This window comes from Sphingomonas sp. MJ1 (PH-R8), from assembly GCF_048058635.1.
Taxonomy (GTDB): Bacteria; Pseudomonadota; Alphaproteobacteria; order Sphingomonadales; family Sphingomonadaceae; genus Sphingomonas.
The window spans coordinates 1-56,150 of the sequence record NZ_JBBEFX010000020.1; the positions used below are offsets into that span (position 1 = coordinate 1).

Below are 56,150 nucleotides of genomic sequence, written 5' to 3' on the forward strand. Positions count from 1 at the left end.
GAGACAGCTTCCCGCCCCGCCGCGATCGCCCGATGGCTGCTCGCCGTTGCCGGGCTGATCGTCGTGATGGTCGTGGTGGGCGGCATCACCCGCCTGACCGAGTCGGGATTGTCGATCACCGAGTGGAAGCCGCTGACCGGCATCGTCCCGCCGCTCAACGCCGAGCAGTGGCAGGCCGAGTTCGACAACTACAAGCGCATTCCCGAATATCAGCAGCTCAACCAGGGCATGACGCTGGCCGGGTTCCAGGCGATCTTCTTCTGGGAATATCTCCACCGATTGCTCGGGCGGTTGATCGGCGTCGCCTTTGCCCTGCCGCTGCTGTGGTTCGCCGTGCGGCGCGCGATTCCGCGCGGCTATCGCTGGCGGCTGGTGGCGCTGCTGGCGTTGGGCGGACTGCAGGGTGCGATCGGCTGGTGGATGGTCGCCTCAGGCCTCGTCGAGCGGACCGATGTCAGCCACTTCCGGCTGGCGACTCACCTGCTGACGGCGCTCTTCATCCTGGCAGGGCTGGTGTGGACCGCGCTCGACCTGCGCGACCTGGCGCGCGATCCCGTGGCGCGGCCGGCACGGCTGACCGGCGCCGGGCTGCTGGTCGGGCTGGTGCTGTTCGTGCAGCTGGTGTTCGGCGCCTTTACCGCCGGGCTGAACGCCGGGCTGGTCACGAACGAGTGGCCGCTGATGAACGGCCGCTTCTTTCCCGAAGGCGTGCTGCAGCATCGCAGCCTGGGCGATGCGCTGCTCAACGACCCGTTCCTGATCCACTTCGTGCATCGCTGGTGGGCCTGGGTGACGGTGGCGGCGCTGGTGGTGCTGGCGCGGCTCGCCCGGCGCGCAGGCGACCGCCGCGCCTCGATCGCGATCCACAGCGCGTTCGGCGTCCAGATCCTGCTCGGCATCGCGACCGTCATGACGAGCGTGAACATCCCCCTCGCCGCGCTCCACCAGCTCGTCGGTGCGCTGCTGGTGGCAAGCGTCGCCTGGGGCGCGCACGCGATCGGTCGGCGCCCTCGACGCGCATGAGCCGGATCGCGCTGCTCCAGGCGACCTTCGCCGATGCTGCGGAGGCGGAGCGGATCGGCCGGGCGGTGGTGGAGGAACGGCTCGCGGCCTGCGTGAACCTGCTCGCGCCCTGCACGTCGATCTATCGCTGGCAGGGCGCGGTCGAGACGGCGTCCGAGGTGCCCGCGCTGTTCAAGACGCGGCCGGACCTGGTGGAAACGCTCGCCACGCGGATCGCCGCTCTCCACGGCTACGACCTGCCGGCGATCGAGTGGTGGAGCGCGGAGGCGTCCGCCGCGGTGGTTGAGTGGGTAGAACGGGAAACCGGCTGAGCAACGCCGGCTGGTATCATAATACCTGTCAGCAAAGCCGCGGTTTGCTTGACTTTGCGCAGCCCCTCGCGCATTCGGCCCCTCGTTCGCGCCGCTCCTGGAATCGGTGGCGGCGTGTTGCATGGTGCAACGACCCAGCAAAGAGGTCTCAAGCCTATGAAGGCGCTGATGAAGACCACCAAGTCGGCCAAGCCGCACGAGGTGGAGAAGAAGTGGCATATCGTCGATGCCGAAGGCCTGGTGGTCGGTCGCGCGGCGACGATCATCGCCAATGTTCTGCGTGGCAAGCACAAGACGAGCTTCACCCCGCACGTCGATTGCGGCGACAACGTCGTCGTCATCAACGCGGACAAGGTGCGGTTCACCGGCCGCAAGCTGACGCAGAAGCTCTACTACAAGCACACCGGCTATGCTGGTGGTCTTAAGGAAGTGCGCGCGGACAAGATCCTCGAGGGTCGTTTCCCGGAGCGCATCCTGGAGAAGGCGGTTGAGCGCATGATCCCGCGCGGCCCGCTCGGCCGCCAGCAGATGCGCAACCTGCGCATCTACAAGGGCACCGAGCACCCGCACGAGGCCCAGAACCCCGAAGTCCTCGATATCGCGGGCATGAACCGCAAGAACAAGGTGGGCGCCTGATGTCTGACAATCGCCAGTCCCTTTCCGACCTGGCCAGCCTGACGCAGCAGGCCCCGGCCGCTCCGCAGCAGCAGGACGCCGCACCGGCGGCCGCAGCTCCGGCCCCGGACGCCGCCGCTCCCGAGGTTCCGGCCCAGCCGACCACGCCGCTGCGCGCGCAGGAGATCGACAAGTACGGTCGCGCCTATGCCACCGGCCGCCGCAAGGACGCGGTTGCTCGCGTCTGGCTGAAGCCGGGTTCGGGCAAGATCACGATCAACGGTCGTGACCAGGAAGTCTATTTCGCCCGTCCGACGCTGCGTCTCGTCATCAACCAGCCGTTCGGCGTTGCCGAGCGTGAAGGTCAGTATGACGTGATCTGCACCGTCAAGGGCGGCGGTCTGTCCGGCCAGGCCGGTGCTGTGAAGCACGGCATCAGCCAGGCGATCACCCGCTACGAGCCGGTGCTGCGCGCGCCGATCAAGGCCGCCGGGTTCCTGACCCGCGACAGCCGCGCCGTCGAGCGTAAGAAGTACGGCAAGGCGAAGGCCCGCCGCAGCTTCCAGTTCTCGAAGCGCTAAGCGACAGCTCATCGCATTTGGAAGGGCGGTCCCCGTGCGGGGCCGCCCTTTTTATTTGCCCGGTCATGATCGGGTGGTAGCAGCCCGCCGGTAGTCGCGTGAAAGGACCCGTGTGCCGACCCTGACGATCCCGCATCTCCCCCGGCCTCTGCCGGCCCGGAGCCGCGCCGCATGACATCCCGCGAGACGACATCCTTCCTGCCGCTCGCCCATGCCGATGGATGGCAGGACGATCTCAACCGCACGGTGCTGGAGACGCTGAAGACGATCGGCTTCGCGCTGATCCAATGGCCTTGGTTGCTGCGCAGCCTCTCCGGCGGATCCGATGCGGCCAAGGCCGCGCTGCTCGCGGACCTGAAGCTCGCGCCCGACGCGCTGCCCAACCTGGGCAGCTGGAAGGCGGATACCGGCTATCTCTCGCTGATCGTCGACCACATCAAGTCGATGCACCCGCAAAGTGTCGTCGAGCTCGGCTCCGGCGCGTCGAGCCTGGTGACGGCAAAGGCGCTGCAGCTTCACGGCGGGGGCCGCCTTACCAGCCTGGACCAGCATGCCGACTTCGTGCGGGCGACGCTGGGCTGGCTGCACGACCATGGCGTGGACGCGGCGCTGCACGCCGTACCGCTGCGCCCCGCCCCCAAGAACTGGCATGGCGTCTGGTACGACACCAGTCCGGTGCCGGACCGGATCGACCTGCTGCTGATCGATGGCCCGCCCTGGACCATCCACCCGTTCGTGCGCGGGGCGGCGGAGACGCTGTTCAAGCGGATGCCGGTGGGCGGCACCGTGCTGCTCGACGACGCGGCGCGCCCCGGCGAACGGGTGATCGCCGCCCGCTGGCGTCGGCGCTGGCCGAACTTCCGCTTCGAACTGGTCAATCGCGGTACCAAGGGGACGCTGATCGGCACGCGCGTTTGGTGAGCAGACCCGAGGTCGCGAGACCTGTGCGACATCCTGACAGTGCTCCTGCGAAGGCAGGAGCCCAGGGTTCCAAGCACCGCAAGTCATAGGTCTGCTTGGCCCTGGATTCCTGCCTGCGCAGGAATACGGGTTTAGCCAGGACAGCGGCCCCTGTTTCTCAGAGGCCCCGCCCGGCTGGGTTCGGGTACTCGTGGGCCGCCTCAGCCCACCGGCTCGGCGGCGACCTGCGGCTCGGTCACGGTATAGTCCGCCTCGCCCATGCGGCGGGCGATGGTCTCGAACTTGCCGTCCTGGATGCGGATCTCGTTGAACGAGGGCGGGTTGTCGCGGGTGCGCACCGATAGCGTTCCCGCGCCCACGAGCCGGATCGTGCGGCCGTTGATGACCTCCTCCACGTCGAAGGGGTCGTGGACGTGACCCGAGAGCACCGCGTCGACGCCCGCCGCCGCCAGCGCCTCCAGCGCCTCCCGCCCGTGGCGGGTCTTGCCGGTCGATCGGGTGCCGGCCTCGATCAGCGGGTGGTGGGCCGCCACGAACACCAGGTCGCCCTTCGGCACGGCATCGAGCAGCCCGAGCGACGCCTGCAGCGCCTTTTTGCCGACGAAGCCCTTCGACCAGTTGAATCGCATCTGGAAGCGGGCGGTGGTCTTGAGCGGCACCACGGTGATGCCCCGAATGTCGAGCGGCTGCTCGATGACGCGTTCGAGCTGCTTGTAGCGATGGTAGGGCATCAGGAAGCGCGCGAAGGGGTTGAAGTAGGGCAGGTCGTGGTTGCCGACCTCCACCGTGGTCGGCCGTTGCAGCCCCTCCAGCCACGCCGAGGCCTGCTCGAACTCGCGGGAGCGCGCGCGCATCGTCAGGTCGCCGGTCATGATGATCGCGTCCGGCTTTTCCGCCTTCACCGCGCGATCGAACCAGGCAACGGCGGCCCGGTCCTCCGCGCCGAAATGGACGTCGCTGACGTGAAACAGCCGGATCATGCCTTCTCCTCCGCTGGCCCGCTGGGGGGTGGGGCGCGCCGCCCCTACCCCCAACGAACGCACGAGAAGGCAGATGGGTCAGCGAGGCGCCGAGCCCGAGCCGCTCCACATTTTTTCGCCGCCGACCCAGGTCTCCAGCACGCGGGTTTCGCGCAGCGCCTCGGGCGTCGCTTCGCTCGGGTCGCGATCGACGATCAAGAAGTCGGCGCGCATGCCCGGCGCCAGCGTGCCGAAACGCTTTTCGGCAAAGCCCGCATAGGCTGCGTCGCTGGTGAAGCCGCGCCACGCCTCCAGCCGGCTGACCGCTTCCTGCGGCTGCCAGCCACCGGGCGGCTGGCCCTGCGGATCCTGGCGCGTGAAGGCGGCCGCCCAACCGACGAAGGGGTTCGGGTTCTCCACCGGATAGTCGGAACCGAAGGCGATGTGGCCGCTCTGCTTGAGCAGGCTCGCCCAGGCATAGGCGCCGGCGAGACGGTCCGGCCCCAGGCGGGCCTCGACCATCAGGCGGTCCGACGTCTGGTGCACCGGCTGCATCGAGGGGATGATGCCGTTGCGGCCGAAGCGCGGCAGGTCGACGGGGTCGACGATCTGCGCATGCTCGATGCGCCAGCGGCGATCGTCCTTGTAGGTCGAGCCGATCTCCTCGATCGCGTCGAGCGCCTGGGTGTTGGCGCGATCCCCGATCGCGTGGATCGCGATCTGGAAGCCGTCCATCGCGCCGCGGCTCATCAGGTTGAGCAGCTGGTCGTCGGCGAGGAAGCCAAGGCCAGTCTCCTTGGCGGCATCGGCATAGGGCCGCTTGAGCCAGGCACCGCGCGAGCCGAGCGCGCCATCGGCATAGAGCTTGATGCCGCCCATGCGCAGCTTGTCCGCATAGAGCCAGGGGGTCGGTGCGTTGCCGCCGACCTGGAGCGCCACGTCGACGCCGGCCGAATAGCTCATGATGCGCACGCGCAGCTGGCCGATGTCGCCCATGCGGCGGAAGGTCAGCCAGTCATCGAGCGTGGTGCCCATGTCCGCGGTCGCGGTGATCCCGTTCGACAGCAGCAGTTCCTGCGCCTTGAGGAAGGCGGCGTTGCGCTCGCGCGGCGACGGCTTCGGCACATGGCTGTCGACCAGCGACATCGCCGCATCGACCAGCACGCCGCTCGGCTGGCCGTTCGGCAGCTTCTCGATGCGGCCGCCCGCCGGGGCGACCGTCTTTGCGGTGATGCCTGCCGCCTTCAATGCGGCCGAGTTGACCCACACGGCGTGCCCGTCCGCGCGGGCGAGCACCACCGGCTTGTCGCGATAGGCCACGTCGAGGTCTGCGGCGGTCGGAAAGCCCTGGCCCCAGACTTCCTGGTTCCAGCCGCCCCCGACGATCCAAGGGCGGTTGCTGTTCGCCTGGGCATAATGCGCGATCGCTGCCTGCGCCTCTGCCAGCGAGCGAGTCTTCGACAGATCGAGCTGGAGCGCGCGGAAGCCCAATTCCATGAAGTGGCCGTGCGCGTCGATCATGCCGGGGATCAGCACCCGCCCCTTCATGTCGCTGCGCCAGTCGAGCTTTTCCGGCCGCTTGTCGCCCTTCTTGAGCAGCTTGGTGATCTTGCCGTCGGGGCCGATCAGCACGCCCACGAAGCGCACGACATTGCCGCGTGCGTCGAGGGCGACACCGTTGACGTTCTCGACCAGCGCATCGGCATGGGCCGGCGCCGTGGCGAGCAGCGAGGCGAGGAACGCGGCGGTCCAGCGCTTCACGGGGAGGCTCACTTGGCGAGCCTCCGCACCAAGGCACTCGTGTCCTGGCGGCCGCCCCCCATCTTCTGCACCTCGCCATACCATTGGTCGACCAGGGCCGAGACCGGCAGGCTCGCGCCGTTGCTGCGCGCTTCTTCGAGCGCGAGGCCGAGGTCCTTGCGCATCCAGTCGATGGCGAAGCCGAAGTCGAACTGGTCCTCCGCCATGGTTCCCCAGCGGTTGACCATCTGCCAGCTCTGCGCCGCGCCGCCGGAGATGGCGTCGAACACCTTGGCGAGATCGAGATCGGACGCCTGGGCAAAGCGCAGCGCCTCACTCAGGCCGCCGAGCACGCCGGCGATGCAGATCTGGTTGACCATCTTGGTCGTCTGCCCGGCGCCCGCAGCCCCGACATGAACGATGCGCGCGGCATAGCTCTGGAAGATCGGCTCGGCCGCCGTCATCGCCTGGGGCGCGCCGCCGCACATGATCGACAGCGCGCCCTTTTCTGCGCCCGCCTGCCCACCGGACACGGGCGCGTCGAGCACCAGCAACCCGCGCGCTTCGCCCTCGCTCGCCAGGCGACGTGCGATGGCGGCGGAGACGGTGGTGTGGTCGGCAAACAGCGCGCCGGGGCGCATCGCGGCAAAGGCGCCATCGGCGCCCAGCGTGACCTGCTCCAGGTCCGCATCGTTGCCGACGCAGGCGAGCACCGCATTCGCGCCCTCCGCCGCCTCGGCGGGGGAGCCGGCGACGTTGCCGCCGTGCTGCTCGGCCCAGGCGTCCGCCTTGGCGCGGGTGCGATTGTAGACGGTGACCTCGTGCCCGGCGCGCACCAGATGCCCCGCCATCGGGGCGCCCATGACGCCCATGCCGATGAATGCGATCTTCATGGCCGCCGCATAGGGTTTTGCGCGGCACCGCGCCAGCGGCGTCGCAGCGATTTGCCGGCTCCGGCGACGTGTTTCAGTTTGCGACGCCGTTTTGATGGTAAACGACTTTGCATCTGGCGGCCGCACGTTCCATAAACCCGCTTCAGGACAAATCCGCGGAACGGCGGTGGAAGGGTCGAGAGGTGACAGCTCCGTTTCGGTTTCCGCGTTTCTTCGTCACCAGTCCCTCGCCCTGCCCCTATCTGCCCGATCGGCAGGAGCGAAAGGTATTCACCGAACTGACCGGTCCCCATGCGGGCGAACTCAACGATGCGCTCGGCCGCATCGGGTTCCGCCGCAGCCAGTCGGTCGCCTATCGCCCCAGCTGCGGTAGCTGCACCGCGTGCGTCTCGGTGCGGGTGGTCGCGGGCGAGTTCCAGCTGAACGCGACCCAGCGCAAGCTGCGGCGGCGCTACAGCGACCTGGTGGTCACCGCCTGCCGGCCCTGGGCCACCGACGAGCAGTTCCAGTTGCTGCGCCGCTATCTCTCCGCACGGCATCCGGGCGGCGGCATGACGATGATGGACGAGAGCGACTATGCCGACATGGTCGAGCAGACGCCCGTCAACTCGCACATCATCGAATATCGCGAGCCGAGCGTCGACGGCCGGCCGGGGCCGCTGGTGGGCGCCTGCATCACCGACCAGCATGCGGACGGGCTGTCGATGATCTACAGCTTCTTCCGTACCGACGATCCGTTGCGCCCGGGACTGGGCACCTACATCATCCTGGACCACATCCTGCGCGCGCGGGCGACGGGCCTCCCCTATGTCTATCTCGGCTATTGGGTGAAGGGGTCGGCGCGCATGGCGTACAAGACCCGCTACCGCCCGCTCGAGGCGCTAGGACCGGCCGGGTGGACGCGGCTCGAGGACATGGAAACCGTGCCCGCGAGCCCCCTGGAGGCAACCGTCCTCGCCTGACCTCGCGTGGCGGGCGGTGTCCCGGCTCAGGTTTCGCGGCCGAGCAGGCCGACCGCCACGTCCACGTCGAGTTCCTCGTCGCCATGGCCGATGCGCGTGCCCGAGATCGGCGCCGCGCCAGCACTGTCGAGAGCGGCGGCGACGCGGACATAGTCGAGGCCGGGAGTCCCGCCGACGGTCGGGTCGAGCATCTGCCACCCCTGCCCCTCGAGGAACACCTCCGCCCAGCCATGCGGCGCCGGACGCTCGCGCCGCGCGCAGCCGCCGAGGCTGTATCCCGAGACATAGCGCGCCGGCAGGCCGATCGCACGCAGGCAGCCGACCAGCACCTGCGCCAGATCACGGGGACTCGCGCGATCCCCGGCAAAGGCTTCCGCGGCCGGCAGCACGCCATCGCCGCGGCGGCGTTCGATGGCGAAGCGGCCGTGCAGCGCCTCGGCAATCCGGGCCGCGCGCACGTCGTCCGACGCGTCGCCCGCAACCTCCTGCGCGAATACGGTCATGGCGGCATCCGCCGCCGACAGCGGCGTGGTGCGGAGATAAAAGGCGGGCGGCAGCGGCTCGTCCGCGCCGTCCAGGCGGCGGGGAGTCTCGCTCAGCAGCACTTCGCCCGAAATGGTGATGCCGATCGTCTCCAGCGGCCCCTCGGCATAGAGCATGCGCGTGAGGTTGCCGTAGCCGTCGCGGCTTTCGCGCAGCCGCGCGTCGCAATCCACGTCGATCCGCCAGGCGACCACCGTCTGGTTGACGGTGTCGTCCGGGAACATGCGCAGCAACTGTACCACCCGCGCCTGCGGCTCGGTGAAGCGGTAGCGGCTGTGGTGTTCGACCTCGATGCGCATCAGATGAACCGGAATTGGCGGGCGATCGCGGCATCCAGCATCGCATTCTCCCGGATGAAGGCGGTCAGATACTCGTGAAGACCGCTGACGATGACTTCGTCCGCGCGCGTCTTCTGCATGCGCGCGAGCCGCGTGCGGGCCATGCGATCGGCCTCCCCCTGCAAGCCGGCACGCTTGCCGAGCAGGTTGAGCATCTCCACGGTCTCGGCGACGCAGGCGGCAAGGCTGCGCGGGACTTCGCCGCGCGACAGCAGCAGTTCGATCACCAGGCTCGGCCGCAGCCCTTCGTTGTACAGCCAGCGATAGGCGGTGACGGCTGACACTGTCTGGAGGATGGTGGTCCACTGGTCGCGATCGACCGGGCCGCCGACCTTCTCACCTTCCGGCAGCAGCAGGTGATACTTCACGTCGATCAGCCGCGCGGTATTGTCCGCGCGCTCGATCGCGGCGCCCAGCTGGATGAACCAGGTCGCCTCATTCTTCATCATGCGGTGGACGGCGCCTTCGAAGCCGCGCGTCTCCGCCTTGATCGCTTCGACCAGGCTCAGCACCTCGGAGGGCGCGTCGCCGCCGGTCGGCGTGTTGAACTGCAACCACGCGCGGTTGATCGCCGAGAAGGCGTCGCGGGTGAGCGCGGTGCGGACGGCCTTGGCGTTGTTGCGCGCCACGTCCAGGCACCAGAGGATCGAACCCGGATGGCTGCGGTCGCAGGTGAGGAAGCGGGCGACATGCGCCTGCGTCACTGGAAGACCGGTCTCGGCGAACGCATCCTCGGTGTAGGTGACGCTGAGCGCACTCGCCCAGGCTGCATCGCCCGCCGGGCGGGCCGAGAGCGCGTCGAGGCGAACCGTCGCCTCAACCAGCCGGGCGATGAAGTCGGCGCGCTCGACATAGCGGCCGAGCCAGTAGAGCGACGCCGCGGTGCGGGAAAGCATCGCCATCGCGTCAGCCCTCGCCCTGCATCTGGATCATGCCGCCCTGGCCCTGCTGCTGCTGGCTCCCACCGGGTGCGGGGCTGTCGGGGAGCAGCACGAAGCTGTCCTTGGTGCCGCCGCCCTGGCTGGAGTTCACCACCAGCGATCCTTCCCGAAGCGCCACGCGCGTGAGCCCGCCCGGCACGACCTTCACACCCTGGCTTCCGGTTAGGACAAAGGGGCGGAAGTCGACGTGGCGGGGGCTCAGCCCCTTTTCGGTCATGGTGGGCACGGTGGAGAGCGCGAGCGTCGGCTGGGCGATGTAGCGGTGCGGCTCGGCGACCAGCGCGGCGCGGAACGCCTCGATCTCGGCGCGGCTGGCGGTGGGGCCCACCAGCATGCCGTAGCCGCCGGAGCCGTCCACCAGCTTCACCACCAGCTGATCGAGATTGTCGAGCACGTATTTCAGCGCCTGCGGCTCGCGGCAGCGCCAGGTCTCGACATTGGGGAGCAGCGGCTCGCCGCCCGAATAGAAGCGCACGATCTCCGGCATGTAGCTGTAGATCGCCTTGTCGTCGGCGATGCCGTTGCCGGGCGCGTTGATCAGGGTGACGTTGCCGGCGCGATAGGCAGCCATGATGCCGGGCACGCCCAGCATCGAATCCGGTCGGAACACCAGCGGATCGAGGAAGTCGTCGTCGATGCGGCGGTAGATCACGTCCACCTTCACCCGCCCGGCGATGGTCTGCATGTAGACCACGTCGTCGTCGACCAGCAGGTCGGCCGCCTCGACCAGTTCGATGCCCATCGAATCCGCCAGGAAGCTGTGTTCGTAATAGGCGGAGTTGAAGTGGCCGGGCGTGAGCACGACGCACACCGGATTGCGCCCGCAGCCGTTCGGGCTGACCGAGCGCATCGTCTCCAGCAGCAGGTCCGGGTAGCTGTCGACCGGCGCGATGCGCATCTGGCGGAACAGCTCCGGACACAGGCGGATCATCGCCTCGCGATTTTCCAGCATGTAGGAGACGCCGGAGGGGGTGCGGGCATTGTCCTCCAGCACCCAGAACTCGTCCGGCCCGGTGCGCACCAGATCGATGCCGCAGATGTGCGCCCACACGTCGTGCGGCGGGCGGATGCCAACCACTTCGGCGCGGAACTGGGGATTGCCCCAGATCAGTTCGGGCGGAAGGATGTTCTCCTTCAGGATGCGGCGTTCGCCATAAATGTCGTTCAGAAAGGCGTTGATCGCCTCAACCCGCTGGATCAGCCCGCGCGACAGCCGCTCCCATTCGTCGGCGAGGAACGCCCGCGGCACGATGTCGAACGGGATGATCCGTTCCGCCGCTTCGCTCTCGCCATAGACGGCGAAGGTGATGCCCAGCTGGCGGAAGGTGGCTTCGGCCGATTGCAGCCTTCGACCAAGGTCGCGCTCCGGCGTCTCCCGCATCCAGCGCGCGAGCGCCTCCAGTTCCGGCCGTGGCGCCTGTGGTCCGCCATGGCCCCAAATCTCGTCGAATGCCGCCCTCTTCATCAACTTAGCTGAAGCTCCCGCAAGCAACATAGTTCCATGCTGGGACAGGTTTGTGCGGCGCACAAGACGAAAAGCTTCGTTCTAGTCGGGCGCGGACTAATCCGTGTAAGTTTTAGTTGATCCGCTGTGGCTGGTTCAGTTCGGCAAGTTGGCGAGCATGTCCGCCGTCAGCAGTTGCGGGAGGACCTGCGGCGCCTCGGTACCCGGCGTGTACCAGAGATAGAGCGGCACGCCGGCGCGGCCATGCGCCTCCAGGAAACGGCCGAGCGCTGGATCGCCATCGGTCCAGTCGCCGACCAGAACCTGCACGCCCTTGGCTCGGAAGGCGTCGCGGACGCGCGCGGTCTCAATCGCCGTCTTCTCGTTGACCTTGCAGGTGACGCACCAGTCGGCGGTGAAATAGGCGAACACGGGCTTGCCCGCCTCGCGGAGTTCGGCAAGCCGGGCTTCACTGAACGGCTCGGTGCCGGCGACGGCGGCCTCGGCACGGGCGGGCGCGCGCTGGACGCTCACGATCGCGAGCCCTGCGACCAGCAGGGCGGGCAGCATCGGCCACCCGGCGCGGGGGCGGCCGCTCGCCTGGCGGAGCCCGGTCCACCACAGCGCAAGGCCGAGCAGCAGCGCGACGCCCAGGCCGAACGCCATGCCGTCCACCCCCGCCTGCTGGCCGAGGATCCAGGCGAGCGCGAGCGCGGTGGCGAACATCGGCACCGACAGGATGCGCTGGAGCCGCCCCGTCCAGGCGCCGGGCCGCGGCAGGCGGCGGCGCAGCGCCGGCACGAAGCCGAGCAGCAGGAACGGCAACGCAAGGCCCAGCCCTAGCCCGGCGAACACCGCGAGCGCCGCCAGCGTCGGCAGCACCAGCGCCGCGCCGAGCGCCGCCCCCAGGAACGGTCCGGTGCAGGGCGTCGCGACAAAGGCGGCGAGCGCCCCCGTGGCGAAGGCGCCGGCGGCACCGCTCTCGCCGGCAAACCGCGGCGTCGGCAGGGTGAACAGCCCCGCGAGATTGAGCGCCACGCCGGTCACCAGCAGCAGCAGCAGCAGGATGACGCGGGGGTCCTGGAGCTGGAACGCCCAGCCGGCAGCGACACCCGCGGCGCGCAGGGCAAGCATCGCCCCGCCCAGCGCCAGGCACGTCACGAGCACGCCGGCCGTATAAGCCAGCGCCTCATGGCGGGCGTCCCGCTCGGACCCGCCCGCCCGCGCCAGATGCAGCGCCTTGAGGCTCAGGATCGGGAAGACGCAGGGCATGACGTTGAGGATCAGGCCGCCGGCGAGGGCCCCGAGCAGCGCCAGCAGGATGGCGCCGCCCTGCCCCCTTGGCTCGGCGACGGTGCCGGGTCGGGCGGAGACGTTGAACGCCTGGCCAGTGCCGGTCGCCAGCACGCCTTCGATCCGCTCGGGGGTAGCGGCTTCCGCAGCGTCGGTCTCGATCACCAGCAGGTCGCCGTCGCGCGCCACCCTCTGCGGTGCGCTGTAGGAAAGCGCGCCCTTCGTGAGCGGATAGAAATAGGCGTCCGCCGCGCTTTGGCTCGCGGGGAACGGCACGCCGATACGGATACGCGGCGCCTGCCCCTCCTGCACGACCGCGAACTGCGCCGGCGATCCGAGTGGCCGCGGCAGCGCCGCGCGCCACCGGTCGAACCGGGCGCGACGCTCTGGCGCGATGCGACCGTCGCCCACGGTGAGGTCGATGGCGAGATCGGCATGTTCGGGAACGCACAATTGCTCGGTGCAGACCAGATAGTCGCTGCGCACACGGAGCGGCAGGCGGGTGCCGGGCGCAAGTCCCTCCGGCAGCTTCAGCCGCACGAGCTGGGCGAACGGCCCCTCATAGACATAGTTCATCAGCCCGGCGACGGTCAGCCGCTGGGGCACCGGGTAGAGCAGCGGCCCCGCCGTCACGCCTGGCGGAAGCGTCCAATCGAGCCGGGTGGCGACGCCGGCGTCGCCGGGGTTCTGCCAATAGCCGTGCCAGCCCGGCTGCGGCGCGGAATCGAAGGCCAGCGTGACCGTGTCGCCAGCGGCAGGCGCCTCCGTCTCGGCGACCAGCCGGATCGTGATGTGCGGCCCCTGGTTCGGGGCCTGCGCGCGGGCGCCCCCTGGGCCGAGCAGCGCCAGCACCGCCAGAAGCATGAAACAGAAGCGCGCCATCAACCTTCCTTGCCGCATCGGCTGCGATCGGGGATAGCCCTGTCCCATCCCGGATGCACCCCTGCCATTCTCAGGAGTTTAGTTCATGCGTCTTGTTCGTCCGCTCGCGTCGCTGATTGCGGCCGGCCTGCTCAGCAGCACCGCGATGGCACCGCTGCGCGCGCAGGAAGCCCCCGCGGCGCCAGCGGCTCCCGCTGCGGCGCCGACCACGCCCCCCAAGCTGATCGTCGCGATCTCGGTCGACCAGTTCTCCGCCAACCTCTTTGCCGAGTATCGCAATCGCTTCACCGGCGGCTTTGCGCGGCTGCTGGACGGTGCGGTGTTCCCCTCGGGCTATCAGAGCCACGCAGCGACCGAGACCTGCCCGGGCCACTCGACGATCCTGACGGGCTCGCGCCCCTATCGCACCGGCATCATGGCGAACGACTGGTACGACCAGAAGGCGGCCCGCGCGGACAAGAAGATCTATTGCGCCGAGGACGAGACGGTGCAGGGCAGCAACTCCGACGAGTACACGGTTTCGGATCGCCACCTGAAGGTGCCGACGCTGGGCGAGCGGATGAAGAACGCCAATCCGGCCACCCGCGTCGTTTCGGTCGCCGGCAAGGATCGCGCCGCCGTGATGATGGGCGGCCACAAGGTGGACGAGCTGTGGTGGTGGGGCGGCAAGGGCTTCGTCTCCTATGCCGGCCGCACGATGCCCGCCGTGGTGCAGCGGGCCAACGCCGCCGTCGCCGCGCAGATCGCCCGGGCGCAGCCCGCGCTCGACCTGCCGGCGCTCTGCCAGGCGCGTTCGCAGCCGATCCAGGTCGGCACCCGCACGGTCGGCACCGGCCGGTTCGAGCGGGCGGCCGGCGACACCAACGCCTTCCGCCGCTCGCCCGAGTTCGACGGCGCCGTGCTGGCGCTTGCCGCCGGGCTGATCCAGGACATGAAGCTCGGCCAGGGCCAGGCCACCGACATCATCTCGGTCGGCGCTTCGGCCACCGACTATGTCGGCCACGGCTTCGGCACCGAAGGCAGCGAGATGTGCCTGCAGATGCTGTCGCTCGACCGCTCGCTGGGCGACTTCTTCGCGGTGCTGGACGCGACCGGCGTCGATTATCAGGTGGTGCTGACCGCCGACCATGGCGGCCAGGACATCGCCGAGCGCCACGCCATCCACGCCATGCCCGATGCGACGCGCCAGGGCGGCACGCTGGACGTGAAGGTGATCGGGCAGGAGATTGGCCGGAAGCTCGGGATCGCAGGCCCGGTGCTGCTGGGCGGCGTGAACGGCGACATCTGGTACGACATCAAGCTGACCGCAGCGCAGCGCGCCGCGGTCGAGCGCGAGGCGATCGCCCGGCTTTCCGCCAATCCGCAGGTGGAGACGGTCTTCACCCGCGCCCAGGTGCTGGCGACGCGGATGCCGGGCCACACGGACCCGCAGACCTGGTCGCTGCTGGAGCGCGCGCGCGCCTCGTTCGACCCCGAGCGTTCGGGCGACCTACTGGTGCCGCTCAAGCCGCGCGTCACGCCGGTGCCGCTGCCGGTGGGCTCCACCGTCGCCTCGCATGGCAGCTTCTGGGACTATGACCGGCGGGTGCCGATGCTGTTCTGGCGCAAGGGCATGACGCCGTTCGAACAGCCGCTGGGCGTCGAGACGGTCGACATCCTGCCGACGCTCGCCGCGCTGATCCACCTGCCGGTGCCCGCGGGGGAGATCGACGGACGGTGCCTCGATCTGGACGCGGGGCCGGGCGACAGCTGCCGGCGGTAATGGGAAGGGCGGCCTGATGGGCCGCCCTTTTTGTTTATCGGAACGTCCGGTGCTTGCGGCCCTGGCTCCCGCCTTCGCAGGAGCACGGGATTTGAGGAGGTTCGCCACCGCCGCCGAAGACTAAGTGCTCCTGCGACGGCAGGAGCCCAGGAGCAAGAGCGCTGACGCCCCTGGTCCTGCTCCCGCAGCGGGACCTTAGCCGAGCCGCCCGAGTGCCGCCTGAAGCCGAGTTGCTTCCGCCTGCTTGTCCGCGTGGTCGGCGCGCGCCTTTTCCACCGCCTCCGGCTTGGCGCGTCCCACGAAGCTCGGGTTGTCGAGCCGGGCGGCAAGCGAGTCCCGCTCCTTCTCCGCCGCGGCGATCGCCTTGGTGAGGCGGACGCGCTCGGCCTCCAGGTCGACGACGCCTTCCAGCGGCAGTACGAAGGTCGCCTCGTCCACCACGATCTGCAACGCGCCACCGGTGGGCACCTCGTCCGTCGACACATCGACGCGGGCGAGGCGCGCGAGCACATTCCCCTGCGCCGCCAAGCGCTCGGCGGTCAGCGGCGAGGCATCGCGGACGTGGATCGGCAGGCGGGCGCCGGGCGGCACGTTGAGCTCGGTCCGCGCGGCGCGCACTTCGTTCACCAGGCGGATCACCCAGTCGATCTCCTGGCTCGCCGCCGGATCGAGCGCGCGCGCGTCCGCGATCGGCCAGCGCGCGACGATCAGGTCGTTCGAGCGGGTGCCCATCGCATGCCACAGCTCTTCGGTGATGAAGGGCATGAACGGGTGGAGCAGTACCAGGATCTGGTCGAGCACCCAGCCGGCGACCGCGCGGGTCTCGTCGGCGCCCTCGGCCCCCTCGCCCTGCAGCACCGGCTTGATGAGTTCGAGATACCAGTCGCAGAAGCGGCTCCACACGAACTGGTAGATCGTGTTGGCCGCCCCGTCGAAGCGCAGGTCGGCGAGCGCCAGGTCGACTGCCTGCACGCAGGCGACCGTCTCCGCGACGATCCACTTGTTGACGGCGAGCGTCGCCGCCGGGGGTTCCAGCGTGGTCGAGGCGGTGATGCCGTTCGCCTGGGCGAAGCGCGATGCGTTCCAGAGCTTGGTCGCGAAGTTGCGATAGCCCTCGACCCGCTTCTCATCCATCTTGATGTCGCGGCCCTGGCTTTCCATCGCCGCCATGAAGAAGCGCAGCGCGTCCGCGCCATAGCGGTCGATCAGGCCGAGCGGATCGACGGTGTTGCCCTTGGACTTGGACATCTTGGCGCCGTCCGCGGCGCGCACCAAGCCGTGCAGGTAGAGCTTGCGGAACGGCACATCGCCCATGAAGTGCAGCCCCTGCATCATCATGCGCGCATCCCAGAAGAACAGGATGTCGAAGCCCGAGATCAGCACGTCGTTGGAATAGCGCCCGCCCAGCGTCGGGTCGGTGTTCTCCGGCCAACCCAGCGTCGCGAACGGCCACAGCGCCGAGGAGAACCAGGTGTCGAGCACGTCGGGATCGCGGGTGAGCGCGACGCCCTCACCCGCTTCCGCCTGCGCCTCTTCCTCGGTCTCGGCGACGAACACGCGGCCGTCTTCGGCAAACCACGCCGGGATGCGGTGGCCCCACCACAGCTGGCGCGAGACGCACCACGGCTGGATGTTTTCCATCCAATTGAAATAGGTCTTTTCCCAGCTCTTGGGCACGATCTGGGTCTTGCCCGAACGCACCGCCTCGATCGCCGGCTGGGCGAGCGTTTTGGCGTCGACGTACCATTGGTCGGTCAGCCAGGGCTCGATCACCACGCCCGAACGGTCGCCATAGGGCGTCTGGATGGTACGCGGCTCGGCGTCGTGTTCGTTGCCGTCCTTGTCGACGTGGGGGACGAGGAAACCCTCTTCCTTGAGCCGCGCGACGATCGCCTTACGCGCCTCGAACCGGTCGAGGCCGAGCAGCTCGGAGGGGATCAGACCGTCCGCGGTCTGGGTCACCTGCGCTTTGGCGTCGAGCATGTTGAGCATGTCGCGCGCCTCGATGCCGGCGCGGCGGCCGACCTCGAAATCGTTGAAGTCGTGGCCCGGCGTGATCTTGACCGCGCCCGAGCCCAGCGCCGGATCGGCGTGCTCGTCACCGACGATCGGCACCAGCCGGCCGGTGATGGGCAGCCGTACCTGCTTGCCGATCAGCGCGGTGTAGCGCGGGTCCTCGGGATGCACCGCCACCGCCATGTCGGCGAGCAGCGTCTCCGGCCGGGTGGTGGCGACGCGGATCTCGCCCGATCCGTCCGCCAGCGGATAGCGCAGGTGCCAGAAGCTGCCCTGCACCTCGCGTGTCTCGACCTCCAGGTCGCTGATCGCGGTGCCGAAATGCGGGTCCCAGTTCACGAGCCGCTTGTCGCGATAGAGCAGTCCGTCGCGGTGCAGCTGGACGAAGACCTTGAGGACGGCCTTCGAAAAGCCCTCGTCCATGGTGAAGCGCTCATGGGCCCAGTCCATCGAGCAGCCCAGCCGGCGCAGCTGGCCGGTGATCTGGCCGCCGCTCTCGGCCTTCCACTCCCAGACCTTGTCGACGAACGCCTCGCGGCCGAGGTCGGTGCGCTTGACGCCGTCCTTGGCGAGGTTGCGCTCGACGACCATCTGCGTGGCGATGCCGGCATGGTCGGTGCCGACCACCCAGCGCGCGTCCTTGCCCTGCAGCCGCGCGTGGCGGACCAGGATGTCCTGCAACGTGTTGTCGAGCGCATGGCCGATGTGGAGGCTACCCGTCACGTTGGGCGGCGGGTTGACGATCGTCCAGGGCTCGGCGCCGGGCCGCTCGGGGCGGAACAGCCCCTGCTCTTCCCAATGCGCATACCAGCGCGTCTCGATGGCGGCGGGATCGAAGGTCTTTGCAAGCTCGGTCATGGCCGAGCGCATGGCGCAGCCACCGCGCGGACGCAAGCGCGCCCGCACGGGAGCGGCTTACTCGCGGCCGCTGATGCGGGCGATCTCGCGCGCGACCATCGCCTCGACGATCGCGGGCAGCTTGGCGTCCAGCCAGTCGCTGAGCATCGGGCGCAGCATCTCACGCACCAGGGCTTCGAGCGAATCGGCGCCCGGTGCTTCCGGCTTCACCACCATCCGCGACAGGGCCTCGAGCGCGCCGCGGCTCGCCTCGGCCGCACGCTCGGACAGGATCGTCGGGTCCGGTTCCGGAGCCGGGGCAGCCGGAGCGGCGGCGGCACGCTGGGGCAGCGGATCGCTGACCGCGTCCTTCAGCTCCAGCACCTCGTCCTCGTCGTCATACACCGGAGCTGGCGTACGAACCGGCTTGCGGACGCGCGAGACGGGACCGTCGCCTTCCTCGGCGATGATCCGTTTGATCGACGAGAGGATGTCCTCCATCGACGTCTCGGTACTCATGTCCCCCACCGCGAACCTCATGGTTACCGTCTTCCTGACCGATCAGCTGTCGGGGTTTGCACGATTGGTGTCAACGGGGCGCGTCGCTGCATCGCCGCCCCGACGATTGGCGGCGTCGGCGCCGTCCGTGATGCCATAGGGGTTCACGTCGTGCCGCAGTTCCGGCTCCAGCTCGCGGGTGACGACCGGCGTCTGGGCCGGCGTGCCGACTGTGGTGGTAGCGACGGGCTTGGGCGCCGGATCGCTGTCCCAGTCCCAGATGCGGTTGCGCACGCGGCTGTAGTTGGTGGTGGGATCGTAGAGCGCGCCGCCGTCGAGCCCCAGGTCCTGCGCCTCGGCCCGTCCCATCGCCGCGAGCAGCGCGAAGCCGGCGACATAGGCGTCGCGCCGCGCGGACACGAGCTGGACCTGGGAGTTGAGCAGTTCCTGCTCGGCATTGAGGATGTCGAGGATGGTGCGCGTGCCGACGCTGTTCTCCGCGCGGACGCCCTCCAGCGACAGGCGGTTGGCGGAAACCTGCACTTCCGAGGACTCGATCACGCGCAGCGACGATTGCCAGGCGGCGAAGGCAGAACGCGCGTCGGAGACGACTGCCCGCTCCACCTGCGTCACCCGCTCGATCGCGGAGCTCTCCACCGCCTGCGCGCGCCGAACCTGTGCGGCGGGGCCACCCCCTTGGAACAGCGGCACCGACAGTTGCAGGCCGGCCGTGACGGACGCGCCATCCGGCGAGATGCGGATGCCGTTGATGTCGGGGATCGAGTTGAGGACGGTCGAATAGCTGCCGCCGCTCACCGCGGCCACCCGCGGAAGGCGGCTGGCGCGCGCGACGCGCACGTCGAAGCCGGCGGCGTCGCTCTCGCGCTGGGCCGCCTGGAGCGAGGGATTGTTGTCGACCGCGACCGACACCGCGCCCTGCGGGTTCCCCGGCAGGTTCGGCAGCTCGGGCGGGGGCGCCAGCGTGCCGGGAGGGGCACCCGTCACCTCGACGTAGTTTTCGCGGCTGGTGATCAGCTGTGCCTCGGCACTGCGAAGCTGCGACTGGGCCGAGGCGAGCCGTGCCTCCGACTGAGCGACGTCCGTACGGGTCAGGTCCCCGACCTCGAACCGGTCGCGCGAGGCCTGGAGGTTCACCTCCAGCACGCGGAGGTTCTGCTGGTTGAGGCGCACGATCGCCTCGTCCCGCAGCACGTCGTTATAGGCGGCGACCACCTGGGTGAACACGTTCGCCTCGACGCTGCGCAGGTTCGCGCGCCCCGCCTCCACCCGTCGCTCGGCCGCACGCACCGAGTTGCGCACCGCGCCGCCGCTGTAGAGCGGCACCGACAGGTTGACCCCCGCTGCCGCCGTCCGCTGCGGCTGGGCGATGCTGTTGTTCGCCGTGTTGAGCACGTTCTCGCTATACGAGCCGTCGGCGCTCAACTGCGGAAGGCCGGAGGCACGCGCCAGCGGCACCCCCTCGTCGGTGGCGCGCAGGTTCGCGCGCTCCCCGGTCAATTGCGGGTTGCTGCTGTAGGCGCGCACCAGCGCCTCACGCAGCGTCTCCGCCTGGGCGGACGATGCCGCACAGGCAATGAGACTGACCCCGGCGATCCAACGAAACGCGCGCATACTCCCCCCCATGGTTTTGCGCGGCTTTAGAACTGGAAGGTGGGCGGTTTGGAGAACCCCGGCAGCACAACACAGTCCACATCCGCAAAGTCGACCAAGCCGAAGCCGCCTTCGCTACGGCGCCCGGCGGCGAGCCGGCTGACGCCCCGGTCGATCACGCCCGTCGTCAAGCGGCCGTCGATCTTGGCCTGGTGCACGATCGCGTCCGGCACGAACTCGACGGCGCCGTCGATCACGATCGCGTCATAAGGCGCACCCTGCGCCCAGCCCTCGACCAGCGGCCCTTCGACCACCGTCACATTGGCCATGCCGGCAAGCGCCTCGCGCGCCTGGGCGGCGAGCGTCGCATCTTCCTCCAGCGCAACCACCGAGCCGGCGAGCTCCGCGAGCACCGCTGCGACATAGCCGGTCGCCGCACCGATCAGCAGCACCCGGTCCGTCGAGGCGATCTCCGCCTCGTTGATGAGGCGCGCCGAGGCGAGCGGCGCGTTCATGGCGCGGCCATTGCCCAGCGCGATGTCGCGATCATAATAGGCGATCGGACGTGCGGCGGCGGGTACGAAACGCTCCCGCGGGACCTCGCCCATCACCTTGACCACCCGCGAGTCGTCGACAGCGCTGGTGCGAAGCTGGCTCGCCACCATCGCCGCGCGCATTTCCTCGAACCGAAGGGTATCTGCCGAACCGTCCATGATGCTCCTGTCGCACGTCTGTATTATTCGTGCAATACACTAGTTGAGAACGCTGCTATGTACTTCGCACGCGCGATGCCGCCAAGCGACCGCCGCCATTTTCTGGCCCACAGTGGAGCGAGGGCGGAAACCTGGTTGACCGCGAGGCGAAAACCGAGCAAGTGCCCGCCTCCCGACGTCGAGGCCCGATGGCGGAGTGGTGACGCAGAGGACTGCAAATCCTTGCACCCGGGTTCGATTCCCGGTCGGGCCTCCATCTTCTGCAGCGCAAGGCTGCACGACGTCAGAGCACCCCCGACATCTCACGTCCATGCTTCCGAGCGGAACGACGGAGGCAGGATGATCCCCTTCACGATGCGAACCGCGAGGCTTAGCGGCGTCGCGATGCCGGCGCGGTGCCAGGCACGGGACGCCGCCGACGCTCAGCTCCGGTAGCGCGCTTCCAGCAGGTCGAGCTCGCGGACCAGCTTGCTGGACGTGGCGCTGCCGATGCGTCGTTCGCGCGCGCTGCGGAAGATGGCGGCGCGTTCCGCCTTGAGACCGGCGAGGCGCAGTTCGCGTTCGATGCCATCTTCGCGGCGCGCCGCCTCCGCCGCCTCCCCTTCCTGGCTGCGCGCCTCGATGCGCTCGCGGTAGAGGTCCATGATGCGGGCTCCGGCGGACGCGTACAGATCGGCGTCGTTGCGGCCGGCGGCCAGGTCGTGCTGGACGCGCTCGATCTCGCGGATCGCGGCCTCCGCGGCGGCGACGCGCGCGGCATCCTCCTCCGCCTGAACGGATGCGTCCGCCGGCATCTTCAGGCCCCGCAGCAGCAGCGGAAGCCCGATGCTGGCGACCACCAGCGAGGTGACGATCACCCCTGCGGCAAGGAAGATGGCGAGGTCCCGTGCCGGGAACGGCGTTCCGTTCGCGGCGAGCAGCGGCAGGGTGAGCACACCCGCCAGGGTAATCGCCCCGCGCACTCCCGCAAAGGACATGGCGGCGACGAGCCGCCACTCCGGGCTCTGTCCGGCGTCGCCCCGGCGCAGCAGCGTGAGGCGCAGGGAGATCCACACCCACACGAACCGCAATGCCGCGAGCCCGACGTTGATCGCGAGCACGTAGAGGGCCAGCCACCAGACATTCTGGTGGCCGGTAAGCGCGACCGTCTCATGCGCGCCGTGGAGGATAGCCGGCAACTGCTCGCCCAGGAGGACGAAGATGATGCCGTTCGCGGCGAACTGGATCGTGTCCCAAACGGAATTGCGACGAACGCGCGTCGCGGGGAGCGCCTGCCGCGAGATCTCGGCAAAGCTCATCGTCACGCCGGCAGCGACGGCCGCCAGGATTCCGGAACAGTGGAAATGCTCCGCCAGCAGGTAGGAGCCGAACGGGATCAGCAGGCTGACCAGGATCTGCGAGCCGATCTCCTCGCCGAAACGCCTGGACACGCGATACTTGGCCCAGGTCACGGCCATGGTGACGGCAACACCGATCGCGAGCCCGCCGAACGCCACCCAGAGGAAGTTGAGCGCAGCGCTGGAGGCAGAGAAGGTGCCGGTGAGCGCTGCGGCGATGGCGAAGCGCAGGCACACCAGGCCCGACGCGTCGTTGAGCAGCGACTCCCCCTCCAGGATGTGCATCATCCGCTTGGGGATCGGCACGCGCGCGGCGATGGCGGAGACCGCGATCGGATCGGTCGGCGACACGACGGCTGCGAGCGCGAAGGCGACCGCGAGCGGCATGGCGGGGATCATCCAGTGGATGAACAGCCCCATCCCGAGCACCGTGATCACGACCAGGCCAAGCGCCAGCTCGACCACGGTCGGCAGATCCTTGAACAATTCGTCCTTGGGGATGCGCCAGCCATCCAGGAACAGCAGCGGTGGCAGGAACAGGAAGAAGAACAGTTCCGGATCCAGTGCGACCCGCCAATCGCCCGCCAGCCCAATCGCCGCGCCGAGCGCGATCTGGACCAGCGGCGCCGGCACCGCAAAAGGCACCATTCGCGAGACGGCACCGCTGACCACCACTGCCAGCAGCAGCACAAGAACGATCGTTACTGATTCCAACAGCCACTCCAATGCGCAGGGAAAGGCGTGGGCACATCCATGCGCCCACCTCCTTCCCCTCCCCTAGCGGCCGGGGGGCGCCCGATGCAAACCGCTGGGGCGCCGGTGTGGCTCAGCGCGACGCGACGCGCACCCCCTTGGCCAGCGTCACTTCGTTGGAGCCGAGCAGCACGACCGGGTCCACGCCAAGTCGGGGCACGGGCGACTGCTGGCCCGACTTCCAGGCCGCAAGTTCGACCCGGTACAGATCGTAGCGGCGGTAGAAGTCCACGAACGGCTGATCGAGTTGCTCCAACGCGCCTGCGGCGAAGCTCTCGAACGCGCCGGCCGGAAGGGCGGCGGCGGTCGCGATCATCGGCACGGCGCGGGCGCAGAATTCCTTCTGCACCGGCGGCTGCGCGAAGAAGTTGTACAGGCGCGTCATGGAATCGTCGAAGCGGTCCTGCCAGTCGCCGCCGGCCGCACGATATTCGGCGGACAGCGTCTTGTGGGCGGCAGCGAAGCTCTTCGTCTGCGTCTTGATGAGCGCGTTATAGTGGGCGACGATCGTCGGGTCCGAGACGTTGCACTGGAGCGCGGCGACGTTGAGCGCGCTGCGCAGGTGCCACACCTTTCCGGCCGTCGAAAGCGCGCGATTGGGCGTCGGGTAGCCGCCGTCGGGCAAGGCCGTCGGCGTGCTCAGCCCCGCGGCGCTGCCGGCGGGAGGCACGGGCATGGGCGCGGGCGTCGGCGTGGGAGTGGGCGCTGGCGGCGGTGGCGCCGGCTCCGGCTTGCGGGCGCAGCCGGCGATGGCGAGCGCGCCAACGGCGACGAGCAGCTGCAGCTTATGGGCTTTGTACATGATACGCTTCCATTTCCCTGAACCCTTCCGGCTTCGCAGGTCAAGGTAACTCAGGAGTTAACGATGCGATGAGCCGCGGTCCCGGACGCACTACCTCCTTTCCGAGCTGGGGATCCCGCGCTTGACAGCCTGTGGGGAGCCACGGATGCTGCCGGGGACCCACATAACCGGCGGCAGGAGAGGATGCTGCAGACCCGCTGCACTGCTGCGGCCGCACGCCCCCTCCCCGCGACAAAGAGGCCTTCACCCGGTGATCTCCACGTCTTTTGCTTATCCTTCGCTCCTCGCGCCGCTTGGCGCACGCTGCGTGGAGGCGCTGTGATGGCGGTCCAGCGCAGCGAGCCCGTCAGCATCGTCCAGCTCGGCGCCCCGCTGGGCGAAGGGCCGGTGTGGGTGGAGCGCGACGCCGCGCTCTGGTTCGTCGACATCAAGAGCTACCGCATCTACCGGCTCGATCCGGAAACAAACGCGATCCAGAGCTGGCAGACGCCGGGCCAATGCGGCTTCGTGCTGCCCTGTGCGGACGGAGGACTGATCGCAGGCCTCCAGAGCGGGCTTGCCCGCTTCGATCCGACCACGGGGGCGTTCGTGCCGCTGGTGGATCCGGAGCCGCAGCATCCGGGCAACCGGCTCAACGACGGCACCGTCGATCCGCATGGCCGGCTCTGGTTCGGCACCATGGACGATGGGGAGACCGCGGAGAGCGGCACCATCTATCGCCTGGGCGCGGACGGGCGCTGCGTCGCCTCCACGCCGTCGTGCGCGATCACCAACGGCCCGGCGTTCAGCCCCGACGGCCGCACGATTTATCACGTCGATACCGGCAAGGGCCTGATCTACGCGTGCAGCGTGGACGAGGACGGGACGCTCAGCGACGCGCGGCTGTTCGCCCAGATCCCCAATTCGGAAGGGCATCCGGACGGCCCCACCGTCGACGCCGAAGGCTGCATCTGGGTCGGGCTCTACAACGGCTGGGGCGTGCGCCGCTATTCGCCGAAGGGCGAACTGCTGGAGCAGATCCGCTTCCCGGTCAGCGCCATCACCAAGGTCGCGTTCGGCGGGCCGGAGCGCAAGACGCTCTATGCCACCACCGCCTCCAAGCACCTGTCGGCAGCGGAACGCGCCGAGCAGCCGCATGCGGGCGACCTGTTCGCGTTCGAGGTGGACGTGCCCGGCATCCCCGGCGTCGAGATCCGTCACGGGATCTGAACGAAAAGCGGCGGGCTGTCGGAAGGCTCCGGCAGCCCGTCGAAGGCGGGAGGATCATCGGGTGGCGGGCGCCATGCCGCTGCCCGGCGACACCTCCCCTATCCTCCCGTGCAGCCCGCCCGCGCCTTGACCCGCATCAACGCGCACGCCGGCGCGTTTCGCGCGACAAACCAATCCATGTTACGTATAGGCCCTGCATGGCAGCGATTGAGATTTGCGCCGACTGTTCGGTGCGGGACCTGGCTTTGTGCGGCAGCCTTACCGACCATGAACTGGAAGCGCTGAACGCGCTCGGTCGGCGGCAGCGACTCTCCAAGGGCGAGACGGTGATCTGGGCGGGGGATGAGAGCATCATCTGCGCCAACCTCTTGTCGGGCGTGCTCAAGCTTAGCGCCTCCACCGCGGATGGGCGCGAGCAGATCGTCGGCCTGCACTATCCCGCCGACTTCATCGGCCGCCCTTATGCGGACGCAGCCGACTTCACCGTCACCGCGCTCACCGACGCCGAGCTGTGCGTCTTCCCGCGCAAGCAGTTCGAGCAGGTGCTGGAAGACCATGTGCGCATGGAGCGGCTGCTGCTCCAGCGCACCTTTGCCGCCCTCGACGAGGCGCGCGGCCGCATGCTGATGCTGGGCCGCAAGTCCGCGGAGGAAAAGATCGCCGGCTTCCTGCTCGACATGGCGGACCGTGCCGGCAGCAGCGCCTGCCGCGCGAGTGCCGAAGGGCCGATCACCTTCGACCTGCCGCTGACCCGGGGGCAGATCGCCGATGTGCTGGGCCTCACCATCGAAACGGTGAGTCGGCAGATGACCAAGCTGAAGGCCTCCGGCGTGATCGGCCTGCCCGGCGGCCGCGCAGTGACGCTGCGTGACCGGTCGGCGCTGGAGGAACGGGCGGAACCGGCCTGAGCCCGGCGCTCAGGCGACGCGGCAGCGGGCCTGGAGCCGGTTGTCGAGCAGCAGGCGCGCGGCCGGCGTGAGCCTGGCTTCCGCCAGCGTGCGGATCGCCAGCTCCTCGAACGCCATGGCAGCGCGGCAGCCGTCGAAGAAGCAGCGCAACATGTAGCCCAGGGTCGCCGCGCACGGCCCGCGATCGACGGCATGGGGGCGCAGCACCGCGAGCAGGTCCTGCGCCTGCACCGCAAAGGTGACGTGCTGGGCGCAGACGTACGCCAGCAGCGTGTCTGCCAGCGGCTCGGCTTCCGCGCCGAACAAGGCGTCCAGCAGCGCATCTTCGCGGCTCGCCTGCTCGACGGCCTGCGCATCGAGCGCGTCGCAGAGCGCCTCGATCTCTTCCGCGTCCGGCAGCTCCGGCAGCGCGTCCGCACATTTCTCGAGCCGGCGGCAAAGCTGTTCGCTACGCACATGCTCGGAAAGCAGCGGGACGAGGTCGATCTCGTCAATGACGTGCCAGCGGCGGGTGGCCGGACGCTTGGGTTCGAACAGGTGCTGGATGTCAGTCATTCAGGCCTCCAGCCCGCCTTGTGCGGTCGAACGCCAGGAGCGGCGTTGACCGGCATCAAACGCCCGCGCCCAAGTTTGACGCGCGTCAACGTGCCCGCGCGCGCGGGAGCAGAAAGCAGCCCCATGCACCGCTACCTGCCCGATCTCGCGCGCCGCTCCGTGCCCCGCTACACCAGCTATCCCACGGCTGCGGAATTCCGCACCGGCGTCGGCCCGGTTGAACAGGCGGAGGCGCTTGCGGCCATCGCGCCGGAGACGCCGGTCTCGCTCTACGTCCACATCCCCTATTGCCACGAGATCTGCTGGTATTGCGGGTGCAACACCGGGGCGATCGGCCGCGCCTCGCGCCTCGACGCCTATCTGGCGGCGCTGGAGCAGGAAATCGGCGCGGTAGCGGCCCGGATGCGCGGGCGGGTCGTCGCGATCCATTTCGGAGGCGGCAGCCCCAATGCGCTGCCTCCGGAAGACTTCGTGCGGCTGACCGAGCTGCTGCGCCGGAGCTTTGCCTGCGCAGGGCGGCTGGAGATCGCGGCGGAGCTCGATCCCCGGACACTGGACGCGACCTACGCAGAGGCCCTCGCGCGCGCCGGCGTGACCCGGGTGAGCCTGGGTGCGCAGTGCTTCGCGCCGCATGTGCAGCGCGCGATCAACCGCATCCAGCCCTACGAGATGGTGCGCCAGGCGGTGCTGGACCTGCGCGCCGCCGGGATCGCCGCGGTGAACCTGGACCTGATGTACGGCCTGCCGCACCAGACCTCCGAGGACCTGGCCGAGACGCTCGCCGCCGCGCTCGACCTTGCGCCCGATCGCATCGCCATGTTCGGCTATGCGCACATGCCGCGACTGCTGCCGCGCCAGCGGATGATCCCGGACGAGGCGCTGCCGGATGCCGCGCAGCGCTTCGCCCAGAGCGCGCTCGCCTATGACATCCTGGTCGCGGCGGGATATGCGGCGATCGGCTTCGACCATTTCGCGCGACCACAGGACAGCCTCGCGCGGGCGGCGGCCGCGGGGGCGCTGCGCCGCAACTTCCAGGGCTTCACCGACGAGCCGGGTGAGGCGATCATCGGATTGGGAGCCTCCTCGATCAGCCAGTACGACGGGCTGCTGGTGCAGAACGAGAAGCACGTCGGCCGCTACCGCATGCGCGTCGCGAACGGCGGCCTGGCGGCGGTGCGCGGTGTCGCGCGATCGGTCGACGACCGCTTGCGGTCGGGCCTGATCGAACGCCTGCTGTGCGACGGAAGCGTCGACGCGGCCCCGGCCCCGGACGCGCTGCCGGCGCTCGCCACCTTGGCCGAGGAAGGTCTCGTCCGGATCGACGGCACTCGTGTGACCGTCCTGCCGGACGGCCGACCCTATGCGCGTCTCGCGGCCGCCGCGTTCGACCGCTATCGCCAGCCCGATGCGCAGCGCTTCAGCAAGGCGGTCTGATCGGGAAAGCCTCGGCCACTTGCGCGTTGAGGGGACGCAAGGAGATCGCCCGTGGCCACCAACCAGCCGAGCAACGCCCCCGAGACACCCCAGAGCGACGCGCGCGACGACGCGACCGCGGCCGCCGTGCTGACCGACGCACGATTGGACGAGACCCCGGGCGGCGGCGGCCTGGGCGGCACCGCCGCGGCGGAGACGGACCCGCAACGGGCGCGCCCGGCGCAGGCCGCCACGCCGCAAGCGGGAGCCGCCGACACGGCGACGATGCCGGGCCATCCGGAAGCCGAGGCACGCACCCAGTCCTCCACCGCGGAGCCGCACCCGCGCGCGCAATGACCGACATCGACGTTGCCATCATCGGCGCCGGTGCTGCCGGTATCGGCGCGGCGCGCCGGCTGCACGGGCGTGGCCTGGATGTATTGGTGCTGGAGGCGAACGACCGCATCGGGGGGCGCGCGTGGACGCTGGGCGTCCAGGGCATGCCGCTCGACATGGGCTGCGGCTGGCTCCACTCCGCCGACCGCAACCCCTGGGTGAAGATCGCCGAGGATGCGGGTTTCGCGATCGATCGCAGCGAGTCCGCCTGGGGCAAGCAGCTGCGCGACCTGGGCTTTTCGCCCGGGGAGCGCGCCGCGGCGAACCGGGCGTTCGCGGCGTGGGATGCGCGGCTGCGCAGCGACCCGCCGCCAAGCGATCGTGCCGGCGATGGGCTGCCGCCCGAGGGCGAGTGGAACGCTTATGTCGAGGCGTTGAGCGGCTACATCAACGGGACGGGACTCGCCGACCTCTCGGTGGCCGATTACCTTGCCTATGACGATGCCGCGACCGACGAGAATTGGCGCGTGCGCGACGGCTACGGCACGCTGGTGGCGGCGCAGCTGCCGCGGGTGGCGGTGGCGCTCGGCACCCCCGTGCGGCGCATCCGCGACGAGGGCGTCCATCTGGTGCTGGAGAGCCCGCGCGGCGCCGTGCGCGCGCGGACGGCCATCGTGACCGTCGCGACGCCGGTGCTCGCCCGCGGAGAGATCGCGCTTCCAGGCCGCTACGATCCCCGCTGCCAGGCCGCGGCGCAGTTGCCGCTCGGGCTCGCGAACAAACTGTTCCTGCGGCTGGAGGAGCCGAAGGCGGTGCCGCCGGACAGCCACCTGCTCGGCAACCCGCGCGCGAGCCATACCGGCAGCTATTACCTGCGCCCGTTCGGGCGGCCGGTGGTGGAGTGCTTCTTCGGCGGCAGCGGCGCTGCGGCGCTGGAGAGGGCCGGCGCGGACGCCACCGCGGCGTTCGCACGGGAAGAACTTGGGGCGCTGCTCGGCGCGGACTTCGCACGCGGCCTGCGGCTGATCGCCGCCTCCGCCTGGGGGCAAGCGGACGGCTTCGGCGGATCGTACAGCCATGCCCTCCCCGGCCATGCCAATGCCCGCGCCGTTCTCGCGGGTCCAGACGACCGGCTGTTCTTCGCGGGTGAGGCCTGTTCGGCGAGCGACTTCTCCACCGCGCACGGCGCCCTCGCCACCGGCGAAGCTGCTGCCGAAGCGGCACTCGCCGCGCTGGCCTAAGCCACCCCCGCCTTTCGAACCGCACGCCTGCGCAGGCAGGCCAGGCGCGCAGTGTTGGCAGGCTGGACAGCCGGCGCACCGAAGCGCGCCGGCCTTTCGTCAGTAGTTCTTCGAGTAGCGTACGCTGACATTCGATCCACCGAACGACCCGGTCTGCGAGAGCACGCTCAGCGCCTTGGTCAACGCCACCTCTAGCTGGGTGGCGGTGAAGCCCCGCGCGTCGGTGATGATCTCGATATAGATGTCGTCGGTCAGGTACTGGCCGGCAGCCAGCGCGGTGCCGCGGCCCGTCGCCTCGTCGCTCCCCAGGATGCGCAACCGGTCGATGCCGGTCGCCGAGCGCAGCTTGCCGAGCGGGTTGAGCCCGCCGCCGCCCGACCCGCGCAGCGAGTTGAGCGCCGCCGCCAGCTGGATCGCCTCGGTCGCCGACAGGTCGGTCACCGAGCGGCCGAACAGCAGCCGCGCCAGCACCTCGTCCTGCGCAAGCGCGGGGGTGGAGGTGAAGGAGATGCGCGGCGCCTGCGCCGTACCGGCGACCAGGATGGTGGCCGTGACGTCCTCGACGGTAGTGTTCGCCTCGATGTCGATCACCGGGTTGGTGAAGTCGTCGCCCTCGAAGCTGATCTTGCCCCGGTCGACGTCGAACTCCTTGCCCGCGAAGGAATAGGTGCCGCGGATCAGGTCCAGGCCGCCGGCGATGCGGGGCGCCGCCGAGGTGCCGCCGATCCGCAGGTCCGCCTTCCACTCGGACTCCAGGCCCATGCCCGACACGTAGAGCTGGTTCTGCGCGCGCACCCGCAGGTCGAGCTTGAACAGCCCCACCGGTGCTGCGCGAGCCGCCGGCTGCGGGTTGGCTGCCGCCGCGCGGATCTCGCTCTTGCGGCGAATGCCGGTGAGCTCGGGAACCTCCGACGCGCCCTGGAACGCGATCTGGTAGCGCGCCTCGGGAATGTTGAGCTGGCCCGTGATCGAGCCGCCCTGCGCATTGTTGAGCACGCGGATCTGGCCGCTCGCCGACGCGCCCAGCGCATCGCTGCGCGCCAGCTGGGCATTGTCGAGCGTCGCCTGCACGTCGATCGGGAAGCCGCTGTCCGCAGCGAGGCCGACGCTGCCCTTGGCCGAAAGGCTGCCCTCTCCAGCCCGCGCGTTGAGCGTCACCAGCTCGAAGCGGTCGTTGTTGAACCGGCCGTCGATCTGCATCCGGGTCAGCCGCGTCCCGAGCGCCTCATTCTCGTAGGTGAGGTTGTTGGCGCGCACGACGCCGGTCAGCTGCGGCGCCTGCACGCGCCCGCTGAAGTCGGCGGCGATGCCGATCGGCCCCGACAGCTGCTGGTCGGTCAAGCCGGCGAAGGAGAAGAGCACGCCTGCCGGGCCGTTGTAGCGGATGCCGCCCGACAGGGGCGCCGCCATCAGGCGGGTCGTCCACGATCCGGCACCCGGCGCCAGGGGACGCAGGTTCGCGACCATGCGCCCCACGGTGGTGGTGCCGCGGCGGATCAGCGCCCGACCGCTGCCGCCCTCCGGCCGCAGGTCGCCCGCGAAGACGACGTCGACCGGATCGGAGACCGCCGCCAGGCTGGAGCGGGTGAAGTTGCGGACGGTCAGCCGGGCATCCGCCTGCGGGAAGCTCGCGCCGCTCGGCTGTGCGAAGTCCAGGCTGCCGGTGGCCGTGCCGCCGAGGCCCAGGCCCGGCACGAACGCGTTGAGCAGGCTCACGTCGAGGCTGTCGAGCCGCGACTGGAGCGTCATGCCGGCGCCGTAGGAGCCCGCGATCCGCATCGATCCGCGATCGAAGTTGATGCGCGTCGGGTAGAGGCGATAGCCGCCCGAGCCCGGCACGATGCGCGCAGGGTTGGCGGTGCGGAAGTTGACGTTGTTGCCCACGCCCTGCAGCGCCACGAGATACTCGTTCGGGCTCAGCCGCGCATTGGCGGCCACGCGGAACGGCACACCCGAGGACCCTTCTGCCAGCAGCTGCGCCGTGCCGTTGCCGCCGCGGTAGTTCACCTTGGCGCGGGCCCGGGTCACGACCATCTCGCCGCTGCGGAAGTTGCCGAGCTGCGCGTCCGCCACGATCTGGGGCTGTTCGTAGAGCACTGCCGAGGCGGTGACGATCGCCTGGCCGATGGTGATCCCATCCTGGCCGGGGATGCGGGCGTTATAGGCGCGCGCGTTCAGGTCGGCCTGCTGGTACTTGCCGACGGCGCCGAGGTTGGCGAAGCCGTTGATGCCCGAGCCCGAGAAGTTCAGGCGCCCGGCGAACGGCCCCGCGTTGGTCGCCTGCACGCGGCCGTTGATGTCGACGCCGGCAAAGCGCGCCGAGCGGATGTCGGCCGTCAGGCGCGGCGCCGTGCTCAGCAGGACGTTCGCGTTGAACGGACCATAGTTGGTGCCGCCGGACGCGACGATCGCATAGCGATCGCCCTGCCCACGCACGTCCGCCTTCAGGTCGACCAGGCCGATGCCGACGCCGGGTCGCGGCGCGCGTAGCGACACCACCGGTGCCGCCATGGAACCGGACACGCGCGCGGTGAGCGGACCGTATTGCGTCGAATAAGCGTCTGCGTCGACCAGCAGCGGCCCGGCCGGATCGTAGCGGCCCGAGCCGCGCAGGATGCGGAACTGGGGCGCGCTCAGCTTCAGGTTCGAGAAGCTGATGATGCCTTCCGGGCTGTAGGCGATGTTGGCCGAAGTCGTCGCATTGCCGCCCAGGAAGTTGCGGATGCCCTCGTTGAACAGCTGCTTGGTCTGCGCGACCACGCGGCCGCGGATGCCGTAGCCCCCGTTGGCCGCGGTGTAGAGATCAGCATCGGTCTGCAGGTTGATGATGCCGATGCTGGCGATCTCGTAATTATTGATCCGCCCCTTCAGCGCGCCCGTGTAGCGGCCGGTCGAGAGGTTCGCGGCGATGATCGCGGTCGCGTCGATCCGGTCGGAACGGAGGCGCAGGTTGTCGGAGAGCACCTGGTCGCCGTTGCTGATCGCGAGATCGCCGTTGATCGCGACGTTCGTCACCAGTCCACCGACCGCGGCGTTGAGGCCGGAGATGCGCCGTGCCTTGGCGTTGATCGGGATCAGGATTCGTTCGCTGTCGATGGTCGCCTTGCCCTCGGCATAGAGCTGCTCGACGACGGTTTCGCCGAAGCCGAGGGCAGCGGCCTGGACCTTGTAGTCGACGGTGGGCGTGCGGAACGGGCCGTCGAGGACGACGGCGGCGCGCACCGAGCGACCGTTGAGGTTGGGCGCGATCGAGCCGGGGGTGAGCAGCATCGCCTCGACCCGGAAGTCACCGAAGCGGCTCTTGCCCAGATCGACCTTGCCGTCGGTCGCGACCGAAAGCGCATCCGAGCGCAGGCGGAGCTTGGCATCCACGACGCGCTCGTCGAGCGCGGTGTCGAGCGCGATCTGCAGGCGCGGTGCGGTCAGCCGCTCGACCGGACCCTCGAGGTAGAGCCCCGGACGCGCGAAGCCGCGGACCTGGAAGTTGCCCGAGCGGCCGAGGACGTTGAGATCGACGAGCGGCTGCCCGCCGAGCGTGCCGGCGGCGCGACCGCGCCAGTCGCTCCAGGCGCCACGGCCGTCGACGTTCAGCACCAGCGGCGCCTTCAGCCCGGCAAGGCCTGCGACCAGACCGTTGCTGGGCGCCGTCACGCGCAGGTCGACGTCGAGCTTGTTATCGTCCGGCACCGCGTCCAAGCGCAGCACCAGCCGGTCACCGCCGGCAAGCCCGCCGCCTGCGATGGTGCCGGCGTTCGCCTGGATCTGCGCGCGTCGGTCCGCGATGTGCGCCTGGCCGTCGATCTTTGCGACATAGCGCTGGCCCGCGACCGCCGGCCCGATCTCCAGGCGGCCGACCGACAGCTTGTTGACGTCGATGTCATAGTCCGGGAGCAGCGGGCCCTGGTCCTCGCTCGGCGGGGTGGCGAGCAGCACGGGATTGCGATCGTAGCGGATCAGCGGGCTGGTCAGCGAGCGCACGTCGACATGGCTGCGGACGAAGGCGAACGGGCGCCAGTCGATGGCGACCTGCGGCGACGAGGCGAAGACGCCCTTCGTATCGCGCAGCTGCAGGTCGTGGATCACCATCGCGCCGTAGAGCGATCCCTCGATCCGGCCGACATGAACCTTCAGGCCCGAGGCGGTCGAGAAATTGTTGATCTGGCGGACCAGGATCCCCTGGCCGGAGCGGGTGTTCAGCCCGATCACCAGCACGACCAGCAGCAGCACCAGCCCTGCCAGGACGATGGCGACCCATTTGGCGATGCGCTGCCACAGCGGCCGACGATCGACCACGACGACGCGCTCTTCGCCGGCGCCGGCTTCGCGGATCACTTCCTCGGCCATCAGAACGCCTGCCCGATCGAGATGTAGAGGGCCACCTTGGACTCGCCTTCGCGCCGCTTCAGCGGCGTTGCGACGTCCACGCGAAGCGGGCCGAAGTTGGTGTAGAAGCGGCCGCCGATACCGGCGCCGAAGCGCAGGTCGGAAGCGTCGGGCATCGTTCCTTCATAGACCTGCCCTGCATCCAGGAAGGGCACGATCCCGAAGTTGCCGAAGCGGTAGCGCGCCTCGATCGCGAACTCGTTGAGGCTGCGGCCGCCGATCGGATCGCCGTCCGGCGCGCGCGGCCCCAGTTCCTGGTAGCCGAAGCCGCGGACCGAACCGCCGCCGCCGGCATAATAGCGCCGCGAGGGTGCGAGATCGTCGCGATCGATGCCGAAGATGCTGCCGGCGCGTGCCCGGCCGGCCAGCACGATGCTGGACGTCACCGGATAATAGGCCGTGCCCTCGACCATGAAGCGGCCATAGGGCCTAACGTCGCCGCGCACCGAAGTCTCGGGGCTCGCGTTCAGCTTCAGGCGGAAGCCCTTGGTCGGGTTGAGCAGGTTGTCGGACGTGTCGAACCCGCCGAACAACGGCAGCGCCGCGACGAAATAAGTGCCGCGGTCGCGCTTGTTCTTCTCGAAGCTCCAGACGTCCTCGTTCGTGCCGGTCAGCTCGAAGCCATAGGAATAGGTGAAGCGCTTCTGCCAGATCGGCGTGGAATCATAGGAGATCTTGCCGGCAAGCGTGCCGGTGAACGCCTCATAGGCCTCGTAGTTGGAGTGGTTGGCCGCTGCGGTCAGACTGACGGTACGATCGCGCTTGCCCGCGTTCTGGCGCCGGAAGGTCGCGCTCAGGCCCTGTTCCTGGGTACCGGCGACGCCGGCGATGATCAGCGCGCCTTCGGGCGGGAAGAGGTTGCGGTGCGTCCAGGAACCCTCGACGCGCACACCCTGGCCGGTGCCATAGCCCGCCTCGGCCGCCAGCGTGCGGGCCGGCCCGGCCGTCTGGTGCACGGCCAAGTCGACGTATTCGGTTCCGTCCGGCGCAAGCTGCCCGGTACGCTTCGGCTCCACCGAGACGCTGGAGAAAAGCCCCGTGCCCACCAGCGCGTCGCGCAGGTCGTCGACCTTGCGCGTATCGTAGAGTTCCCCCCGCTCGAAGCGCGCCAGCACGCCGACATGCTCGGCGTCGAAGGCGAGCTTGCCGTCCGTCGTATAGCCGCCGAACGAGGAGCGCGGGCCGGTGTCGACCGGCAGCGTATAGTCGCCGGTCACCGTCTGCTCGTCGAGCAGAATGTCGCGCTCGCCCACCTTGACGAAGGGATAGCCCTGCTGCGGCAGCTTCAGGCTGACGTTGGCCTCCGCTGCCTGCACCCGTTCCGCGATGATCGGCTCGCCGACCTTGAGCGGCAGTTCCTTGTCGACCAGGTTCGGCGGCGTCGTGGGCGGCGCGTCCACCTTGATCGAGGCGAGCTTGTACTGTGGCCCGGGCGTGGCGTTGATCGTCACCTGGACGGTGCCGCCCTCTTGCTGCTCGACCGTCGAGACGGCGGTGCCGTCGTAATATCCCTCGGCATGCAGGATACGGACCGCGAGCTGCTCGTCCTCCTTGGCGCGGGCGGTGATCATCGCCGCGTTCGCCGCCTTGGTGCCGTCCTTCTTGAGCGAGGACAGCGCGTCGAAGCGATCGAGTGTGTCGATGTCGTCGAGGCCGTTGACCGCCACCTTGTAGCGGATCTCGGCGCCTTCCTTGTCGTCGACGCCCGCGACTTCGACCGGGTTGGCGTCGAACGTCGCGATCGGCGGCAGCGGCTGCGCGAGCTCGGGCTCCTCGGCCAGCGGCGCGTCCGGGATTGCTTCGCCCGTGGTTGCGCCGGTTTGGGGCGCACCCGTCGCCGGCGTGGCTGCCGGCACGTTGGGCTGGGCGGAGGTGGGCGCAGACGGCGTGGCGGGGGGCATCGCCTCCAGCGGGGCATTGATGTCGCCACTGAGCGGCGGAAGCGAGCTGTCGAACTCTGCCTCGGGAACGATGTCGCCCTGCGGCTGGGCGGCAGCGGCCAGCCCATCCTGGGTGCGCGTATCCGCGGGCTCTGCCGCAGGAGCCCCGCCGGATGCGGTGGCAGGCGGTGCGGAGAGCTGGGCGACCGGAGCAGCGATCGCGGACGGCATCACAAGGGCACTGGCCAGCAGGCTCCAGTACAGCTGTCGACGAGAATCCCCCACTTGCTCCCCTTTACTCCCAGGCGCCCGCGCGCGCCCGTCCCCGGACCGCTCTAAACCCGTAACCAAGCAGCTTGGTTCCCGCCGGCCCCGGAATCGTTTCGGGTGCATCCAGATCGCGGCGGCGCGCGTTGCACCCGGGACGATCGAAAGCGAGGAATGACAGATGACCGACGCCGCGACCCCTTCCGGCAGCGCGCCTGCCGCCGGCCAGAGCGCACCCGACGTCGATCCGACCGAGACCAAGCTCCACCCGGAACCCCATGAAGTCCCGGGGGTGGAATCGACCCACCCGTGGCAGCACCCCTGGGCCGCGTGGAAGTCCATCCTGAAGCGCGTCTACACAATGGACGGCTATCACAACCTGTCGCTGATGGCAGCAGGGGTCGCCTTCTACTGCTTCCTCTCCTTCGTGCCCCTGCTCGGCGCGATCGTGATGACCTATGGACTGGTCGCCGACCCAAGCACCGTTGCCGAGCACATGAAGACGATCTTCGAACTGGTGCCGGCGGATGCGGCGCGGCTGATCTCGGACCAGCTGATCTCGGTCGCGACCACCGCCGCCTCCAAGGCCGGGCTGGGTCTCGCCATCGCGCTGTTCTTCTCCATCTATGGCGCGATGCGCGCGTCGAGCGCGATCATCCAGGCGCTGAACGTGATCTATGAGGAGGAGGAGAGCCGCAACATCATCCAGACCACCCTCGCCTCCGCGCTGCTGACGGTGGGCGCGGTGCTGGCGGCGCTGGTGGGCCTCTTCTCGGCGGGTGCGCTCGGCTATCTGCAGACCGCGGTCGACGTGCTCGGGCGCGCGGGAGTCATCACCATCCAGATCCTCACCTGGCTGGTCGCGATCGCCATCGCCAGCAGCACCTTCGCCTTCATCTATCGCTATGCGCCGGACCGGGCGCGGGCGCAGTGGCAGTGGCTGTCGATCGGCTCCGTCGCCGCCACGCTGCTGTGGGGCATCGCGACACTGGGGTTCGGCGTCTATGCCGCGAACTTCGCCAACTACAACGCGACCTATGGGGCGCTGGGCGCAGTCGTGGTGCTGCTGATGTGGCTCTATGTCTCCTGCTACGCGGTGCTGATCGGTGCGGAGATCAACGCCGAGTCCGAACGCCAGACCGGCGTGGACTCCACTACCGGCCGCCCCCGCCCGCAGGGGCGCCGCGGCGCCACCATGGCCGACCAGCTGCCCAGCAAGCGCCAGCACAAGCCGCGCCGCGACAAATATTGAGCCGGCTGCCGCCACCCCGGCCTCGCGGACGGGGTGGCGGAACTCGACTCGCCTGCCGGGCGTAGTGGCGGCTCGAAGGGATCAAATCCAAACCTATGTTTAGCTGGAAGCACGAGGCGCAGGAGCGCCTGGAAGCGATGATGTTCGCCCATGTCGGCGAGCGCGACTTTCCGTGCGTCGGCGCCAAGGCCGCCCTCGCCAAGGGCACGCTGGAAGTGTTCGGCTGCACCCGCATCGACAGCGCCTGGGACGACGTGCGCATCCACGACGCGCTGCTGCGCTTCGCCCAGGCCTATCGCCGCGACAAGACCATGTACCGCAGCTTCGCCGTCGTCTTCGACGGCCCCGACGACCTGTCCGAGGCGGCGTTCGAGCGTGCGCTGTGGCAGCGCGTCCAGTCGCTGTCCGACAAGGACGTGTGGCGGGGCCAGGAGTATGACACGCGCGTCAGCCCGGACCCCGAGAACCCGCACTTCTCGCTGAGCTTCGGCGGCGAGGCGTTCTTCGTGGTCGGCCTCCATCCCAACTCCAGCCGCCCTGCCCGGCGGTTCGAGCGCCCGGCGATGGTGTTCAACCTCCACGACCAGTTCGAGCGGCTGCGCGCGGAGGGCAAGTACGAGAGCATGCGCGAGAAGATCCTGGTGCGCGACGAGGCACTGGCAGGATCGCGCAACCCGATGCTGGCACCCCACGGCACGTCCAGCGAAGCGCGCCAGTACAGCGGGCGCGAAGTCGACGCGGGCTGGCGCTGCCCGTTCCATTATTCCGGAGACGCCTGATTTCGACCCAAGTCATTCCCGAACGCAGCGGCACCGCCTTTCGACTGGCGAAGGGCGAGACGCTGACGGTGATCGATCCGCGCGGCGAGCAGGTCGCCGACCTGCTCGCCTTCAACGCGCATGACCTGGACGAGGTGATCTCCTCGGGCCGGACGCTGGACTATGCCGAGACCATCTATCTCACCACCGGCCACCGGCTCTATTCGAACCGGTCGCAGGTGATGCTGGAGATCATCGAGGACATGGTCGGGCGGCACGACTTCCTGCTGACGCCCTGCTCCTACGACACCTTCCACCATTTCTACCCGAAGCTGCCGCCGCATCGCGGCTGCTTCGGCAACCTGGCGGCGGCGCTGGAGCCCTATGGCATCGCGCCCGATCGCATCCCGGTGGCGTTCAACTGCTTCATGAACGTGCCGATCGACGGCGAGACGGGCAAGCTCAAGGTGCTGCCCCCGATCAGCAAGGCCGGCGACTTCATCCGCTTGCGCGCGCACATGGACCTGGTGATCGGCCTCACCGCCTGTTCGGCGCCGGATTCCAACGGCGGCACGTTCAAGCCGATCCACTATCGCGTGGAGCCGGCGGAGCCCCCGAAGTCGGAAGTTAGTCTAAGGTTAGGCCAACGCAGCACGCTGCACCTTGGCTTCGCGCAGGCGGGAAGAAGGGCTGAGAGGGGGGCGGCGGCCATGCCGCGACTGAAGCAGCTAGCGCGCGTGTAGGACAGGCCCGGCACCGGCACTCGTTCCCCCCTCTCTGCCAGTGGACGGCGTGATGCACGCGTGCTCAAAAGGGACGCAGCAGTGCTTCGGCGCTGTTCTCTGGGGGGAGAATTGTCTTGTTGATCCTGTCTGTCATGGCTCTGCTTCTTCAAGCAGAGACCGCGGCGCCGCCTTCGGGCCCGCAAAAGGCCCGCATCCTGGGGAACCCGGCCCAGTGGTTCTCGGCGGATCATTATCCCGCGGAAGCCGCGGCTGCGCGGAAGGCCGGTCGGGTCTCAACCATCGTGCGCGTGGACGACCATGGTGCCGTCGCGGGCTGCACCATCTCTACATCCAGCGGCTTCGCTCCCTTGGATAGGGGAACCTGCGACCTGATCGTCCAACACCTCTCCTTCTCGCCGGCCACCGATAGCGCTGGGAAGCCGATCGCCTCGGACTATCCCCTCAGCGTGACCTGGCACCTGGCAATCAACTTTGCTCGGGAAACAAGCCCGACATGCCCGACCCTGCTCCCGATCACGCCTGAGACAGCCGCGCTTTCGCAGGAACAGATCGATCAGATGCACCTGCCGCCCGACATGCGGCTTTGCGCCTAGTACTCACCCAACCTCGATCGCCGGAATCGTCAGCAGCCACAGGAGGAAGGCGGCCGGTGCGAGCAGCGTGCCGAGCGGGAGGCGATCGGTGGCGGCGAGCGGGCGGCCGAGGATCCGGGTGACCAGCACCACCGCCAGCCCCAGCAGGCAGGCGAGCAGCAGCACCATCGGCAGCGCATGCCAGCCGAGCCAGAGGCCGATCGCGCCGAACAGCTTGGGGTCGCCTCCTCCCAGTCCCATGCGCCCGCGCAGGCGGCGATAGACGGTTGCGACGAGCCATAGTGCCGCGAAGCCGGCGGCGCCTCCGATCAGCCGATCCGGAAGCGACGGCGGGATGCCGAGCAGCCCGGTGCCTAGCCCGAGAAGCGCCAGCGCAGCGGTGAGCGGATTGGGCAGCCAGAAGGCGCGCAGGTCGATCGCGGCGAGCGTCAGGAGCAACCAGCCGAACACCGCCCCCGCGATCGCGTTAAACCCCGGAGCGGCGAGCCCGCTCGCGACCCCGATGGCGAGGCCGAGCAGTTCCACCACGAGATGGCTGGGAGCGATGGGGGCGCCGCAGCTTCGGCAGCGGCCGCGCTGGGCGACGAAGCTCGCCAGCGGTACCAGCTCGATCGCGCGGAGCGTGCGGCCGCAGCCGTCGCAGGCGGAGCGGCCGACGAGGCTCGAACGTCCCTCCGGCCAGCGGATCGCGAGGGTGGCGATGAAGCTGCCGAACACCAGCCCGAGCAGCCCCAGGGCGGCGGGCCAGATCCAGGGATCAACCATGGGAAGTCGCGCCGGGGCTTACATATCCTCGCCGGGATCGACGCCCCACAGGCGGGACTGCTCGACATAGCCGCCGCGCCCCTTCACGTCGAAATAGCACCAGCCGGCCGAACAGCGGCTGAGCCGGCCGACGACGCCGGGTGCGGCGCGCCAGTCGACGTGCGCCGAGCCATTGGGTGCGGAGCGAAGCTCGACGAGCCCGCCGTTCACATAGCCGGTGCGCTGATCGGAAAGCAGGCCGACCTGCATCCAGCCCTGGGTGCCGTCCGGATCCTCGACCTTGCGCCAGTCCTGGTAGATGTCGACCACCTTGATCGGCAGGTCGGCGCGGCGAAAGGTCCAGCTGACCGGGTAGTTCTTGCCGGGACCGGTGCGCATCCGTGCCTCGCCCGCGGCGATGGAGGCGTAATAGGGCGGCTTGCGCTTTTGCGCGGCTGCCTCGCCGGCGGGAAGCACCGCTGCGGCCAGGATCGCCGCTCCGCCAAGCCAAACCACCGAATGCCGCATGTGTCGTCCTCTGTTGTCCCCCGGCACACCGTAGTGCGTTCGGGCCGCCGGCTTCAACCGCCGCGCGCACCCAAAGGCGAACATCCGGGCGGAACCTCAGCGCGGCCGATGCTTTGGTTGAATACCCCCAACCAAACCGGAGAAGCTGCCGTGAAGAAGCTCATTGCCCCTGCCCTGCTGCTCGTCTGCGCGATGCCGCTGGGCGCCTGTTCCACGCTGGCCGGCGCCGGCATCGGCGCGGCGGGCGGTGCCGGCGTTGCTGCGGCGACGAATGGCGATGTCGAAAAGGGTGCCGCAGTCGGCGGTGTCGGCGGCGCGGTCGTCGGCACGATCGCGGACGACTGAGCCCGCACGGGCGTCTCTTGCGCCCAAAAGAAACAAGGGCACGGTCGCGACTGGCGGCCGTGCCCTTGTTGGTATCAGTCGCCGGTCAGGATGCGGTCGACCAGCTGCTTCACCGACGGCACGAAGCCGTTCGAGTAGAAGGGATCGCGCTTGAAGTTGTAGGCGGCGTGGCCGGCGAACATCAGGTTGTTGTCGACCGGACCGCCATGGGCGATGTCCTGCAGCGTCTTCTGGATGCAGAAGCTGCGCGGATCGGCGAGGCGCCCGGTCGAGTTGGTCTCGGTATCCGCCCAGGACGAGAAGCTGCACTGGCTGAGGCAGCCCATGCAGTCCGCCTGGTCCTTGCGGATGATCTGCTTTTCCTCCGGCGTCACGAACACCAGCGTGTTGTCCGGAGTCTTGAGCGCATCGGTGAAGCCGGCGCCGAACCATTCGCGTGCGCGCAGCAGGTCGTTGCGCGTCACCCAGAAGTTCTTGCCCTTCACGCCAACGTCCAGCTGGAAGCTGTGGTCGCCGGCTTCCTGCGTGGTGAAGGCGATCTGGCGGTCCGAACGCGCTTCCAGGCTGCGCAGGAACGGGTTGCGGACGGCGGACGAATAGAAGCCGGTCGGCGAGAAGCGGTGGAGAAGGACGTCGCCCTCCTCGATCTGCATCAGGCGCTGCTTCCACTCTTCCGGGATCGGGCTTTCCTGGGTCAGCAGCGGGCGCGTGCCGAACTGGAAGGCGATTTTGCCGAGTTCCGGATTGTCGATCCAGTCGTTCCAGTCGCGCAGGTACCAGACGCCGCCGGCCATCACGATCGGCACGTCGTCCGAAATGCCGCCCTCACGCATCGTGTCGCGCAGCGCCTTCACGCGCGGATAGGGATCCTGCGGGGCGAGCGGGTCCTCTGCATTCGATAGGCCGTTGTGGCCGCCGGCGAGCCAGGGATCCTCATAGACCACCGCGGCGAGCCATTCGGCCGCCTTGGAATAGGCGCGCTTCCACAGCGCACGGAACGCGCGGCCGGAGCTGACGATCGGCAGATAATGGACGTTGTGCTCGGCCGCGATCTCGCTGAGCTTGTAGGGCATGCCCGCGCCGCAGGTGACGCCTGCGACCATGCCGCGGGTGCGCTCCAGCACGCCCTGCAGCACGCGCTGCGCGCCGCCCATTTCCCAGAGCACGTTGATGTTGATCGCGCCCTTGCCACCCGCGATCTCCCAGGCGCGCTTCACCTGCTGGACGGCCCCCTCGATCGCATATTCGACCAGTTCCTCATGGCGTTCGCGGCGGGTGAGCGCGCGGTAGACCTGCGGGATGATCTTCCCCTCGGCATCATAGCTGTCGGCGTTCACTGCCGAGACGGTGCCGATGCCGCCGGCTGCCGCCCAGGCACCCGCCGACGCGTGGTTGGTGGCGGCAACGCCCTTCCCTCCCTCGACCAGCGGCCAGACCTCACGGCCGTTGTAGCTGATGGGGGACAGACCTTTGAACAAACCAACCTCCGAATGATGCCCGACGAACCTGCGCGGCGGACCAGCGATGCCGCGCCTTTACTGCCCAAATTCCTGGCGCGCGAGAGAATTACGCTTGGGGGGACAACGTCCCCGGCTTGCCCATCGCCTGCTCGTAGAGCGCGGCGTAGGCCGCAATCATCGTCTTCTCGTCGAACAACGCACGAGCGCGCGCCTGGTTCGCGGCGCCCACGCGGCCGCGCGCGGCCGGGTCCTGCGCCAGCACCTGGAGCCGGTCGCGCAGGTGCACCTCGTGCCGGTCGATGCCCATGTAGGGGGTGTTCTCCTCCGCCACCATCTGCGGAATGTCGCCGACCGGGGGCGCCACCACGGGCAGGCCAGCGGCCATCGCCTCCATGACGGAGATCGGCTGCTGCTCGCTCCTGGAGGAAAGCGCGAAGATGTCGAACAGGCCCATGTAGCGGTGCGGCTCGGGCAGGAAGCCCGGCAGGTGAACGCGGTCCTCGATCCCCATTGCCTCGGCCGCGTCCAGGATCGCCTGGCGCTCCGGGCCGTCGCCGACCAGCACCAGCTGCACGTCCTCGACGATGCCGCCGACGGCACGCACCAGCAGCGGCAGGTCCTTCACGTCGCGGAAGCCCGCAAGCGAGCCGATCACGACCTCGCCGGGATTGCGGCGGAAGCCGGGGATCGCATCGGGCGCGCAACCTGTGGCGTATTTCTCGACCGGGATGCCGTTGCCGATGCGATGCACGCGGGCGCGCGGCTGGCGCCAGGTCTTGAGCGCGATCTCCTCCAGCGCATGGCTCGGCACCACCAGCGCGTGCGCCGCGCCCAGCGCGAAGCGGCGGTACATGTTGCGCACGGGGCTCAGCCGCTGGGCCTCGTCCTCGTTGAAGCCGTCTTCATGATGGACGACGGGGGGCATGTTCTTCCCGAACGCGCGGCGCGCCATCACGCCGTCGATCGCACCCCAGTTGTAGGTGAGCACCAGGTCGAAGCGGGACGCATAGCGGGCGATCGCCTCGTAGCGCGCGACCGAAGGCTTGCCGGTGAGCGGCGGCGGGTTCTGCGCGATCTCGTAGCGGATGCCCTTGGCGATCCAGTCGCGCGCGCCGGTCTGCTCGGGCACGCCCGAGACGATGGTGTGGACGGCGCGGTCGCCCCAGGCGTTCATCAGCCGGACGGCGCGCTGTTCCTTGCCGCCGGGCGCGAAGCTGGAGTGGAGGTGGAGGATACGGACGGGCATCGGGGGACCTTCAGGCGAGGCGGGCGAGGAGGCGGTCGATCGCGGCGGCGGCCTCCGGCTCCTCCAGCGTCGGCGCGTGGCCGGTGTCGGGGATCGTGACCAGCTCCGCGTCGGGCAGGCGTTCGGCCATGCGCTCGGCAACCTCGGCCGAGAGGATGTCGGAGCGGTCGCCGCGGACCAGCGTCACGGGCTTTCCACGCAGCGCGTCGAGCGCAGGCCACATGTCGGGCCCCGCTTCGTTGCCGGGCACGCGGAACGGCTCGGCGATCTTCATGTCATAGTCGAGCAGGATCCGCCCCGAGGAATTGAGCCGGTACAGGCGCTTGGCCATCACCAGCCAGTCGGCGATGCCGTAGGTCGGGTAGGTATCCCCATGCGCCTCGGCGAGCGAACGCGCCGCGTGCATCCAGGTCGGATGCCACAGCTGGCGGCCGACATAGCTGCGGATGCGGCCGAGACCCGCGGGGGACAGTTCCGGCCCGACGTCGTTCAGAAGCGCGCCCGCCACCCGCTCGCGCTCGGTGGCCGCGAGCAGCATGGTGAGGATGCCGCCCATGGACGTGCCGATCAGGATCACCCGATCGAGCTGGAGCTGGCCGAGCAGCGCGTCGATGTCCTGCAGGTAGGTGAGCGGGACATAGGTCATGGGATCGCGGGCGTAGGCGCTCTCGCCGCGCCCTCGCATCTCCGGCACGATCACCCGCCAGTCCCCGGACAGGCGGGCCGCCACGCCCTCGAAATCGCGCGCGTTGCGGGTGAGCCCGTGGAGGCAGAGGATCGGCGGGCGGTCGGCACGGCCCGCATAATCGCGGAAGTGCAGCCGGAGCCCGTCGTTGGACCACCAGAAATCATCCTGCCAGGCGCCGGCACGGGGCGGGTTGCGTCTGTCGGTCATCGCTCCCCATATCGCCGTATGGCCAATCGCTCGCAACCCAATCCGTCGCCCGTCCCCTATCGGCCCGAACAGGCGATCCTGGAGCTCGGCCCCGAATTCTACGATCCGGTCGCGGCGGCGGACTTTCCCAAGACGATCCTGCGTTTCCGCAACGATCGTGCGGCGGCGAGCGTGGGGCTCGACGCGCTCGACGATGCCGAGTGGATCGCGCATTTCGGACGCTTCCAGCCCTTGGCGGACAACCTCCAGACGCCGCTGGCGCTGCGCTATCACGGGCACCAGTTCCGGTCGTACAATCCGGACCTGGGCGACGGGCGCGGCTTCCTGTTCGCGCAGATGCGCGACGACCGCGGCCGGTTGATGGACCTGGGCACCAAGGGATCGGGGCAGACGCCGTGGAGCCGGTTCGGCGACGGGCGGCTGACGCTGAAGGGCGCAGTGCGCGAGATCCTGGCGACCGAGATGCTGGAGGCGCTGGGGGTAGAGACCAGCCGCACCTTCTCCGTCATCGAGACGGGCGAGGAACTGACACGCGGGGACGAGCCCTCCCCCACCCGCTCTGCGGTGATGGTGCGGCTGAGCCACGGGCATATCCGCATCGGCACCTTCCAGCGGCTCGCCTACCACCAGGACGCGGAATCGATGGAGCGGCTGGTCGGTTATGTGCTGCGCCACTTCTATGGCGAGGAGCCGGGCGAAGACGGGCCGGTGCGGCTGCTCGACCATGTGGTGACCCGCACCGCGCGGCTGGCGGGCCAGTATATGGCGGCGGGCTTCGTTCACGGCGTGCTCAACACCGACAACATCAACGTGACGGGTGAGAGCTTCGACTATGGCCCCTGGCGCTTCGCCCAGACCTGGGACCCCGCGTTCACGGCGGCCTATTTCGACCATGCCGGGCTCTACGCCTTCGGGCGCCAGCCGGAGGCGATCTACTGGGACGCGATGCAGCTGGCGGTGGCGCTGCGCACGCTGGTGGATTCCGAGCCGCTGATCGCGGTGCTCGAACAGTTCGCGCCGCGCTATCAGGAGGCGGTGCGCGCGGCCATGCTGTGGCGGCTGGGCGTGACCCCGCGCGGAGAGGCCGAGGATCGCACGCTCGTCGGGCAGATGGAGCTTGCCCTGCGGGAGACGAGCGCACCGGTGGACGCCTTCTTCCACGACGCGTTCGGGGGCAGCCTGCCGGACGAGCCCCGCTATGGCGAAGCCTTTGCCGCGGTGCGCGCGGCGCTCACCGGCTATGCGCCGCGCAAGCCGCGCGACCACCCGCATTGGGAGGCGGCGCCGTGCAAGCTCTCGATCGAGGAAGTGGAGGCGATCTGGGCGCCGATCGCCGAGGCGGACGACTGGTCGGCGCTGCACGACAAGGTGGCGCAGATCCGGCAGCTGGGCGAGGCGCTGCGCTAGGCGCGGCGCCTGGGCTGGCGAACTGGCATCCGTCGCGGCTTTGAGGCACACAGGTTCTCGCGCTTCACCACGAGGGCCAATGAGCGACATCGAACTCGTCTCGACCGAACCCGCGACCGGCGCCATTCTCTGGCGCGGCGCCTGCGGCAACGTCGACGCGGAAGTCACCGAGGCGCGGGCGAGCTGGCCGGCCTGGGCAGCGCAGCCCCTGTCCTATCGCGCGGAGGCATTGCGCCGCTTCGCCAACGTGGTGCGCGCGCGTGGGGAGGACTTTGCCGACCTGATCGCGCGCGAGACCGGTAAGCCGCTGTGGGAAGCACGCGGCGAGGTGGAGGCGGTGATGGCGAAGGTCGACGTGTCGATCTCCGCATTCGCCGAGCGCACCGGCCAGCGCCGGCTGGACGCACAAATGGGTTCGCGCCTGGCGCTGCGGCACAAGCCGCACGGCGTGCTGGCGGTGGTGGCGCCGTACAATCTTCCGGCCGACATCCCCAACGGCCACATCATGCCCGCGCTGCTGGCGGGCAATGCGGTGGTGTTCAAGCCTTCGGAAAAGACGCCGGCGACCGCCGCCTTCCTGGTCGAATGTTATCGGGCGGCCGGCATACCGGAAGGCTGCGTGCGGCTGCTGATCGGCGGGCGGGAAACCGGCCAGGCCCTGTCGGAGCACCCGCTGATCGACGGGCTGCTGTTCACCGGGTCGGCGCGCACCGGCCTTTCCCTCAACCGCCGCTTTGCCGAGCATCCGGAGAAGATCCTGGCGCTGGAGATGGGCGGCAACAATCCCATCCTGGTGTGGGACACGCCCGATCTCTACACGGCCGCGGTGCTGGTGGTGCAATCCGCCTTTCTGGGCGCGGGACAGCGCTGCACCGCCGCGCGCCGGCTGATCGTCGACCAGCGGCTGGCCGATCCGCTGCTGGAGCAGGTCAACGCGCTGATCGACCGGATGATCATCGACGTGCCCCATGCCGATCCCGCCCCCTTCATGGGGCCGATGATCGACAATGATGCCGCCGATCGCCTCACCGAGCGGTTCCTGAACCTGTCGGGCAAGGGCGGCCGCCCGATCCGCTATCTGGAGCGGCCGGTCGAGGGGCGTCCCTTCGTCACCCCCGCATTGGTGGACATGACCGAGGCGAGCGAACGCCCGGACGCCGAATTCTTCGGGCCGTTGCTCCAGGTCATCCGTGCCGAAAGCTTCGAGGCGGCGGTCGCGGAGGCGAACAACACCCGCTACGGCCTGTGCGCCACGCTCGTGAGCCAGGATCCCAGGCGCTACGACGCCTTTTGGGCGAACATCCGCGCCGGCATCATCAACTGGAACCGGCCGACCACCGGCACGTCGTCCAAGGCGCCGTTCGGGGGCCTGGGCTGGTCCGGCAACCACCGGCCCGGTGCCTTCTACGCGGCGGACTATTGCGCCTACCCCGTCGCCTCGTCGGAGGCCGAGCAGGCGCGCGCGTCGATCGGCGTCGGGTTGCGCGACGGCTGAGCGCAAGGCTCGCAAAGTTTCGCTAGGGGCAGGCGAAGCAAGGGTGGCGTTGCGGCCGCGCGCGCGAACCGCCATCTGCCCAGCATGCCGACGCTACTCGATCCGCACGCGCGTGGGCGCGTCATCCTGGTGGGCGCAGGACCCGGCGATCCGGGCCTGCTGACCGTACGCGCAGTCGAAGCGCTGAAAAGCGCCGACGTCGTGGTGCACGACGGACTGGTGGACGCGCGGGTGCTCGACATCGCCCCCGCCGCCGCCCAGCGCATCTCGGTCGCCAAGCGCCGTTCGCGCCACACGCTGCCGCAGGAGTCGATCAACGCGCTGATCGTGGCGCATGTGAAGACCGGCGCGATCGTCGTGCGGCTGAAGGGCGGCGACCCGTTCATCTTCGGCCGCGGTGGCGAGGAAGTCGAAGCGGTGCGCGCGGCAGGGCTGCCGGTGGAAGTCATCCCAGGCGTGTCGGCGGCACTGGGCTGTGCGGCGGGCGCGATGCTGCCGCTCACCCATCGTGACTGGTCGTCGGCGGTGAGCTTCGTCGCCGGCCAGTGCAAGGGACTGACCGACCAGGATTGGTCGGGGCTTGCCGGCAAGGGCCGCACGCTGGTGATCTACATGGGCGTGGCGACGGCCGAGGCGATCGCGGACAAGCTGATGGCGGACGGCGTCGCCCCGGACATGCCGGTGGCGGTGCTGGAGCGCGGCACGCTGCCCGGCGCACGCGCGCTGCGCACGCTGCTGGCGGATCTCGGCCCGATGGTCGCGCGCGAGGGCGTGCAGAGCCCGGCGGTGATCGTGGTGGGCGAAGTGGTCCAGCTGGCGGATGCAGAGGACAAGCTGGGCGCCTGGGCGACCGCAGCGGAGGCAATGGCGTGAAGATCCTGACGGGCAATGATCTGGCGAGCGGCGACGTGGTGTGGTGGACCGGCAGCGGCTGGTCCCGGCACCTGGCGGACGCGGTGGACGTCGGCAGCAATGGCGAGGCGATCGCCCATGTCGAGGAAGCCGCGCTGCGCGTGAACGTGCCTTATGTGATCGACGCGGAAGCGACTGCCGAGGGCCCCCGCCCCGCCCATATCAAGGATCGCATCCGGGCGCTCGGCCCCACGGTGCGGCCCGACCTGACGCTGAAGCCTGCCGATCCCGATGCCGGAAGCTGGGTGATCTGAACAACTGCCGCGGCGCCAACCGGCGCGCGATCCCGGCGAATGCCGGTGTGACGAGGGTAGCATGTACAAGTACGACGAATATGACCGCTCCATCGTCGAGGGCCGGATCGCGGAGTTCAGCGATCAGGTCGCACGGCGCCTATCGGGGCAGATCACCGAGGACCAGTTCAAGCCGCTGCGGCTGATGAACGGCCTGTATCTTCAGCTGCACGCCTATATGCTGCGCGTGGCCGTCCCCTATGGGACGATGGACAGCCGCCAGATGCGGATGCTGGGCCATATCGCGCGCACCTATGACCGGGGCTACGGCCATTTCACCACGCGCCAGAACCTGCAGTTCAACTGGATCAAGCTGGAGGATACGCCCGCGATCCTGCGCGAGCTGGCGACCGTCGAGATGCATGCCATCCAGACCAGCGGCAACTGCATCCGCAACATCTCGTCGGACCAGTACGCCGGTGCCGCCGCCGACGAGGTGACGGACCCGCGCCCCTGGGCCGAGCTGCTGCGCCAGTGGTCGACCTTCCACCCCGAGTTCACCTACCTGCCGCGCAAGTTCAAGATCGCGGTGATCGCAGCCGACGAGGATCGCGCGGCGATGCGGCTGCACGACATCGGGCTGCAGATCATCGAGCGCGACGGCAAGCTGGGCGCGGCGGTATATGTGGGCGGCGGCATGGGTCGTACGCCGATGATCGCCTCGCTGATCCGCGACTTTGTGCCGTTCGAGGACTTCGTCAGCTATCTGGAAGCGTGCCTGCGCGTCTACAATCGCTATGGCCGGCGCGACAACATCTACAAGGCGCGCATCAAGATCCTGCTCCACGAGATCGGCGCCGACGAATACCGCCGCCAGGTGGAGGAAGAGTTCGTGGCGGTGAAGGCGCTGGGGATCGACCCGCCGCAGGCCGAGTTCGACCGCATCGCCGCCCATTTCGCGCCGCCGCCGTTCGAGGAAGGCCTGTCGGACGCGCTCGACCGCAGCGATCCCGACTTCGCGGTGTGGCTGGACCAGAACGTCAAGGCGCACAAGCAGCCGGGCTATGCGATCGTCAACATCAGCCTGAAGCCGACCAAGGGCATTCCGGGCGACGCATCGGCCGACCAGATCGATCGCATGGCCGAGCTTGCCGAGCGCTACAGCTTCGACGAGCTGCGCGTGACGCATGCGCAGAACATCGTCCTGCCGCACGTCCGCAAGCCGGACCTCTATGCCGTCTGGCAGCAGCTGGTGGAGGCTGGGCTCGCCGAGGCGAACCTGGACCTGATCGGCGACATCATCGCCTGCCCGGGGCTCGATTATTGCAGCCTCGCAAATGCGCGTTCGATCCCGCTCGCGCAGAAGATCGCGGGGCGCTTTGCCGACCTGGGCCGCCAGCGCGATCTGGGCGAACTGAAGCTCAAGATCTCGGGCTGCATCAACGCGTGCGGCCACCATCATGCCGGGCACATCGGCATCCTGGGCGTGGACCGGAAGGGCACGGAAAATTTCCAGCTGCTGCTGGGCGGATCGGGCGCGGAGGACGTGAGCCTGGGCAAGATCACGGGTCCGGGCTTTTCGGAGGACGGCGTGGTCGACGCGATCGAGCGCGTGACGGACCGCTATCTGGCCGAGCGGCAGGAGGGCGAGCGCTTCGTCGACACATACCGGCGCATCGGCATGGAGCCGTTCAAGGAGGCGATCTATGGCTGAGCTGACCACCAATCCGGCCGACGCCGGCTTCCTGCGCTTCCGCGACGATGCCCCGCATGACGAGCCGGCGGTTACGCTGGACGCGTTCCTGGGCCAGTCGAACGCCACGGCCGTGCGGCTGGAAGCGGGCGACGATGCGCGGGCGCTGCTCCCCTACCTCGACCGCATCGCGCTGGTGGAGGTGAGCTTCCCCAAGTTCCGCGATGGCCGCGGCTATTCCTCGGCCCGGGTGCTGCGCGAGGCCGGGTATGAGGGCGAGCTGCGCGCGCAGGGCGACGTGCTGGTCGACCAGCTGCTGCCGATGCGGCGCTGCGGGTTCGACAGCTTTGCGCCCGAGGCCCCGATCGACCGGGCGACGGCGGAGGCGGCGCTGAGCCGCTACGCGCATTTCTACCAGCGGGCTGCCGACCCGGTGCAACCGGTGTGGAAACTGCGTCATGGCTAATGCCGCACTGCGCATCCCCGACCGGCTTGATCTCGCGCCGCGCTTCACGCTGGCGGATGCGGCACGGCTGAACGAGGGCTTCCGCGGCGTCGACACGCAGGAGATGCTGCGCGTGGCGCTGGGCGAAGGGCTGCTCGGCGAGGTGGCGGTGGTGTCGTCGTTCGGCGCGGAATCGGCGGCGCTGCTGCACCTGGTGGCGAGCGTCGACCGTTCGGTGCCGGTGCTGTTCCTCGACACCGGCAAGCATTTCCCGGAGACGATCGCCTATCGCGACGAACTGGTGCGCTTCCTGGGCCTCACCGACCTGCGCATCCTCCAGCCCGATGCCGAGCGGCTGGCGGCGCGGGACGAGAGCGGGTTGCGCTGGTCCTATGACCCGGATGGCTGCTGCGAGATCCGCAAGGTCGAGCCGCTCGCCCGCGGGCTCGCCGGGTTCGACGCGAGCTTCACCGGGCGCAAGGCGTTCCAGGCGGCGACGCGCGCGAACCTGCCGCGGTTCGAGTTGGATGGTGACCGGCTGAAGGTGAACCCGCTGATCACCTGGTCCAAGGAAGAGCTCGACGCCTATTTCGCCGCGCACGACCTGCCGGTGACCCCGTTGGTGGCGATGGGTTATCCGTCGATCGGCTGCCAGCCGTGCACCAACAAGGTGGCGCCGGGCGAAGACCCGCGCTCGGGCCGCTGGAGCGGCTGGAACAAGACCGAATGCGGGATCCACACCCCCATTCCCGACGGCGACCCCAACCAGCCCGTCTTCTGACCGGCCGCGGCCAGGCCGCGCTGCGTCTCCCCCTCGCGCCCTCAGTGCTCTCGCAGAAGCGGGAGGCTGGGGGCGTTTGCGTATCCTTCTGAACGGTCGGCGCTCTCGTGGTTGCGAGAGCGCGTTCGCGCGCCTGTTGGTGTGGGCGAGCCTGTGGATAAGCTGTTGGCAGCCGGTGAGCGACGCGTTGGTCCGGCGCGGATCGCGGGTTGAATTTGGCGGTGGACAGGCTGTGCGTTGGTCGTGCGCAAGCTTGTGGACGGGTTGTGGACAGGATGTGCAAAACACTGCGGATAACCTGTGGATAGGGCGTGCGCTAATACGGGCAGAGATCGGTGAATGATCGCTGCACAAGCTGTGGATAAGTTGTGGAGGGACACCTCCGCGGCGTCCAAGAATGCCGGATGTCTGTGGGCAGCCGACACGTGCCCCAAGCGAAACGACGTACCCCGGCGGAGGCCGGGGCCCAGTTGGGATGATGGTGCCGGGGCATGCTGACTTCGACAATACCGCGGCTGGCCCGTGGGGTGCCGCGGTCTTCGCTCAAACCCTCACCGCGCTCCTGCGCAGGCAGGAGCCCAGGGTTGCGAGACGCCGCGAGCAGTCGTTCTGCTTGGCCCTGGATTCCTGCCTGCGCAGGAATACGACGGTATGGCGCTGTTGCGGGTGTCGCGGCGGCCCGGTTGCCGGGGCGGCTGGAACGGTGGTGCGCGCACGTCTGACGGCGCCGCAGCTGGGCCCCGGCCTTCGCCGGGGTACGCCTGCGGCCTGGGACGGTGACTGGACCTAGCGGGTGCCGGGGCTAGCGGACGTGTTTCCGAGGTGGCGACGGCCTCCCTCGGCTACTGCCGCCCCCTTACGGATGCCGGCGTGGGATCTCGTGCCGCACCGCCAGCGCCTCCAGGATCGCGTCGCGGGTGTCGGCGAAGCGTAGGCCGTTGGCCTCGCCCGTCGCGAGCGCCGCGGGCGCGTCGTCGGCGAGGATCAGCAGGGGAAGCGACTGGTGCGCCTCCCCTACCAGCGCCACCACCCGCTCGCGGGGGCGGGCCCAGGCGACGTGCTCGATGTCGAGGCGCTCGCGAAGCTGTGGATAGGCCGCGAGGACGCCTTCGATCACGATGCAGTCGAAGCAGAAATAGTGCGCGTCCGGGTAGGCAGGATCGGTGCTCGTCGGGTCGATCAGGATCAGCCGGTCGCTCGTGCCCTGCCCGTCCGCGTCACTCATTGTCGAAGCTGCCGTAGTTCTCGCCGACATAGTCGCTGAAGCGCGTGATCGTCGGCTCGAACTTCATCGTGACCTTGCCGGTGGCGCCGTGACGCTGCTTGGCGATGATGAGCTCGGCGAGGCCGTAGACGCGCTCCATGTCGACCGCCCATTTCGCGTGATCCTCGAACACGCGCGCATCGTCGCCGTCGCGCGGGCGCTTGGGCTCCTTGGCGGCGACGTAATAATCCTCGCGGTACACGAACCACACCATGTCGGCGTCCTGCTCGATCGAGCCGGATTCACGAAGGTCGGAGAGCTGCGGGCGCTTGTCCTCGCGCTGCTCCACCGCACGGCTGAGCTGGGAGAGCGCGATCACCGGCACGCCGATGTCCTTCGCCAGCGTCTTCAGGCCGCGGCTGATCTCCGAGATTTCGTTCACGCGGTTGTCGGAGCGGCCGGTGCCCTGCAGCAGCTGGAGATAGTCGACCACCACCAGCCCGAGCTGGTCGTCCAGGCGGCGGTGGAGACGGCGCACGCGCGTGTGCAGGCCGCTGATCGAAAGACCGGCGGTGTCGTCGATGTAGAGCGGCAGCGATTCGAGGTCGGCGGCGGCGTCCGCCAGCTTCACGAACTCCGCCTTGCTGATCTTGCCCATGCGCAACGCTTCGGAGCTGATGCCGGACTGTTCGGCGAGCACGCGGGTGGCGAGCTGGTCGGCCGACATTTCCAGGCTGAAGAAGGCGACCTTCGCGCCGACCGACTTGCCCTTTTCCACGCCGGCACGCTGGTCGTCCATGAAGCGGCGCGCGGCGTTGAAGGCGATGTTGGTGGCAAGCGAGGTCTTGCCCATGCCGGGACGGCCCGCGAGGATGATCAAGTCGGAATGGTGGAGACCACCGATCCGCGAATTGATGCTGTCGAGGCCGGTGGTGACGCCCGACAGGCCACCGCCCGAGTTGAGCGCGCGGTCGGCCATCTGCACGGCCATGGTCGTCGCCTGGGCGAAGCTCTTGACCGTGTTGGCGGTGGTGCCCTCGGCGGCGACGCGGAACAGCGCCTCTTCGGCCTGCTCGATCTGCTTGCGCGGGTCGATCGTCTGGCTGGTGTCGAGCGCGTTTTCGACGAGCGTCGTGCCGACGGTGATCAGCGCACGCAGCTGGGCGAGGTCGTAGATCTGCTCGGCGAACTGCTTGGCACCCAAGAGGCCCGCGCCGCTGCCGGTGAGCTGAGCGAGATAACCCGGACCGCCGAGCTCGCGCATGCCGGCGTCATCCTCGAACAACGGGCGCAGCGTGACCGGGTTGGCGAGCATGTTCTGGCGGCGCACGTCGCGGATCTTTTCGAAGATGCGGGCGTGGACCGGTTCGAAGAAATGGTCCGGCTCGAGTCGCTCGACGATGTCGTCGGCCAGCCGGTTGTCGATCATCATCGCGCCCAGCAGTGCCGCTTCCGCCTCGACGTTCTGGGGGAGGCGCGCAGCCGGGGACGGAGCGGACGAGCCGCCGATATGTGCAAGTGTGGCCATGGACCTGCTTTTCCCAGACGCGGCGGCCAAGCTCAAGCGACCCTAAGCGAAACATCTGTGGACAGGTGCGTTTTGCCGGCTTGGGCGTTGCCAAGGCGCGCCAAACGGCTAAGCGCTGCTCCACCATGGCCGATCCGCGGATCATCGACGTCTCGCTCGACGAGCGCACCATTCTCTGGCGCAGCGCGGACGTCGAGCAGGAACGGCGGATCGCGATCTACGACCTGCTGGAGGGCAACCGCTTCGCGCCGCAACGGGTGCATGCCGACGGCTATGCCGGGCCGTACCGCGTGCGGCTGCGGGTAGAGGACGGGCGGCTGGCGATCGACATCCGCCGCGCCGACGACAGCCCGCTGGAGACGCTGGTGCTGGGCCTTGCCCGCTTCCGCCGGCCGATCCGCGACTATTTTGCGATCTGCGACAGCTATTACCAGGCGCTGCGCCAGGCGACGCCGCAGCAGATCGAGACCATCGACATGGCGCGCCGGGGTCTCCACAACGAAGGCGCCGAGCTGCTGATCGAGCGGCTCCGCGGCAAGATCGAGATTGATTTCGATACGGCGCGCCGCCTTTTCACGCTCATCTGCGTGCTGCACATCAGGGGTTGAATTCAGGGAATGCGGGTTTTGAAGGCGGTGCTCGCCATCGCGGCGGCGCTGTGCCTCGCGGGGGCCGCGGGCTGGCACTATGCGACCGACTGGCGGCCCTCGACGGGGGAATATCCGGTGCAGGGCATCGACGTCTCGGAGGAGACCGGGCCGGTCGACTGGCTGACGGCGCGCGCCCGCGGCGTGGACTTCGCCTATGTCCGCGCGATCGGCGACGGCACGCGGCGCGACCGGCTGTTCCAGTCCAACTGGGCGGCGCTGGGGGACGCGGGCATCCGCCGCGGCGTGATCCACCAGTTCTCGCTGTGCCGGCCGGCGGAGGCGCAGGCGGACGCGTTCGTCACCTTCGTGCCGCGCGCGATCGACGCGCTGCCGACGGTGCTGGAGCTGGAACTGGACGAAGGCTGCGCCCGTCGCCCGGAGCGCGCGCAGGTCCTTGCCGGCATCCGCCGCTTCCTGGAGGTGGTGGAGCACCACACCGGTTCGCCGATGCTGCTCAAGGTCTCCGAGCCGTTCGAAAAGGCCTATGCGGTGAGCGGCGCGGTCGACCGGCCGCTGTGGGCCGCCCAGGAGTTCTTCGCGCCCCTCTATCTGGCACGCCCGTGGCGGATGTGGCAGGCGAGCACCATCCGGCGGATCGACGGCGTCGACCGCCCCGTCCATTGGGATGTCGTTGCACCATGACCGAGACCGAAGCCCTGATCGCGGCGGCACGCACCGCCGCCCGCAACGCCCACGCGCCCTACTCGCGCTTTGCGGTCGGCGCCGCGCTGCGCATGACCGACGGCAGCGTCATCACTGGCGCCAATTTCGAGAATGCGAGCTACGGCCTCTCGCTGTGCGCGGAGACGGTGGCCGTTGCGACCGCCAGCGCGCAGGGGCGACTGGGGGAGATCGCCGAGGTGGCCGTGATCGGCGGGATGATGGTCGATGGCGTGGCAACCGGGGACGTGCCGGTGCGGCCGTGCGGGCGCTGCCGCCAGGTGCTGAACGAGGCGGCGCAGATCGGGCGGCGGGACTTGCGGGTATTCTGCGCAGGTGCGGAGGGCGATGCGGTCGAGGAGCATCGGCTGTCGGAGCTGCTGCCGCATGCGTTCGGGCCGGCGGATCTGGGGTTGTAGGGGCGCCGCGAGCGTACCCCGGCGAAGGCTCAGGTGGGACGATCTGGCCGGATCGCGCCTCACAGCGGCCTTCCCAACTGGGCCCCGGCCTTCGCCGGGGTACGGGTGTGGGTGGCGACAGTCAGGCTGCTCCTGACACATTCTCCGTGCTCCCGCGAAGGCGGGAGCCCAGGGCACCAGGCATTATCA

49 protein-coding genes, 1 tRNA gene and 1 pseudogene are annotated in these 56,150 nt (G+C 69.2%); 28 read left to right on the forward strand and 23 right to left on the reverse strand.

The window, feature by feature from the left end:
• The 5 genes from VPH46_RS14110 to VPH46_RS14130 form a co-directional block, all read left to right on the forward strand.
• Positions 1–1,023, forward strand: a 1,023-nt coding sequence (locus tag VPH46_RS14110) for a COX15/CtaA family protein (RefSeq protein WP_416612188.1), incomplete at its 5' end; no start/stop codon positions are given.
• On the forward strand, positions 1,020–1,334 hold the full coding sequence (cutA, locus tag VPH46_RS14115; protein WP_416612190.1) for a divalent-cation tolerance protein CutA: 315 nt from the start codon (positions 1,020–1,022) through the stop codon (positions 1,332–1,334). The genes VPH46_RS14110 and cutA, both read left to right, overlap by 4 nt.
• Positions 1,335–1,490: 156 nt before the next feature.
• Positions 1,491–1,970 (forward strand): 50S ribosomal protein L13, encoded by a 480-nt coding sequence (rplM, locus tag VPH46_RS14120; RefSeq protein WP_125960262.1) that lies wholly within the window; start codon positions 1,491–1,493, stop codon positions 1,968–1,970.
• Entirely contained in the window at positions 1,970–2,530 is a 561-nt protein-coding gene (rpsI, locus tag VPH46_RS14125; RefSeq protein ID WP_239434048.1) for a 30S ribosomal protein S9, read from the forward strand. The genes rplM and rpsI overlap by 1 nt, the downstream gene beginning before the upstream one ends.
• A gap of 171 nt (positions 2,531–2,701) precedes the next feature.
• Complete coding sequence (locus VPH46_RS14130) at positions 2,702–3,451, forward strand: class I SAM-dependent methyltransferase (RefSeq protein WP_416612193.1); 750 nt, start codon at positions 2,702–2,704, stop codon at positions 3,449–3,451.
• Positions 3,452–3,651: 200 nt separating this feature from the next.
• Here VPH46_RS14130 and VPH46_RS14135 read toward each other — a convergent pair whose 3' ends face one another.
• The 3 genes from VPH46_RS14135 to VPH46_RS14145 form a co-directional block, all read right to left on the reverse strand.
• On the reverse strand, positions 3,652–4,431 hold the full coding sequence (locus VPH46_RS14135; RefSeq protein WP_416612195.1) for a metallophosphoesterase family protein: 780 nt from the start codon (positions 4,429–4,431) through the stop codon (positions 3,652–3,654).
• A 78-nt stretch (positions 4,432–4,509) separates the two neighbouring features.
• A complete protein-coding gene (locus VPH46_RS14140; RefSeq protein WP_416612197.1) occupies positions 4,510–6,183 on the reverse strand; it encodes an amidohydrolase in 1,674 nt (557 codons plus the stop codon).
• A complete protein-coding gene (locus tag VPH46_RS14145) occupies positions 6,180–7,043 on the reverse strand; it encodes an NAD(P)-dependent oxidoreductase (protein WP_416612199.1) in 864 nt (287 codons plus the stop codon). The genes VPH46_RS14140 and VPH46_RS14145 overlap by 4 nt, the downstream gene beginning before the upstream one ends.
• Positions 7,044–7,225: 182 nt before the next feature.
• Here VPH46_RS14145 and VPH46_RS14150 point away from each other — a divergent pair, with 182 nt between their 5' ends.
• Positions 7,226–8,005 carry an arginyltransferase gene (locus tag VPH46_RS14150; protein ID WP_416612201.1) on the forward strand — a complete coding sequence of 260 codons (780 nt, stop codon included), beginning with the start codon at positions 7,226–7,228 and terminating at the stop codon, positions 8,003–8,005.
• 26 nt (positions 8,006–8,031) lie between these two features.
• On the opposite strand, the gene VPH46_RS14155 is transcribed toward VPH46_RS14150, so the two are convergent.
• The 4 genes from VPH46_RS14155 to VPH46_RS14170 all read right to left on the reverse strand — a co-directional run bounded on the left by VPH46_RS14155 (position 8,032) and on the right by VPH46_RS14170 (position 13,446).
• A complete protein-coding gene (locus VPH46_RS14155; RefSeq protein ID WP_416612203.1) occupies positions 8,032–8,847 on the reverse strand; it encodes a transglutaminase family protein in 816 nt (271 codons plus the stop codon).
• Positions 8,847–9,782: an alpha-E domain-containing protein gene (locus tag VPH46_RS14160; RefSeq protein ID WP_416612273.1), complete on the reverse strand. Its 936-nt coding sequence runs from the start codon at positions 9,780–9,782 to the stop codon at positions 8,847–8,849. Before VPH46_RS14160 ends, VPH46_RS14155 begins: the two co-directional genes overlap by 1 nt.
• Before the next feature lie 10 nt (positions 9,783–9,792).
• Positions 9,793–11,292, reverse strand: a complete 1,500-nt coding sequence (locus VPH46_RS14165) for a circularly permuted type 2 ATP-grasp protein (protein ID WP_416612205.1) — start codon at positions 11,290–11,292, stop codon at positions 9,793–9,795.
• Positions 11,293–11,427: 135 nt separating this feature from the next.
• Positions 11,428–13,446: a protein-disulfide reductase DsbD family protein gene (locus tag VPH46_RS14170; RefSeq protein WP_416612207.1), complete on the reverse strand. Its 2,019-nt coding sequence runs from the start codon at positions 13,444–13,446 to the stop codon at positions 11,428–11,430.
• 85 nt (positions 13,447–13,531) lie between these two features.
• On the opposite strand from VPH46_RS14170, the gene VPH46_RS14175 reads away from it, so the two are divergent.
• Positions 13,532–15,208 carry an alkaline phosphatase family protein gene (locus VPH46_RS14175; RefSeq protein ID WP_416612209.1) on the forward strand — a complete coding sequence of 559 codons (1,677 nt, stop codon included), beginning with the start codon at positions 13,532–13,534 and terminating at the stop codon, positions 15,206–15,208.
• A gap of 195 nt (positions 15,209–15,403) precedes the next feature.
• Here the strand turns inward: VPH46_RS14175 and VPH46_RS14180 are convergent, their stop codons facing one another.
• Genes VPH46_RS14180 through VPH46_RS14195 form a run of 4 tightly spaced genes read right to left on the reverse strand, consistent with a single transcriptional unit; the run spans position 15,404 to position 20,883 of the window.
• Entirely contained in the window at positions 15,404–18,082 is a 2,679-nt protein-coding gene (locus tag VPH46_RS14180; RefSeq protein ID WP_416612211.1) for a valine--tRNA ligase, read from the reverse strand.
• 57 nt (positions 18,083–18,139) lie between these two features.
• Positions 18,140–18,589 (reverse strand): DUF2497 domain-containing protein, encoded by a 450-nt coding sequence (locus tag VPH46_RS14185; RefSeq protein WP_416612275.1) that lies wholly within the window; start codon positions 18,587–18,589, stop codon positions 18,140–18,142.
• A 33-nt stretch (positions 18,590–18,622) separates the two neighbouring features.
• Positions 18,623–20,191, reverse strand: coding sequence for a TolC family outer membrane protein (locus VPH46_RS14190; RefSeq protein ID WP_132881898.1), 1,569 nt, complete (start codon positions 20,189–20,191; stop codon positions 18,623–18,625).
• A 26-nt stretch (positions 20,192–20,217) separates the two neighbouring features.
• Positions 20,218–20,883 carry a protein-L-isoaspartate O-methyltransferase family protein gene (locus VPH46_RS14195; protein ID WP_416612214.1) on the reverse strand — a complete coding sequence of 222 codons (666 nt, stop codon included), beginning with the start codon at positions 20,881–20,883 and terminating at the stop codon, positions 20,218–20,220.
• A gap of 182 nt (positions 20,884–21,065) precedes the next feature.
• Here VPH46_RS14195 and VPH46_RS14200 point away from each other — a divergent pair.
• Positions 21,066–21,139 (forward strand) — tRNA-Cys (locus VPH46_RS14200).
• Between the two features lie 166 nt (positions 21,140–21,305).
• On the opposite strand, the gene VPH46_RS14205 is transcribed toward VPH46_RS14200, so the two are convergent.
• Both VPH46_RS14205 and VPH46_RS14210 read right to left on the reverse strand, forming a co-directional pair.
• Entirely contained in the window at positions 21,306–22,934 is a 1,629-nt protein-coding gene (locus VPH46_RS14205) for a Na+/H+ antiporter (protein ID WP_416612216.1), read from the reverse strand.
• Positions 22,935–23,046: 112 nt separating this feature from the next.
• Positions 23,047–23,775, reverse strand: coding sequence for a hypothetical protein (locus VPH46_RS14210; RefSeq protein WP_132881896.1), 729 nt, complete (start codon positions 23,773–23,775; stop codon positions 23,047–23,049).
• A gap of 321 nt (positions 23,776–24,096) precedes the next feature.
• Between VPH46_RS14210 and VPH46_RS14215 the strand changes: the two genes are divergently transcribed.
• The gene (locus tag VPH46_RS14215; RefSeq protein WP_132881895.1) at positions 24,097–24,984 is read left to right on the forward strand and encodes an SMP-30/gluconolactonase/LRE family protein; all 888 of its coding nucleotides are present in this window, start codon (positions 24,097–24,099) and stop codon (positions 24,982–24,984) included.
• 197 nt (positions 24,985–25,181) lie between these two features.
• Positions 25,182–25,892 carry a Crp/Fnr family transcriptional regulator gene (locus VPH46_RS14220; protein WP_132881894.1) on the forward strand — a complete coding sequence of 237 codons (711 nt, stop codon included), beginning with the start codon at positions 25,182–25,184 and terminating at the stop codon, positions 25,890–25,892.
• 9 nt (positions 25,893–25,901) lie between these two features.
• Here VPH46_RS14220 and VPH46_RS14225 read toward each other — a convergent pair whose 3' ends face one another.
• A complete protein-coding gene (locus tag VPH46_RS14225; protein WP_416612219.1) occupies positions 25,902–26,447 on the reverse strand; it encodes a hypothetical protein in 546 nt (181 codons plus the stop codon).
• Between the two features lie 123 nt (positions 26,448–26,570).
• Here VPH46_RS14225 and hemN point away from each other — a divergent pair, with 123 nt between their 5' ends.
• The 3 genes from hemN to VPH46_RS14240 are packed head-to-tail and all read left to right on the forward strand — an operon-like array spanning position 26,571 to position 29,437.
• Complete coding sequence (gene hemN / locus VPH46_RS14230) at positions 26,571–27,881, forward strand: oxygen-independent coproporphyrinogen III oxidase (protein ID WP_416612221.1); 1,311 nt, start codon at positions 26,571–26,573, stop codon at positions 27,879–27,881.
• A 51-nt stretch (positions 27,882–27,932) separates the two neighbouring features.
• The gene (locus tag VPH46_RS14235) at positions 27,933–28,217 is read left to right on the forward strand and encodes a hypothetical protein (protein ID WP_416612223.1); all 285 of its coding nucleotides are present in this window, start codon (positions 27,933–27,935) and stop codon (positions 28,215–28,217) included.
• Positions 28,214–29,437, forward strand: a complete 1,224-nt coding sequence (locus VPH46_RS14240; RefSeq protein WP_416612225.1) for a flavin monoamine oxidase family protein — start codon at positions 28,214–28,216, stop codon at positions 29,435–29,437. The genes VPH46_RS14235 and VPH46_RS14240 overlap by 4 nt, the downstream gene beginning before the upstream one ends.
• Positions 29,438–29,536: 99 nt before the next feature.
• Here the strand turns inward: VPH46_RS14240 and VPH46_RS14245 are convergent, their stop codons facing one another.
• Positions 29,537–33,781, reverse strand: a complete 4,245-nt coding sequence (locus tag VPH46_RS14245) for a translocation/assembly module TamB domain-containing protein (protein WP_416612227.1) — start codon at positions 33,779–33,781, stop codon at positions 29,537–29,539.
• Positions 33,781–35,931, reverse strand: a complete 2,151-nt coding sequence (locus VPH46_RS14250; RefSeq protein WP_416612229.1) for a BamA/TamA family outer membrane protein — start codon at positions 35,929–35,931, stop codon at positions 33,781–33,783. Before VPH46_RS14250 ends, VPH46_RS14245 begins: the two co-directional genes overlap by 1 nt.
• Before the next feature lie 217 nt (positions 35,932–36,148).
• Here VPH46_RS14250 and VPH46_RS14255 point away from each other — a divergent pair, with 217 nt between their 5' ends.
• From VPH46_RS14255 to VPH46_RS14270, 4 genes and pseudogenes are all read left to right on the forward strand, one after another.
• Positions 36,149–37,219, forward strand: a complete 1,071-nt coding sequence (locus VPH46_RS14255; RefSeq protein WP_164521232.1) for a YihY/virulence factor BrkB family protein — start codon at positions 36,149–36,151, stop codon at positions 37,217–37,219.
• Between the two features lie 95 nt (positions 37,220–37,314).
• The gene (gene gntA / locus VPH46_RS14260) at positions 37,315–37,998 is read left to right on the forward strand and encodes a guanitoxin biosynthesis heme-dependent pre-guanitoxin N-hydroxylase GntA (RefSeq protein ID WP_125960349.1); all 684 of its coding nucleotides are present in this window, start codon (positions 37,315–37,317) and stop codon (positions 37,996–37,998) included.
• Positions 37,998–38,579 (forward strand): annotated as a pseudogene (locus VPH46_RS14265) (DUF1989 domain-containing protein); the annotation flags it as partial. The gene gntA and the pseudogene VPH46_RS14265, both read left to right, overlap by 1 nt.
• Before the next feature lie 275 nt (positions 38,580–38,854).
• Complete coding sequence (locus VPH46_RS14270; protein WP_416612231.1) at positions 38,855–39,316, forward strand: TonB family protein; 462 nt, start codon at positions 38,855–38,857, stop codon at positions 39,314–39,316.
• Positions 39,317–39,319: 3 nt separating this feature from the next.
• Here the strand turns inward: VPH46_RS14270 and VPH46_RS14275 are convergent, their stop codons facing one another.
• Both VPH46_RS14275 and VPH46_RS14280 read right to left on the reverse strand, forming a co-directional pair.
• Positions 39,320–40,081: a prepilin peptidase gene (locus VPH46_RS14275; RefSeq protein WP_416612233.1), complete on the reverse strand. Its 762-nt coding sequence runs from the start codon at positions 40,079–40,081 to the stop codon at positions 39,320–39,322.
• Positions 40,082–40,099: 18 nt separating this feature from the next.
• On the reverse strand, positions 40,100–40,588 hold the full coding sequence (locus tag VPH46_RS14280) for an SH3 domain-containing protein (protein WP_317893546.1): 489 nt from the start codon (positions 40,586–40,588) through the stop codon (positions 40,100–40,102).
• 150 nt (positions 40,589–40,738) lie between these two features.
• Between VPH46_RS14280 and VPH46_RS14285 the strand changes: the two genes are divergently transcribed.
• A complete protein-coding gene (locus VPH46_RS14285; protein WP_416612235.1) occupies positions 40,739–40,933 on the forward strand; it encodes a hypothetical protein in 195 nt (64 codons plus the stop codon).
• 74 nt (positions 40,934–41,007) lie between these two features.
• Here VPH46_RS14285 and VPH46_RS14290 read toward each other — a convergent pair whose 3' ends face one another.
• From VPH46_RS14290 to VPH46_RS14300, 3 genes are all read right to left on the reverse strand, one after another.
• Positions 41,008–42,411 carry an NAD(P)H-dependent flavin oxidoreductase gene (locus tag VPH46_RS14290; protein ID WP_132881882.1) on the reverse strand — a complete coding sequence of 468 codons (1,404 nt, stop codon included), beginning with the start codon at positions 42,409–42,411 and terminating at the stop codon, positions 41,008–41,010.
• A gap of 88 nt (positions 42,412–42,499) precedes the next feature.
• Complete coding sequence (locus VPH46_RS14295; protein WP_416612237.1) at positions 42,500–43,639, reverse strand: glycosyltransferase family 4 protein; 1,140 nt, start codon at positions 43,637–43,639, stop codon at positions 42,500–42,502.
• Positions 43,640–43,649: 10 nt separating this feature from the next.
• Positions 43,650–44,534 carry an alpha/beta fold hydrolase gene (locus VPH46_RS14300; RefSeq protein WP_416612239.1) on the reverse strand — a complete coding sequence of 295 codons (885 nt, stop codon included), beginning with the start codon at positions 44,532–44,534 and terminating at the stop codon, positions 43,650–43,652.
• A gap of 18 nt (positions 44,535–44,552) precedes the next feature.
• Here VPH46_RS14300 and VPH46_RS14305 point away from each other — a divergent pair, with 18 nt between their 5' ends.
• The 7 genes from VPH46_RS14305 to VPH46_RS14335 all read left to right on the forward strand — a co-directional run bounded on the left by VPH46_RS14305 (position 44,553) and on the right by VPH46_RS14335 (position 51,500).
• The gene (locus VPH46_RS14305; protein WP_416612241.1) at positions 44,553–45,941 is read left to right on the forward strand and encodes a protein adenylyltransferase SelO; all 1,389 of its coding nucleotides are present in this window, start codon (positions 44,553–44,555) and stop codon (positions 45,939–45,941) included.
• Positions 45,942–46,020: 79 nt separating this feature from the next.
• Positions 46,021–47,436 carry a succinylglutamate-semialdehyde dehydrogenase gene (astD, locus tag VPH46_RS14310; protein ID WP_416612243.1) on the forward strand — a complete coding sequence of 472 codons (1,416 nt, stop codon included), beginning with the start codon at positions 46,021–46,023 and terminating at the stop codon, positions 47,434–47,436.
• Positions 47,437–47,520: 84 nt separating this feature from the next.
• On the forward strand, positions 47,521–48,309 hold the full coding sequence (cobA, locus tag VPH46_RS14315) for a uroporphyrinogen-III C-methyltransferase (RefSeq protein WP_416612245.1): 789 nt from the start codon (positions 47,521–47,523) through the stop codon (positions 48,307–48,309).
• Positions 48,306–48,602, forward strand: a complete 297-nt coding sequence (locus tag VPH46_RS14320; RefSeq protein WP_416612247.1) for a DUF2849 domain-containing protein — start codon at positions 48,306–48,308, stop codon at positions 48,600–48,602. The genes cobA and VPH46_RS14320 overlap by 4 nt, the downstream gene beginning before the upstream one ends.
• A gap of 61 nt (positions 48,603–48,663) precedes the next feature.
• Positions 48,664–50,295 (forward strand): nitrite/sulfite reductase, encoded by a 1,632-nt coding sequence (locus VPH46_RS14325; protein ID WP_416612249.1) that lies wholly within the window; start codon positions 48,664–48,666, stop codon positions 50,293–50,295.
• Entirely contained in the window at positions 50,288–50,740 is a 453-nt protein-coding gene (locus VPH46_RS14330; protein ID WP_416612251.1) for a DUF934 domain-containing protein, read from the forward strand. Before VPH46_RS14325 ends, VPH46_RS14330 begins: the two co-directional genes overlap by 8 nt.
• Entirely contained in the window at positions 50,733–51,500 is a 768-nt protein-coding gene (locus VPH46_RS14335) for a phosphoadenylyl-sulfate reductase (RefSeq protein ID WP_416612253.1), read from the forward strand. Before VPH46_RS14330 ends, VPH46_RS14335 begins: the two co-directional genes overlap by 8 nt.
• 856 nt (positions 51,501–52,356) lie before the next feature.
• Here the strand turns inward: VPH46_RS14335 and VPH46_RS14340 are convergent.
• Positions 52,357–52,725, reverse strand: a complete 369-nt coding sequence (locus tag VPH46_RS14340; RefSeq protein ID WP_416612255.1) for a DUF3088 family protein — start codon at positions 52,723–52,725, stop codon at positions 52,357–52,359.
• Positions 52,718–54,232: a replicative DNA helicase gene (locus VPH46_RS14345; RefSeq protein WP_125960366.1), complete on the reverse strand. Its 1,515-nt coding sequence runs from the start codon at positions 54,230–54,232 to the stop codon at positions 52,718–52,720. Before VPH46_RS14345 ends, VPH46_RS14340 begins: the two co-directional genes overlap by 8 nt.
• Before the next feature lie 125 nt (positions 54,233–54,357).
• Here VPH46_RS14345 and VPH46_RS14350 point away from each other — a divergent pair, with 125 nt between their 5' ends.
• From VPH46_RS14350 to VPH46_RS14360, 3 genes are read left to right on the forward strand one after another with little or no spacing between them, the layout of a single operon-like run.
• Positions 54,358–54,840: a UPF0262 family protein gene (locus VPH46_RS14350; RefSeq protein ID WP_416612257.1), complete on the forward strand. Its 483-nt coding sequence runs from the start codon at positions 54,358–54,360 to the stop codon at positions 54,838–54,840.
• Positions 54,841–54,849: 9 nt separating this feature from the next.
• Positions 54,850–55,524, forward strand: a complete 675-nt coding sequence (locus tag VPH46_RS14355; RefSeq protein WP_416612259.1) for a glycoside hydrolase family 25 protein — start codon at positions 54,850–54,852, stop codon at positions 55,522–55,524.
• Positions 55,521–55,961 carry a cytidine deaminase gene (locus VPH46_RS14360; protein ID WP_416612261.1) on the forward strand — a complete coding sequence of 147 codons (441 nt, stop codon included), beginning with the start codon at positions 55,521–55,523 and terminating at the stop codon, positions 55,959–55,961. Before VPH46_RS14355 ends, VPH46_RS14360 begins: the two co-directional genes overlap by 4 nt.
• Positions 55,962–56,150 lie beyond the last annotated feature (189 nt).

Excerpts from the sequence above, each read along its gene's own strand:
- cutA (WP_416612190.1), top strand. The coding sequence starts at position 1,020 with ATGAGCCGGATCGCGCTGCTCCAGGCGACCTTCGCCGATGCTGCGGAG.
- rplM (WP_125960262.1), top strand. The coding sequence starts at position 1,491 with ATGAAGGCGCTGATGAAGACCACCAAGTCGGCCAAGCCGCACGAGGTG.
- rpsI (WP_239434048.1), top strand. The coding sequence starts at position 1,970 with ATGTCTGACAATCGCCAGTCCCTTTCCGACCTGGCCAGCCTGACGCAG.
- VPH46_RS14130 (WP_416612193.1), top strand. The coding sequence starts at position 2,702 with ATGACATCCCGCGAGACGACATCCTTCCTGCCGCTCGCCCATGCCGAT.
- VPH46_RS14135 (WP_416612195.1), bottom strand. The coding sequence starts at position 4,431 with ATGATCCGGCTGTTTCACGTCAGCGACGTCCATTTCGGCGCGGAGGAC.
- VPH46_RS14145 (WP_416612199.1), bottom strand. The coding sequence starts at position 7,043 with ATGAAGATCGCATTCATCGGCATGGGCGTCATGGGCGCCCCGATGGCG.
- VPH46_RS14155 (WP_416612203.1), bottom strand. The coding sequence starts at position 8,847 with ATGCGCATCGAGGTCGAACACCACAGCCGCTACCGCTTCACCGAGCCG.
- VPH46_RS14160 (WP_416612273.1), bottom strand. The coding sequence starts at position 9,782 with ATGCTTTCCCGCACCGCGGCGTCGCTCTACTGGCTCGGCCGCTATGTC.
- VPH46_RS14165 (WP_416612205.1), bottom strand. The coding sequence starts at position 11,292 with ATGAAGAGGGCGGCATTCGACGAGATTTGGGGCCATGGCGGACCACAG.
- VPH46_RS14170 (WP_416612207.1), bottom strand. The coding sequence starts at position 13,446 with ATGGCGCGCTTCTGTTTCATGCTTCTGGCGGTGCTGGCGCTGCTCGGC.
- VPH46_RS14175 (WP_416612209.1), top strand. The coding sequence starts at position 13,532 with ATGCGTCTTGTTCGTCCGCTCGCGTCGCTGATTGCGGCCGGCCTGCTC.
- VPH46_RS14180 (WP_416612211.1), bottom strand. The coding sequence starts at position 18,082 with ATGACCGAGCTTGCAAAGACCTTCGATCCCGCCGCCATCGAGACGCGC.
- VPH46_RS14190 (WP_132881898.1), bottom strand. The coding sequence starts at position 20,191 with ATGCGCGCGTTTCGTTGGATCGCCGGGGTCAGTCTCATTGCCTGTGCG.
- VPH46_RS14195 (WP_416612214.1), bottom strand. The coding sequence starts at position 20,883 with ATGGACGGTTCGGCAGATACCCTTCGGTTCGAGGAAATGCGCGCGGCG.
- VPH46_RS14210 (WP_132881896.1), bottom strand. The coding sequence starts at position 23,775 with ATGTACAAAGCCCATAAGCTGCAGCTGCTCGTCGCCGTTGGCGCGCTC.
- VPH46_RS14215 (WP_132881895.1), top strand. The coding sequence starts at position 24,097 with ATGGCGGTCCAGCGCAGCGAGCCCGTCAGCATCGTCCAGCTCGGCGCC.
- VPH46_RS14220 (WP_132881894.1), top strand. The coding sequence starts at position 25,182 with ATGGCAGCGATTGAGATTTGCGCCGACTGTTCGGTGCGGGACCTGGCT.
- VPH46_RS14225 (WP_416612219.1), bottom strand. The coding sequence starts at position 26,447 with ATGACTGACATCCAGCACCTGTTCGAACCCAAGCGTCCGGCCACCCGC.
- hemN (WP_416612221.1), top strand. The coding sequence starts at position 26,571 with ATGCACCGCTACCTGCCCGATCTCGCGCGCCGCTCCGTGCCCCGCTAC.
- VPH46_RS14240 (WP_416612225.1), top strand. The coding sequence starts at position 28,214 with ATGACCGACATCGACGTTGCCATCATCGGCGCCGGTGCTGCCGGTATC.
- VPH46_RS14245 (WP_416612227.1), bottom strand. The coding sequence starts at position 33,781 with ATGGCCGAGGAAGTGATCCGCGAAGCCGGCGCCGGCGAAGAGCGCGTC.
- VPH46_RS14250 (WP_416612229.1), bottom strand. The coding sequence starts at position 35,931 with ATGCCGTCCGCGATCGCTGCTCCGGTCGCCCAGCTCTCCGCACCGCCT.
- VPH46_RS14255 (WP_164521232.1), top strand. The coding sequence starts at position 36,149 with ATGACCGACGCCGCGACCCCTTCCGGCAGCGCGCCTGCCGCCGGCCAG.
- gntA (WP_125960349.1), top strand. The coding sequence starts at position 37,315 with ATGTTTAGCTGGAAGCACGAGGCGCAGGAGCGCCTGGAAGCGATGATG.
- VPH46_RS14270 (WP_416612231.1), top strand. The coding sequence starts at position 38,855 with ATGGCTCTGCTTCTTCAAGCAGAGACCGCGGCGCCGCCTTCGGGCCCG.
- VPH46_RS14275 (WP_416612233.1), bottom strand. The coding sequence starts at position 40,081 with ATGGTTGATCCCTGGATCTGGCCCGCCGCCCTGGGGCTGCTCGGGCTG.
- VPH46_RS14280 (WP_317893546.1), bottom strand. The coding sequence starts at position 40,588 with ATGCGGCATTCGGTGGTTTGGCTTGGCGGAGCGGCGATCCTGGCCGCA.
- VPH46_RS14295 (WP_416612237.1), bottom strand. The coding sequence starts at position 43,639 with ATGCCCGTCCGTATCCTCCACCTCCACTCCAGCTTCGCGCCCGGCGGC.
- VPH46_RS14300 (WP_416612239.1), bottom strand. The coding sequence starts at position 44,534 with ATGACCGACAGACGCAACCCGCCCCGTGCCGGCGCCTGGCAGGATGAT.
- VPH46_RS14305 (WP_416612241.1), top strand. The coding sequence starts at position 44,553 with ATGGCCAATCGCTCGCAACCCAATCCGTCGCCCGTCCCCTATCGGCCC.
- astD (WP_416612243.1), top strand. The coding sequence starts at position 46,021 with ATGAGCGACATCGAACTCGTCTCGACCGAACCCGCGACCGGCGCCATT.
- cobA (WP_416612245.1), top strand. The coding sequence starts at position 47,521 with ATGCCGACGCTACTCGATCCGCACGCGCGTGGGCGCGTCATCCTGGTG.
- VPH46_RS14325 (WP_416612249.1), top strand. The coding sequence starts at position 48,664 with ATGTACAAGTACGACGAATATGACCGCTCCATCGTCGAGGGCCGGATC.
- VPH46_RS14330 (WP_416612251.1), top strand. The coding sequence starts at position 50,288 with ATGGCTGAGCTGACCACCAATCCGGCCGACGCCGGCTTCCTGCGCTTC.
- VPH46_RS14335 (WP_416612253.1), top strand. The coding sequence starts at position 50,733 with ATGGCTAATGCCGCACTGCGCATCCCCGACCGGCTTGATCTCGCGCCG.
- VPH46_RS14340 (WP_416612255.1), bottom strand. The coding sequence starts at position 52,725 with ATGAGTGACGCGGACGGGCAGGGCACGAGCGACCGGCTGATCCTGATC.
- VPH46_RS14345 (WP_125960366.1), bottom strand. The coding sequence starts at position 54,232 with ATGGCCACACTTGCACATATCGGCGGCTCGTCCGCTCCGTCCCCGGCT.
- VPH46_RS14350 (WP_416612257.1), top strand. The coding sequence starts at position 54,358 with ATGGCCGATCCGCGGATCATCGACGTCTCGCTCGACGAGCGCACCATT.
- VPH46_RS14355 (WP_416612259.1), top strand. The coding sequence starts at position 54,850 with ATGCGGGTTTTGAAGGCGGTGCTCGCCATCGCGGCGGCGCTGTGCCTC.
- VPH46_RS14360 (WP_416612261.1), top strand. The coding sequence starts at position 55,521 with ATGACCGAGACCGAAGCCCTGATCGCGGCGGCACGCACCGCCGCCCGC.